Annotated in this window: 53 protein-coding genes, 1 tRNA gene and 1 pseudogene; 47 read left to right on the forward strand and 8 right to left on the reverse strand. The window is 62.6% G+C overall.

Annotation, left to right across the window (positions count from 1 at the left end; genetic code table 11):
* Nucleotides 1–142 (reverse strand): annotated as a pseudogene (locus CQ12_RS46015) (serine hydrolase); the annotation flags it as partial.
* 150 nt (nucleotides 143–292) lie between these two features.
* Between CQ12_RS46015 and CQ12_RS04885 the strand changes: the two are divergent.
* Nucleotides 293–368: transfer RNA gene (locus CQ12_RS04885), tRNA-Trp, on the forward strand.
* 54 nt (nucleotides 369–422) lie between these two features.
* Here CQ12_RS04885 and CQ12_RS04890 read toward each other — a convergent pair.
* Nucleotides 423–608 (reverse strand): hypothetical protein, encoded by a 186-nt coding sequence (locus CQ12_RS04890; RefSeq protein WP_430642183.1) that lies wholly within the window; start codon nucleotides 606–608, stop codon nucleotides 423–425.
* A gap of 356 nt (nucleotides 609–964) precedes the next feature.
* Here CQ12_RS04890 and secE point away from each other — a divergent pair, with 356 nt between their 5' ends.
* The 5 genes from secE (at nucleotide 965) to CQ12_RS04915 (ending at nucleotide 4,037) form a co-directional block, all read left to right on the forward strand.
* Nucleotides 965–1,156 carry a preprotein translocase subunit SecE gene (gene secE / locus CQ12_RS04895; protein WP_057834227.1) on the forward strand — a complete coding sequence of 64 codons (192 nt, stop codon included), beginning with the start codon at nucleotides 965–967 and terminating at the stop codon, nucleotides 1,154–1,156.
* A gap of 20 nt (nucleotides 1,157–1,176) precedes the next feature.
* Nucleotides 1,177–1,707: a transcription termination/antitermination protein NusG gene (gene nusG / locus CQ12_RS04900; protein ID WP_057834304.1), complete on the forward strand. Its 531-nt coding sequence runs from the start codon at nucleotides 1,177–1,179 to the stop codon at nucleotides 1,705–1,707.
* A 130-nt stretch (nucleotides 1,708–1,837) separates the two neighbouring features.
* Nucleotides 1,838–2,266, forward strand: a complete 429-nt coding sequence (gene rplK, locus CQ12_RS04905) for a 50S ribosomal protein L11 (protein ID WP_057834228.1) — start codon at nucleotides 1,838–1,840, stop codon at nucleotides 2,264–2,266.
* A 6-nt stretch (nucleotides 2,267–2,272) separates the two neighbouring features.
* Nucleotides 2,273–2,965 carry a 50S ribosomal protein L1 gene (rplA, locus tag CQ12_RS04910; protein WP_057834229.1) on the forward strand — a complete coding sequence of 231 codons (693 nt, stop codon included), beginning with the start codon at nucleotides 2,273–2,275 and terminating at the stop codon, nucleotides 2,963–2,965.
* Between the two features lie 118 nt (nucleotides 2,966–3,083).
* Nucleotides 3,084–4,037, forward strand: a complete 954-nt coding sequence (locus tag CQ12_RS04915) for a 2-hydroxyacid dehydrogenase (RefSeq protein ID WP_057834230.1) — start codon at nucleotides 3,084–3,086, stop codon at nucleotides 4,035–4,037.
* Between the two features lie 4 nt (nucleotides 4,038–4,041).
* Here CQ12_RS04915 and sigJ read toward each other — a convergent pair whose 3' ends face one another.
* Genes sigJ through CQ12_RS04930 form a run of 3 tightly spaced genes read right to left on the reverse strand, consistent with a single transcriptional unit; the run spans nucleotide 4,042 to nucleotide 5,822 of the window.
* The gene (gene sigJ / locus CQ12_RS04920) at nucleotides 4,042–4,935 is read right to left on the reverse strand and encodes an RNA polymerase sigma factor SigJ (protein WP_057834231.1); all 894 of its coding nucleotides are present in this window, start codon (nucleotides 4,933–4,935) and stop codon (nucleotides 4,042–4,044) included.
* Nucleotides 4,907–5,452, reverse strand: coding sequence for a carboxymuconolactone decarboxylase family protein (locus tag CQ12_RS04925; protein WP_057834232.1), 546 nt, complete (start codon nucleotides 5,450–5,452; stop codon nucleotides 4,907–4,909). Before CQ12_RS04925 ends, sigJ begins: the two co-directional genes overlap by 29 nt.
* A complete protein-coding gene (locus CQ12_RS04930) occupies nucleotides 5,445–5,822 on the reverse strand; it encodes a hypothetical protein (RefSeq protein ID WP_057834233.1) in 378 nt (125 codons plus the stop codon). Before CQ12_RS04930 ends, CQ12_RS04925 begins: the two co-directional genes overlap by 8 nt.
* Nucleotides 5,823–6,438: 616 nt before the next feature.
* Between CQ12_RS04930 and rplJ the strand changes: the two genes are divergently transcribed.
* The 7 genes from rplJ to CQ12_RS04965 all read left to right on the forward strand — a co-directional run bounded on the left by rplJ (nucleotide 6,439) and on the right by CQ12_RS04965 (nucleotide 21,988).
* Nucleotides 6,439–6,957, forward strand: a complete 519-nt coding sequence (gene rplJ / locus CQ12_RS04935; protein ID WP_057834234.1) for a 50S ribosomal protein L10 — start codon at nucleotides 6,439–6,441, stop codon at nucleotides 6,955–6,957.
* Between the two features lie 54 nt (nucleotides 6,958–7,011).
* Nucleotides 7,012–7,389: a 50S ribosomal protein L7/L12 gene (gene rplL, locus CQ12_RS04940; protein ID WP_016847588.1), complete on the forward strand. Its 378-nt coding sequence runs from the start codon at nucleotides 7,012–7,014 to the stop codon at nucleotides 7,387–7,389.
* A 458-nt stretch (nucleotides 7,390–7,847) separates the two neighbouring features.
* Complete coding sequence (gene rpoB, locus CQ12_RS04945; protein ID WP_057834235.1) at nucleotides 7,848–11,966, forward strand: DNA-directed RNA polymerase subunit beta; 4,119 nt, start codon at nucleotides 7,848–7,850, stop codon at nucleotides 11,964–11,966.
* A gap of 123 nt (nucleotides 11,967–12,089) precedes the next feature.
* The gene (gene rpoC, locus CQ12_RS04950; protein ID WP_057834236.1) at nucleotides 12,090–16,289 is read left to right on the forward strand and encodes a DNA-directed RNA polymerase subunit beta'; all 4,200 of its coding nucleotides are present in this window, start codon (nucleotides 12,090–12,092) and stop codon (nucleotides 16,287–16,289) included.
* 152 nt (nucleotides 16,290–16,441) lie between these two features.
* Nucleotides 16,442–17,539 carry a helix-turn-helix transcriptional regulator gene (locus tag CQ12_RS04955; protein WP_057834237.1) on the forward strand — a complete coding sequence of 366 codons (1,098 nt, stop codon included), beginning with the start codon at nucleotides 16,442–16,444 and terminating at the stop codon, nucleotides 17,537–17,539.
* 224 nt (nucleotides 17,540–17,763) lie between these two features.
* Complete coding sequence (locus CQ12_RS04960) at nucleotides 17,764–19,818, forward strand: FAD-dependent oxidoreductase (protein ID WP_057834238.1); 2,055 nt, start codon at nucleotides 17,764–17,766, stop codon at nucleotides 19,816–19,818.
* 220 nt (nucleotides 19,819–20,038) lie between these two features.
* On the forward strand, nucleotides 20,039–21,988 hold the full coding sequence (locus tag CQ12_RS04965; protein WP_430642184.1) for an ABC transporter ATP-binding protein: 1,950 nt from the start codon (nucleotides 20,039–20,041) through the stop codon (nucleotides 21,986–21,988).
* Here the strand turns inward: CQ12_RS04965 and CQ12_RS04970 are convergent.
* Nucleotides 21,940–23,154 (reverse strand): FAD-dependent oxidoreductase, encoded by a 1,215-nt coding sequence (locus CQ12_RS04970; protein WP_057834240.1) that lies wholly within the window; start codon nucleotides 23,152–23,154, stop codon nucleotides 21,940–21,942. The genes CQ12_RS04965 and CQ12_RS04970 overlap by 49 nt on opposite strands.
* A gap of 678 nt (nucleotides 23,155–23,832) precedes the next feature.
* Between CQ12_RS04970 and rpsL the strand changes: the two genes are divergently transcribed.
* The 34 genes from rpsL (at nucleotide 23,833) to CQ12_RS05140 (ending at nucleotide 44,618) form a co-directional block, all read left to right on the forward strand.
* Complete coding sequence (gene rpsL, locus CQ12_RS04975) at nucleotides 23,833–24,204, forward strand: 30S ribosomal protein S12 (RefSeq protein ID WP_027536823.1); 372 nt, start codon at nucleotides 23,833–23,835, stop codon at nucleotides 24,202–24,204.
* Between the two features lie 15 nt (nucleotides 24,205–24,219).
* Nucleotides 24,220–24,690: a 30S ribosomal protein S7 gene (gene rpsG / locus CQ12_RS04980; RefSeq protein WP_028349061.1), complete on the forward strand. Its 471-nt coding sequence runs from the start codon at nucleotides 24,220–24,222 to the stop codon at nucleotides 24,688–24,690.
* A gap of 29 nt (nucleotides 24,691–24,719) precedes the next feature.
* The gene (gene fusA / locus CQ12_RS04985) at nucleotides 24,720–26,792 is read left to right on the forward strand and encodes an elongation factor G (RefSeq protein ID WP_057834241.1); all 2,073 of its coding nucleotides are present in this window, start codon (nucleotides 24,720–24,722) and stop codon (nucleotides 26,790–26,792) included.
* 39 nt (nucleotides 26,793–26,831) lie between these two features.
* Nucleotides 26,832–28,022 (forward strand): elongation factor Tu, encoded by a 1,191-nt coding sequence (gene tuf, locus CQ12_RS04990; protein WP_057834242.1) that lies wholly within the window; start codon nucleotides 26,832–26,834, stop codon nucleotides 28,020–28,022.
* An 87-nt stretch (nucleotides 28,023–28,109) separates the two neighbouring features.
* Nucleotides 28,110–28,418 (forward strand): 30S ribosomal protein S10, encoded by a 309-nt coding sequence (gene rpsJ, locus CQ12_RS04995; RefSeq protein ID WP_002712302.1) that lies wholly within the window; start codon nucleotides 28,110–28,112, stop codon nucleotides 28,416–28,418.
* A gap of 52 nt (nucleotides 28,419–28,470) precedes the next feature.
* Nucleotides 28,471–29,187: a 50S ribosomal protein L3 gene (gene rplC / locus CQ12_RS05000; RefSeq protein WP_057834243.1), complete on the forward strand. Its 717-nt coding sequence runs from the start codon at nucleotides 28,471–28,473 to the stop codon at nucleotides 29,185–29,187.
* A gap of 1 nt (nucleotide 29,188) precedes the next feature.
* A complete protein-coding gene (rplD, locus tag CQ12_RS05005) occupies nucleotides 29,189–29,809 on the forward strand; it encodes a 50S ribosomal protein L4 (RefSeq protein ID WP_057834244.1) in 621 nt (206 codons plus the stop codon).
* Entirely contained in the window at nucleotides 29,806–30,105 is a 300-nt protein-coding gene (locus CQ12_RS05010; protein ID WP_057834245.1) for a 50S ribosomal protein L23, read from the forward strand. Before rplD ends, CQ12_RS05010 begins: the two co-directional genes overlap by 4 nt.
* 12 nt (nucleotides 30,106–30,117) lie before the next feature.
* Nucleotides 30,118–30,951, forward strand: a complete 834-nt coding sequence (gene rplB / locus CQ12_RS05015) for a 50S ribosomal protein L2 (RefSeq protein ID WP_057834246.1) — start codon at nucleotides 30,118–30,120, stop codon at nucleotides 30,949–30,951.
* A 12-nt stretch (nucleotides 30,952–30,963) separates the two neighbouring features.
* Complete coding sequence (gene rpsS, locus CQ12_RS05020) at nucleotides 30,964–31,242, forward strand: 30S ribosomal protein S19 (RefSeq protein WP_024509042.1); 279 nt, start codon at nucleotides 30,964–30,966, stop codon at nucleotides 31,240–31,242.
* Between the two features lie 10 nt (nucleotides 31,243–31,252).
* Complete coding sequence (gene rplV / locus CQ12_RS05025) at nucleotides 31,253–31,639, forward strand: 50S ribosomal protein L22 (RefSeq protein WP_057834247.1); 387 nt, start codon at nucleotides 31,253–31,255, stop codon at nucleotides 31,637–31,639.
* 19 nt (nucleotides 31,640–31,658) lie between these two features.
* Entirely contained in the window at nucleotides 31,659–32,363 is a 705-nt protein-coding gene (rpsC, locus tag CQ12_RS05030; RefSeq protein ID WP_057834248.1) for a 30S ribosomal protein S3, read from the forward strand.
* 31 nt (nucleotides 32,364–32,394) lie between these two features.
* Complete coding sequence (gene rplP, locus CQ12_RS05035; protein ID WP_025588649.1) at nucleotides 32,395–32,808, forward strand: 50S ribosomal protein L16; 414 nt, start codon at nucleotides 32,395–32,397, stop codon at nucleotides 32,806–32,808.
* Nucleotides 32,809–32,813: 5 nt separating this feature from the next.
* Entirely contained in the window at nucleotides 32,814–33,020 is a 207-nt protein-coding gene (gene rpmC, locus CQ12_RS05040) for a 50S ribosomal protein L29 (protein WP_057834249.1), read from the forward strand.
* 10 nt (nucleotides 33,021–33,030) lie between these two features.
* Complete coding sequence (rpsQ, locus tag CQ12_RS05045) at nucleotides 33,031–33,279, forward strand: 30S ribosomal protein S17 (protein WP_009797129.1); 249 nt, start codon at nucleotides 33,031–33,033, stop codon at nucleotides 33,277–33,279.
* Between the two features lie 75 nt (nucleotides 33,280–33,354).
* Complete coding sequence (gene rplN, locus CQ12_RS05050) at nucleotides 33,355–33,723, forward strand: 50S ribosomal protein L14 (RefSeq protein WP_011473865.1); 369 nt, start codon at nucleotides 33,355–33,357, stop codon at nucleotides 33,721–33,723.
* Nucleotides 33,723–34,037, forward strand: coding sequence for a 50S ribosomal protein L24 (gene rplX / locus CQ12_RS05055; RefSeq protein WP_057834250.1), 315 nt, complete (start codon nucleotides 33,723–33,725; stop codon nucleotides 34,035–34,037). Before rplN ends, rplX begins: the two co-directional genes overlap by 1 nt.
* Complete coding sequence (gene rplE, locus CQ12_RS05060) at nucleotides 34,030–34,587, forward strand: 50S ribosomal protein L5 (RefSeq protein ID WP_057834251.1); 558 nt, start codon at nucleotides 34,030–34,032, stop codon at nucleotides 34,585–34,587. The genes rplX and rplE overlap by 8 nt, the downstream gene beginning before the upstream one ends.
* Nucleotides 34,588–34,629: 42 nt before the next feature.
* Complete coding sequence (gene rpsN / locus CQ12_RS05065) at nucleotides 34,630–34,935, forward strand: 30S ribosomal protein S14 (protein WP_028349047.1); 306 nt, start codon at nucleotides 34,630–34,632, stop codon at nucleotides 34,933–34,935.
* Between the two features lie 14 nt (nucleotides 34,936–34,949).
* On the forward strand, nucleotides 34,950–35,348 hold the full coding sequence (gene rpsH / locus CQ12_RS05070; RefSeq protein WP_057834252.1) for a 30S ribosomal protein S8: 399 nt from the start codon (nucleotides 34,950–34,952) through the stop codon (nucleotides 35,346–35,348).
* A 16-nt stretch (nucleotides 35,349–35,364) separates the two neighbouring features.
* On the forward strand, nucleotides 35,365–35,898 hold the full coding sequence (gene rplF / locus CQ12_RS05075; RefSeq protein WP_057834253.1) for a 50S ribosomal protein L6: 534 nt from the start codon (nucleotides 35,365–35,367) through the stop codon (nucleotides 35,896–35,898).
* A gap of 11 nt (nucleotides 35,899–35,909) precedes the next feature.
* Nucleotides 35,910–36,269 carry a 50S ribosomal protein L18 gene (gene rplR, locus CQ12_RS05080; RefSeq protein ID WP_057834254.1) on the forward strand — a complete coding sequence of 120 codons (360 nt, stop codon included), beginning with the start codon at nucleotides 35,910–35,912 and terminating at the stop codon, nucleotides 36,267–36,269.
* A gap of 62 nt (nucleotides 36,270–36,331) precedes the next feature.
* Nucleotides 36,332–36,907: a 30S ribosomal protein S5 gene (gene rpsE, locus CQ12_RS05085; RefSeq protein WP_029081759.1), complete on the forward strand. Its 576-nt coding sequence runs from the start codon at nucleotides 36,332–36,334 to the stop codon at nucleotides 36,905–36,907.
* A gap of 37 nt (nucleotides 36,908–36,944) precedes the next feature.
* On the forward strand, nucleotides 36,945–37,136 hold the full coding sequence (gene rpmD, locus CQ12_RS05090; protein ID WP_057834255.1) for a 50S ribosomal protein L30: 192 nt from the start codon (nucleotides 36,945–36,947) through the stop codon (nucleotides 37,134–37,136).
* 23 nt (nucleotides 37,137–37,159) lie between these two features.
* Nucleotides 37,160–37,648, forward strand: a complete 489-nt coding sequence (rplO, locus tag CQ12_RS05095) for a 50S ribosomal protein L15 (RefSeq protein ID WP_057834256.1) — start codon at nucleotides 37,160–37,162, stop codon at nucleotides 37,646–37,648.
* Between the two features lie 137 nt (nucleotides 37,649–37,785).
* The gene (gene secY, locus CQ12_RS05100; protein ID WP_057834257.1) at nucleotides 37,786–39,117 is read left to right on the forward strand and encodes a preprotein translocase subunit SecY; all 1,332 of its coding nucleotides are present in this window, start codon (nucleotides 37,786–37,788) and stop codon (nucleotides 39,115–39,117) included.
* Nucleotides 39,118–39,187: 70 nt separating this feature from the next.
* Entirely contained in the window at nucleotides 39,188–40,075 is an 888-nt protein-coding gene (locus CQ12_RS05105; RefSeq protein WP_057834258.1) for an adenylate kinase, read from the forward strand.
* Nucleotides 40,076–40,260: 185 nt separating this feature from the next.
* Nucleotides 40,261–40,629 carry a 30S ribosomal protein S13 gene (gene rpsM, locus CQ12_RS05110; RefSeq protein ID WP_057834259.1) on the forward strand — a complete coding sequence of 123 codons (369 nt, stop codon included), beginning with the start codon at nucleotides 40,261–40,263 and terminating at the stop codon, nucleotides 40,627–40,629.
* 118 nt (nucleotides 40,630–40,747) lie between these two features.
* A complete protein-coding gene (gene rpsK / locus CQ12_RS05115) occupies nucleotides 40,748–41,137 on the forward strand; it encodes a 30S ribosomal protein S11 (RefSeq protein WP_006021048.1) in 390 nt (129 codons plus the stop codon).
* A 110-nt stretch (nucleotides 41,138–41,247) separates the two neighbouring features.
* Nucleotides 41,248–42,288, forward strand: coding sequence for a DNA-directed RNA polymerase subunit alpha (locus tag CQ12_RS05120; RefSeq protein WP_187399354.1), 1,041 nt, complete (start codon nucleotides 41,248–41,250; stop codon nucleotides 42,286–42,288).
* A gap of 122 nt (nucleotides 42,289–42,410) precedes the next feature.
* The gene (rplQ, locus tag CQ12_RS05125; RefSeq protein ID WP_057834261.1) at nucleotides 42,411–42,827 is read left to right on the forward strand and encodes a 50S ribosomal protein L17; all 417 of its coding nucleotides are present in this window, start codon (nucleotides 42,411–42,413) and stop codon (nucleotides 42,825–42,827) included.
* A gap of 137 nt (nucleotides 42,828–42,964) precedes the next feature.
* A complete protein-coding gene (locus CQ12_RS05130; protein ID WP_057834262.1) occupies nucleotides 42,965–43,765 on the forward strand; it encodes an SDR family NAD(P)-dependent oxidoreductase in 801 nt (266 codons plus the stop codon).
* A 7-nt stretch (nucleotides 43,766–43,772) separates the two neighbouring features.
* Nucleotides 43,773–44,069, forward strand: coding sequence for a DUF1330 domain-containing protein (locus CQ12_RS05135; RefSeq protein WP_057834263.1), 297 nt, complete (start codon nucleotides 43,773–43,775; stop codon nucleotides 44,067–44,069).
* A gap of 198 nt (nucleotides 44,070–44,267) precedes the next feature.
* Entirely contained in the window at nucleotides 44,268–44,618 is a 351-nt protein-coding gene (locus CQ12_RS05140; RefSeq protein WP_057834264.1) for a DUF1236 domain-containing protein, read from the forward strand.
* A gap of 62 nt (nucleotides 44,619–44,680) precedes the next feature.
* Here the strand turns inward: CQ12_RS05140 and CQ12_RS05145 are convergent, their stop codons facing one another.
* Nucleotides 44,681–45,091, reverse strand: coding sequence for a hypothetical protein (locus CQ12_RS05145; protein WP_083519131.1), 411 nt, complete (start codon nucleotides 45,089–45,091; stop codon nucleotides 44,681–44,683).
* A gap of 293 nt (nucleotides 45,092–45,384) precedes the next feature.
* The coding region (locus CQ12_RS05150; protein WP_245309736.1) for an amidase at nucleotides 45,385–46,355 on the reverse strand (971 nt) is incomplete at its 5' end.

A 46,355-nucleotide genomic window follows, 5' to 3' on the forward strand; every position in this document is an offset into this window, starting at 1 on the left:
CCTTGTCGACCTCGCGCTTGAAGGCATCCGACATCCGCTGCAACCGCGCCGTCGACAGCCCGATCGTTTCCGGCTTGGCATCGGGAAGAGAGGGGGTCTGGAGGGCGGGGGTCTGCCGGGCGGTGGCGGTCTGCGCGTTCATGGTCTCTCCCGTTGCGCTTGTTGCTTATAGGATACCAACTCTGGAGCAGAAGACGTGCTTTGGGTAGGGCGTAAAGCCGCTTCGCCCTTGCATTCGGGGCATGCCCTATGCTTGAAACAGCGCGAACCGACGCACGCGCCGGTTCCCTGCAGGAGTGTAGCTCAATTGGTAGAGCACCGGTCTCCAAAACCGGGGGTCGCAGGTTCGAGCCCTGCCACTCCTGCCAGCTAAATCCAGCCAAATCAAAGACTTGACCGAAGCTCCGGCGGCAGCTCCTAAACTAGCTGAAGAACGCGGTGAGGACCGCGAGATCCGATCGCGCCGGAGCTTCACCCCGCAGATCGGCATCGATCACCCGCCGGCATGCATCCACCGTGAAGGTATCGCCGAGGTCGTTTGCCGCGTCGAGAACGGTCCAGGCCGTCTCGCCCGCGGGCCCTTCCAGTTCTTGGCCTAACAGTGCCATGGTCATCTCGCCCCTGTGGAGCATCCAGACTAGCCGAGGGCCTTTAAAATCCGGATCGCGGCACGATGAGCATTTGAGGCAAGGCGGGTACCCGGGATTAACCACGGGCATCCGGCTTGTTTTCCCGCCGGTCGGGGACCCGCGGCACCCCGTACCTTGACCTTTTGCCCCGCCGGCAGTAGATACCCGCCACCTGCTGCCGGCCCGCTAGACGCGGATATCCGGCGCGGCTTTGAATTCCCCCGAACAATCGAGCCCGCTTGGCGGCTCATCCTTCGAGAGAGGGCTGGGCGTAAGAAGGCTGTTCGGAATCGCTTTAAATCGCAATCGTCTCACGAAGGACGCGGTAACCAACGATGGCTTTCAGCCCGTTCAAATTCCTGCAGGAAGTGCGCTCGGAGACCGCCAAGGTCACCTGGCCGACTCGGCGCGAGACGACGATCACCACGATCATGGTGTTCGTGATGGTTGCATTGGCTTCGATCTTTTTCTTCCTGTCGGATTTGATCATCCGCTACGTCGTCACCTTCCTGCTGGGCGTTCACTGATGAGCACCGGAACCCAAACGATGGACAAGCGCTGGTATATCGTTCACGCCTATTCGAATTTCGAAAAGAAGGTCTCTGAATCGATCCGCGAGCAGGCCAAGCAGCGCGGACTCGAGGACTTGTTCGACCAGGTGCTGGTGCCGACCGAAAAGGTCACCGAGGTACGCCGCGGCCGCAAGATCGACGCCGAGCGCAAGTTCTTCCCGGGCTACGTGCTGGTGAAGATGAAGCTGACCGACGAAGCGTTCCATCTCATCAAGAACACGCCCAAGGTGACCGGCTTCCTCGGCGCCGAAAACAAGCCGATGCCGATCTCCGAGTCCGAGGCGATGCGGATCCTGCATCAGGTGCAGGAAGGCGTCGAACGTCCGAAGGCGTCGGTGTCGTTCGAAATCGGCGAGAACGTCCGCGTGGCCGATGGTCCGTTCGCGTCGTTCTCCGGTGTGGTTGAAGAAATTGACGAGGCGCGTTCGCGCGTGAAGGTCGCGGTGTCGATCTTCGGCCGCGCCACGCCCGTCGAACTGGAATTCGGTCAGGTCGAGAAGGTCTGATCGTAACACGCGAGGCCTGGTCCTCGTGTGAATGAGGCCGTGGGAGGGAGAGGGCGGTCGCCAACCGCGCTTGAACCGAACCACGGAACCTGAACCAGCCGGCAACCTGCCGGCGCAACAGGAGTGATACATGGCAAAGAAAGTGACCGGATACCTGAAGCTTCAGGTCCCGGCCGGTGCGGCGAATCCTTCGCCCCCGATCGGTCCCGCGCTTGGTCAGCGCGGTCTCAACATCATGGAATTCTGCAAGGCGTTCAACGCCCAGACGCAGAAGGAAGAAAAGAACACCCCGATCCCGGTGATCATCACCATCTATGCGGACCGTTCCTTCACCTTCGAGATGAAGACGCCGCCGATGTCCCACTTCCTCAAGCAGGCCGCCAAGATCCAGTCCGGTTCGAAAGCTCCGGGCCGCGACAAGGCCGGCAAGGTGACGAAGGCGCAGGTGCGCGAGATCGCCGAGAAGAAGATGAAGGATCTCAATTGCGACACCATCGAATCGGCCATGAAGATGGTCGAGGGCTCCGCCCGTTCGATGGGTCTGGAAGTTGCGGGGTAACGGACCATGGCAATCGGAAAACGTTTGAAGAAGGTCCGTGAAGGCATCGACCGCGAGAAGCTCTATCCGCTCGCGGATGCCATCAAGATGGTCAAGGAACGCGCCACCTCGAAGTTCGACGAGACGATCGAGATCGCGATCAACCTCGGCGTCGACCCGCGTCACGCCGACCAGATGGTTCGCGGCGTCGTCAACCTGCCGAACGGCACCGGCCGCACGCTGCGCGTCGGCGTGTTCGCCCGCGGCGCCAAGGCGGAAGAAGCCAAGGCCGCCGGTGCTGACGTCGTCGGCGCCGAAGACCTGGTCGAGAAGGTGCAGGGCGGCAACATCGATTTCGACCGCTGTATCGCCACCCCCGACATGATGCCGCTGGTCGGCCGCCTCGGTAAGGTGCTTGGTCCGCGCGGCATGATGCCGAACCCGAAGATCGGCACGGTGACCATGGACGTCGCCTCCGCCGTGAAGGGCGCCAAGGGCGGATCGGTCGAGTTCCGCGTCGAGAAGGCCGGCATCGTGCAGGCCGGCGTCGGCAAGGCGTCGTTCTCCGAAGAGAAGCTGGTGCAGAACGTGAAGGCACTCGCGGACGCGGTGTCGAAGGCCAAGCCGGCCGGCGCCAAGGGCACCTACATCCAGCGCGTGGCGGTCTCCTCCACCATGGGTCCGGGCGTCAAGGTCGAGCCGGGCACGCTGCTCGGCTAAGGCCTTGCCATTGACGTGAATAATAAAGGGCGGAATCGGGCGACCGATTCCGCCCTTTGCGTTTGCTGTCGGTTTTGCGTAATCGTCGGCCGGCCGGACTTGCCAAGAAAGAACAACAATGCCCGAGAGAGTCCTGATCTATTCGCGTTTTCCCAAAGCCCAGATGGAGCGCTTCGGCCAGCGCTATGAATTGCTGAACGCTGCCGGCAAGGCGCCCAACGAGGTGTTTTCTTCCGATCAGCTTGCCGATATTCGCGCGTTGATCACCGCGGGCGGCACAGCGCTTCGCGGCGACGCGATGGACATGATGCCGAAACTGGGCGCGATCGTCTGCTACGGCACCGGCTATGACGGTGTCGATCTGGCGGCGGCGGCGAAGCGCAAGATCGCGGTCGGACACAGCCCGGGCGCCAATGCGGCCTCCGTTGCCGACATCGCGGTCACGCTGATGCTGGCAGCGACGCGGCGATTGCTGGTGGCGGATGATTATGTGCGCGGCGGGAGCTGGGCGGCGGCAAAACCGTCGCCGATGATGCGTCCCCAGGCCGGGATGCTCGGCCGCAAAATCGGTGTCTACGGCATGGGCGAGATCGGCCGCAAGATCGCGGCGCGGGTCGCCGCGTTCGAGACCGAGGTCGGCTATTTCAGCCGCAGCCGGCACGACGTGCCGTATCAGTATTTTTCAAGCCTCGACGCACTGGCGGAATGGTGCAGCGTGCTGATGATCGCGGTGCGGGCGGGCGCGGACACCAATCACGCGGTCGATGCCAATATCCTGAAGAAGCTCGGCAAGGATGGTTACGTCGTCAACATCTCGCGCGGCTCGGTGATCGACCAGCCGGCGCTGATTGCGGCGCTGTCCGACCAGACCATCGCCGGCGCCGGCCTCGATGTTTACGCGAAGGAGCCCCATGCTCCGGATGCGCTGACGGCGCTGCCCAATGTCGTGCTGTCCCCGCACATCGGCGGCCATACGCTGGAGTCGCATGTGGCGATGCAGGACTGCGTGCTGGCCAATCTCGACGCGTTCTTCGCGGGCAAGCCGCTGCCTTACACGGTGCCTCCAGGCTGAGGCTTCAGTGCATCCCGGCAGTCGGCAGGTGCCGCAGCTTGTCGGGATTGCGGACGATATAGATCGCAGCGATTTTCTCGCCTGATATCGCCATGCTCAGGGTGAGATCGAGTTCGCCGTCCAGATAGAGCAGGGCTCCCGCGGCACCATTGATGACAGCCGGCGCGATACGGACATCCTGGCCGGCAATCTTGCCGGCGAGGCCGACAAAGAAGCGCGCGACCTTGTCGGCGCCGATGATCGGATTGAGCGCCGCGAATTTGCGGCCACCGCCATCGGTGATGGCAACGGCATCCTCGCGCAGCAATTCGGCCAACTGCCTGACGTCACCGCTGGCAACCGCGTCGCTGAAAGCCTGCAGGAGGCGTGCGTGACTGTCAGGCGTTGCCGCAGGCGCCGGGCGGTCGTCGCGCACCGCGCGGCGGGCCCGCGACGCCAGTTGTCGGCAGGACGCCTCGGTGCGGTCGAGCATGGCGGCGATTTTGGGAAACGGTGTATCGAACACGTCGTGAAGCAGGAAGGCCGCGCGTTCCATCGGTGACAGCCGGTCCAGCGCCAGCAGCAATGCGAACGACAGGTCGTCGGCCAATTCGGTGGCGGCGTCGGCCGACAGGCCCTCCGCATCGAACACGGGCTCGGGAAGCCACGGCCCGACATAGATCTCCCGCTGTGCCTTCGCGCTCTTCAAGCGATCGAGACAAAGCCTCGTCACGACGGTGACGAGAAAGGCTTCTGCGTTGTGAACATCCTGCGCGCCGGCAAACCGCAGATAGGCGTCCTGCACGACGTCTTCGGCGTCGCTGCGGCTGCCGAGCATCCGGTAGGCGAGCCCGAGCAGGCGCCCGCGATGGGGCGCCAGCGGATCGTTCTCATGCGGCCTGTTTGACGACATCGACATTGTGCCCGCTTACCGAAACGCGGCGGCACTCCTTGGCATAGCCGAGGCCTGCCTTCACCATCGGGAACATGCGGCCGAGCTGCAGCGCCATCGTCAGGTCTATAACGCCTTTCGGGCCCCATTGGGCCGTGACGGCGTCGCGAAACTCATCGTCATCGGCCGAGCGGCGCACCACCGCGTCGGCGAAGCGGAACCCGAGCATGGTCGCGTCATTCATCGCGCGGGGATCGCGGCGAAGCACCGCTTCGATCTGGTCCTTGGGCATGCCGGCTTCCAGCGCCATGTCGACGACGAGTTGCGTACAGGGGCCGCAATCCTCCGCCAGCGCGCCGACGATCTTGGCGGCGAAGCTGGCATCGGCCGGGACCACCTCGCGGTGGGCGGCGGCCTTCATCAGCGGCGCGAACTTGAAGAGGGCAGTAGGGGAAAAGTTCAGCATCATTTCGAGATAGCTGACGTCGTATCCATACCGTTTGGCAAATGCGCGCAAGCTGCGGCGCGCGATCCAACTACGCATGTTGTTCTCCTTGGTTGGGGAAGGCGGAATAGAGCGCGACTGCGGCGGGCAGAACGATCGCGAGAAGGTCGAAGGCGGGGTAATGGCTGTGGCCGCTGACCAGGATCGCCACGTGGAGCAGGGCGTGAACGGCGAGGAAGCCGGCGCCCGCAACGGCCGCCGGCCAGTACCGCGGCCGCCATGCCCGCGCGGCCAGCGCGAGGCCCGCCACGAGGAAGGCAGCGCCGATGTCCTGGACGAAATGTGGGTTAAAGGGTCCGGTATCCCGCACCCCCGGCACGGTTTCATACCAAAACGGGCCGGCCACGAGCATGATCAGGCCGTTCAGAACGGTCGGTATTGCCAGAATCGCTGCCAATTGACGCCGCATCGGGAACCTCCTGGAGCCAAGACGAGGCAGGCGACCCCGGTGTGACGGAACCCGTCAAAAAATTCCGGAAATTTTTCTCTGGCTGGCGGGGTAAACTGGTGCGAATTTTGCTCTTGGCAAAAAGGGCGAGACCCGGTAAACAATGGCTTCCGGGCGTGCTGGCCATTGCTGGCACGTCCGTGCGCGCATTCCGAAAACCCGACACGGTAGGAGATCATTCCTTTCAGGACGTCCGCATGGATTGCTCGAAAGGAAGGAAACCTCATCGTTTCGTGGAATGCGGCAGGGGTCCTTCGGCTTGCCGAATGTCCTCGATCCTGTCCGAGACTGCAGGCGCCCGCGAAGAAACGCAAGTTCTTCAACGGCTTAATCTTACGGCCTGCATAGACGGGTGAAGACCGGATTTTGCTTTAACGCCGCCTCTCGCGGCGCCATGGCTGATTTGGTTCGAACCTCGACACCCCGCGCCATCTGGTTCGGGAGGGCAGGCTTTTCAAATGTCGTCTGCCCGGCGTGTCCTGAAGACTGGTGTCTAGAGGTCAGGTTTTGGGCGAGACGATGGGTGCAACCCGGCGGTCTTGCTCTTGCGAAGGCCGCCAACCGGAGAGAGCTTGCTGTGGAAAGAGCGGCAAAAAAGGACGCGGTTGAGGCGCTGAACGGGGTCTTCAAGACCACCAGCGTCGCAGTCGTTGCCCACTATTCCGGCCTCACCGTGGCCCAGATGCAGAAGCTGCGCATGCAGATGAAGCAGGCGGGCGCGTCGGTGAAGGTCTCGAAAAACCGTCTCGCCAAAATTGCTCTTGAAGGCACTGACGTCGTTGCCATCGGCTCCCTGCTGAAGGGACCGACCGTGATCGCCACTTCTAACGATCCGGTAGCGGCGCCGAAGGTTGCCATGGAATTCGCCAAGGCGAACGAAAAGTTCGTCATTCTCGGCGGTTCGATGGGTAAAACCGTCCTGGATGTGAACGGCGTGAAGGCGCTTGCCTCGCTGCCGTCCCTCGATGAACTGCGCGGAAAGCTTGTCGGCCTCCTGGTGGCGCCGGCAACCAAGATCGCTCAGCTCTCGACTGCGCCCGCGGCCAAGCTCGCGCGCGTCATTCAGGCTCATGCCTCAAAGGGCGAAGCGGCCTGACCCTTCGCTAATCTCAAACCTGGTTCGAAACCAAACGTTTAAGGAAATAGATCAATGGCTGACTTGCAGAAAATCGTCGACGACCTCTCGAGCCTCACCGTGCTCGAAGCCGCCGAACTCGCCAAGCTCCTCGAAGAAAAGTGGGGCGTTTCCGCCGCTGCCGCCGTCGCGGTTGCCGGCCCCGCCGCTGGCGGCGCTGCCGCTGCTCCGGCTGAAGAAAAGACCGACTTCACGGTCGTTCTCGCCGCTGCCGGCGACAAGAAGATCGAGGTCATCAAGGAAGTCCGCGCCATCACCGGCCTGGGCCTCAAGGAAGCCAAGGACCTCGTCGAAGGCGCTCCGAAGCCGCTAAAGGAAGGCGTGAACAAGGAAGAAGCCGACAAGATCAAGGCCCAGCTCGAAAAGGCTGGCGCGAAGGTCGAGCTGAAGTAACGCGAGTTATTTCGCAAAATCCCGGGCGAGCGTCAGCGAGGCCCGGGATGGATCTGTGCAAAGTTCGTGCGATGGGGTAACCCGGAACACGGTGTACACAAAAAAGTGTGGGGATTCGCGGGGTTAGCTCCTCGAATCTCCACGTTTCCGCCCCATATCGGGGCGGCAGCAGGAAAAGGCGGTAGGCGGCGGGGGCAGCAGGGTTCCCGGCGTAAGCCGTTGGGAGACAGTCAGATTTCGGGCTTTCTCAGTCCGTGAAGTGATCAGTTGTGACGGGCGGGTGCAGTCATGCGCCCCGCGCGTCGTTTTGCGTTTTGAAGGTCTAAGGTGCGGGTTCAGGACTTAATTCCTGAAAGTGGGCTTTGTTCCTTTCGAGCGATTCGACATTCAACCCGGGGGCGATGGCAGTCGCGCTTCGGAAGGTTCGCCCACAAGGGCGACGAAAATGAGAGGCCACGATGGCGCAGCAGACATTCACCGGTCGCAAACGCGTTCGCAAGTTCTTCGGACACATCAAGGAAGTCGCCGAGATGCCGAACCTCATCGAGGTTCAGAAGGCGTCGTATGACCAATTCCTGATGGTCGAGGAGCCTCAGGGCGGCCGGCTGGACGAAGGTCTGCAGGCGGTGTTCCGCTCGGTATTCCCGATCTCGGATTTCTCGGGCACCTCGATGCTGGAATTCGTCCGCTACGAATTCGAGCCGCCGAAATATGACGTCGACGAGTGCCGCCAGCGCGGCATGACCTATGCTGCGCCGCTGAAGGTGACGCTGCGCCTGATCGTGTTCGATATCGACGAGGAAACCGGCGCCAAGTCGGTCAAGGACATCAAGGAGCAGGACGTCTACATGGGCGATATCCCGCTCATGACCATGAACGGCACCTTCGTCGTCAATGGCACCGAGCGCGTCATCGTTTCCCAGATGCACCGTTCGCCCGGCGTGTTCTTCGATCACGACAAGGGCAAGACCCATTCGTCCGGCAAGCTTCTGTTTGCCGCGCGCGTGATTCCGTATCGCGGTTCCTGGCTCGACATCGAGTTCGACGCCAAGGACATCGTGTTCGCGCGCATCGACCGCCGCCGCAAGATTCCCGTGACCTCGCTGATGTACGCGCTCGGTCTCGACGGCGAGACGATCCTGTCGACCTTCTACAAGAAGATCAATTACAAGCGCGCCAAGGAAGGCTGGCGCGTGCCGTTCGACGCCTCGCGTTTCCGCGGCTACTCGACCATCAACGACCTGATCGACGCCGACACCGGCAAGGTCGTGCTCGAGGCCGGCAAGAAGCTGACCGTGCGCGCGGCGCGCCAGTTGCAGGAGAAGGGCCTGAAGGCGCTTCGCCTGTCGGATGAAGAACTGGTCGGCAATTATCTCGCCGAGGATCTCGTCAATCCGAAGACCGGTGAAATCTACGCCGAAGCCGGTGAGGAACTGACCGAGAAGTCGCTGAAGGCGCTGAACGAGCAGGGCTACAAGGAACTGCCGCTGCTCGACATCGACCACGTCAATGTCGGCGCCTACATCCGCAACACGCTGAATGCCGACAAGAACATGACGCGTGAAGACGCGTTGTTCGACATCTACCGCGTGATGCGTCCGGGCGAGCCGCCGACGATCGATTCGGCCCAGACCATGTTCCAGTCGCTGTTCTTCGACGCCGAGCGTTACGACCTGTCCGCGGTCGGCCGCGTCAAGATGAACATGCGCCTCGAACTCGACGCGCCCGACACCCATCGCACCCTGCGCAAGGAAGACATCCTGGCCGTCATCAAGACGCTGGTCGATTTGCGCGATGGCAAGGGCGAGATCGACGACATCGACCATCTCGGCAACCGCCGTGTGCGTTCGGTCGGCGAACTCATGGAGAACCAGTACCGCATCGGTCTGCTCCGCATGGAGCGCGCGATCAAGGAGCGCATGTCGAGCGTCGACATCGACACCGTGATGCCGCAGGACCTGATCAACGCCAAGCCGGCGGCTGCCGCCGTGCGCGAGTTCTTCGGCTCCTCGCAGCTCTCGCAGTTCATGGATCAGACCAACCCGCTCTCGGAGATCACCCACAAACGCCGTCTCTCGGCGCTTGGCCCGGGCGGTCTGACCCGCGAGCGCGCCGGCTTCGAAGTCCGCGACGTGCATCCGACGCATTACGGCCGTATCTGCCCGATCGAGACGCCGGAAGGTCCGAACATCGGCCTGATCAACTCGCTGGCGACGTTCGCGCGCGTCAACAAGTATGGCTTCGTCGAAACGCCCTATCGAAAGGTGAAGGACGGCCGCGTCACCGACGAGGTCGTGTATCTCTCGGCGATGGAGGAGGGCCGCTATCGCGTCGCGCAGGCCAACGTGCCGCTCGACGCCAAGGGCCGCTTCACCGAAGACCTGATCGTCTGCCGTCACGCCGGCGAAGTGCTGCCGATCACGCCTGACAAGGTCGACTATATGGACGTGTCGCCGAAGCAGCTCGTTTCGGTGGCCGCGGCGCTGATTCCGTTCCTCGAGAACGACGACGCCAACCGCGCGCTGATGGGCTCGAACATGCAGCGCCAGGCGGTGCCGCTGGTTCGCGCCGAGGCGCCGTTCGTCGGCACCGGCATGGAAGGCGTGGTGGCCCGTGACTCCGGCGCTGCGATCGCCGCCCGCCGTTCGGGCGTGATCGACCAGATCGACGCCACCCGCGTGGTTATCCGCGCCACGGAAGATCTCGATCCCACCAAGTCGGGCGTCGATATCTACCGGCTGATGAAGTACCAGCGTTCCAACCAGTCGACCTGTATCAACCAGCGTCCGCTGGTGAAGGTCGGCGACATCGTCAAGAAGGGCGACATCATCGCCGACGGTCCGTCGACCGATCTCGGCGAGCTCGCGCTCGGCCGCAACGTGCTGGTCGCGTTCATGCCGTGGAACGGCTACAACTTCGAAGACTCGATCCTGCTCTCCGAGCGGATCGTGAAGGACGACGTCTTCACCTCGATCCACATCGAGGAGTTCGAGGTGATGGCCCGCGACACCAAGCTCGGACCTGAGGAAATCACCCGCGACATTCCGAACGTTTCGGAAGAAGCGCTGAAGAACCTCGACGAAGCCGGCATCGTCTATATCGGCGCCGAAGTCCGCGCCGGCGACATCCTAGTCGGCAAGATCACGCCGAAGGGCGAAAGCCCGATGACGCCGGAAGAAAAGCTCCTGCGCGCCATCTTCGGCGAAAAGGCTTCCGATGTCCGCGACACCTCGCTCCGCGTGCCTCCGGGCGTGCAGGGCACCATCGTGGAGGTGCGCGTGTTCAACCGCCACGGCGTCGACAAGGACGAGCGTGCGCTGGCGATCGAGCGGGAAGAGATCGAGCGTCTGGCCAAGGACCGCGACGACGAACAGGCGATCCTCGATCGCAACGTCTACGGCCGCCTCGCGGAGCTCCTGGAAAACCGCCAGGGCATCGCGGGTCCCAAGGGCTTCAAGAAGGACACCAAGATCACGCGCGCCGTGCTCGACGAGTATCCGAAGTCGCAGTGGTGGATGTTTGCGTCCCCCAACGACAAGCTGATGGCCGAAATCGAGGCGATGCGGAAGCAGTACGACGAATCGAAGAAGGGCCTTGAACAGCGCTTCCTCGACAAGGTCGAAAAGCTGCAGCGTGGCGACGAACTGCCGCCCGGCGTGATGAAGATGGTCAAGGTCTTCGTCGCGGTGAAGCGCAAGATCCAGCCCGGCGACAAGATGGCCGGCCGTCACGGCAACAAGGGCGTGGTGTCCAAGATCGTTCCGATCGAGGACATGCCGTTCCTCGAGGACGGTACGCATGCGGACATCGTGCTCAATCCGCTCGGTGTGCCCTCGCGCATGAACGTCGGCCAGATTCTGGAGACGCATCTCGGCTGGGCCTGCGCAGGCCTCGGCAAGCGCATCGGCCAGACCATCGACGGCTATTATCAGAAGCAGGACCTCAAGCCGCTGCGCGAGACCCTGAAGAAGATCTATGGCGACGATGAAACCATCAAGACGCTGAACGACAACGAGCTGATGGAGCTTGGCAAGAACCTGAGCCACGGCGTGCCGATCGCAACGCCGGTGTTCGACGGCGCCAAGGAAGCCGACATCGAGGAGATGCTGAAGCTCGCGGGCTTCGACGCCTCCGGCCAGTCGACCGTCTATGACGGCCGCACCGGCGATGCCTTCGATCGCAAGGTGACGGTGGGCTACATCTACATGCTCAAGCTGCACCATCTGGTCGACGACAAGATCCATGCGCGTTCGATCGGTCCGTACTCGCTCGTTACCCAGCAGCCGCTGGGCGGCAAGGCGCAGTTCGGCGGACAGCGTTTCGGCGAAATGGAGGTGTGGGCGCTGGAAGCTTACGGCGCGGCCTACACGCTGCAGGAAATGCTGACCGTGAAGTCGGACGACGTCGCCGGCCGTACCAAGGTGTACGAGGCGATCGTGCGCGGCGACGACACGTTCGAGGCGGGTATTCCGGAATCGTTCAACGTGCTGGTCAAGGAAATGCGCTCGCTCGGCCTCAACGTCGACCTGCACAATTCCAAGATGGGACCGGCGCCGACGTCCGAGGCGGCCGAGTAACACGAGGATTTCATGCCCGGCGCTTCGCCGGGCATTCGCGCTCGGCTCGGACGTTGAGCGGGGCGCGCACTAAAAGAGTTTCGAATTTGCTGCCGGTGACGATCGGCACGCGAGGAGAAGACGATGAACCAAGAAATTATGAATCTCTTCAATCCGACGACTCCGGCCCAGGTCTTCGACCAGATCCGGATCTCGATTGCGTCCCCGGAGAAGATTCTGTCCTGGTCCTACGGCGAGATCAAGAAGCCGGAGACCATCAACTACCGGACCTTCAAGCCGGAGCGCGACGGCCTGTTCTGCGCCCGCATCTTCGGGCCGATCAAGGATTACGAGTGCTTGTGCGGCAAGTACAAGCGCATGAAGTACAAGGGCATCATCTGCGAAAAGTGCTCGGTCGAAGTGACGCTGTCTCGCGTCCGTCGCGAGCGCATGGGCCATATCGAACTGGCCGCGCCCGTTGCCCACATCTGGTTCCTGAAGTCGCTGCCGTCCCGCATCGGCCTTCTGCTCGACATGACGTTGAAGGATCTCGAGCGGATCCTGTACTTCGAATACTACGTCGTGCTGGAGCCGGGCCTGACCGCGCTCAAGGATCGTCAGCTGCTGTCGGAAGACGAGTATCTGAAGGCGCAGGACGAATACGGCCAGGATTCCTTCACCGCCATGATCGGCGCGGAAGCGATCCGCGAGCTGTTGAAGGGTCTTGAGCTCGAAAAGCTCGAGCAGTCGCTGCGCGCCGAGATGCAGGAGACCGAGTCCGACATCAAGCACAAGAAGCTCGCCAAGCGCCTGAAGATCGTCGAGGCCTTCCGCTATTCCGGTAACAAGCCGGAGTGGATGATCCTGACCGTGGTGCCGGTGATTCCGCCGGACCTGCGTCCGCTGGTGCCGCTCGACGGCGGCCGCTTCGCGACCTCTGATCTCAACGACCTCTACCGCCGCGTCATCAACCGCAACAACCGCTTGAAGCGGCTGATGGAGCTGCGCGCGCCCGACATCATCATCCGCAACGAAAAGCGCATGCTGCAGGAGGCCGTCGACGCGCTGTTCGACAACGGCCGCCGCGGCCGCGTCATCACCGGCGCCAACAAGCGCCCGCTGAAGTCGCTTGCCGACATGCTCAAGGGCAAGCAGGGCCGCTTCCGTCAGAACCTGCTCGGCAAGCGCGTCGACTATTCGGGCCGTTCGGTGATCGTGGTCGGTCCCGAGCTGCGCCTGCATCAGTGCGGACTGCCGAAGAAGATGGCGCTCGAACTGTTCAAGCCGTTCATCTATTCGCGGCTCGACGCCAAGGGCCTGTCCACCACCGTCAAGCAGGCGAAGAAGCTGGTCGAGAAGGAGCGTCCCGAGGTCTGGGATATCCTCGACGAGGTGATCCGCGAGCATCCGGTGCTGCTCAACCGCGCGCCGACGCTGCATCGCCTCGGCATTCAGGCGTTCGAACCGGTGCTGATCGAAGGCAAGGCGATCCAGCTTCACCCGCTGGTCTGCGCCGCCTTCAACGCCGATTTCGACGGCGACCAGATGGCCGTGCACGTTCCGCTGTCGCTGGAAGCGCAGCTGGAAGCGCGCGTCCTGATGATGTCGACCAACAATATCCTGCACCCCGCGAACGGCCAGCCGATCATCGTGCCGTCGCAGGACATCGTGCTCGGCCTCTATTACCTCTCGATCATGCGTGAAGGCCTGCCCGGCGAGGGCAAGATCTTCGGCGACATGGCCGAGCTTGAGCACGCCCTGCATTCGAAGGTCATCCACCTCCACACCAAGATCAAGTACCGGTGGGAAGGCGTCGACGAGAACGGCAAGCAGGCCAAGCGCTGGATCGAAACCACCGCGGGCCGCGTCATGCTCGGCAACGTGCTGCCGAAGAACTCGAAGATTTCGTACGACATCATCAACAAGCTGATGACCAAGCGCGAAATCTCCGGCGTGATCGATCAGGTCTACCGTCACTGCGGTCAGAAGGAGACGGTGATCTTCTGCGACCGCATCATGGCGCTCGGCTTCTACAACGCGTTCAAGGCCGGCATCTCGTTCGGCAAGGACGACATGGTCGTTCCGCACTCGAAGTGGAAGATCGTCGACACCACCCGTACGCTGGCGAAGGATTTCGAGCAGCAGTACAATGACGGTCTGATCACCCATGGCGAGAAGTACAACAAGGTGGTCGACGCCTGGTCGAAGGCGACCGAAGAAATCGCCAAGGAGATGATGAAGGAAATCTCCTCGACCAAGAAGACGCCGAAGGGTGCCGACGCTGACATCAACTCGATCTACATGATGGCGCATTCGGGCGCGCGCGGTTCGCCGGCCCAGATGCGTCAGCTCGCCGGCATGCGCGGCCTGATGGCGAAGCCGTCGGGTGAGATCATCGAGACGCCGATCATTTCCAACTTCAAGGAAGGTCTGTCGGTGCTCGAATACTTCAACTCGACCCACGGCGCCCGCAAGGGTCTCGCGGACACCGCGTTGAAGACCGCGAACTCCGGTTACCTGACCCGCCGTCTGGTCGACGTGGCGCAGGACTGCATCATCACGCAGGACGATTGCGGCACCAAGCTAGGCATCAAGATGCGCGCCATCGTCGACGCCGGCACCGTCGTCGCTTCGCTGGCCTCGCGTATTCTCGGCCGCGTTGCGGGCGAGGATCTGCGCGATCCCGCGTCCAACAAGGTCGTGGTCAAGCGCGGCACGCTGATGGAAGAGTCGCATGTCGACGCCATCCAGCAGGCCGGCATCCAGGAAGTGAAGATCCGCTCGGCGCTGACCTGCGAACTGGTCAACGGCATCTGCGGCAAGTGCTACGGCCGCGATCTGGCCCGCGGCACGCCGGTCAACCACGGCGAGGCGGTCGGCGTCATTGCCGCCCAGTCGATCGGTGAACCCGGCACGCAGCTGACGATGCGCACGTTCCACATCGGCGGCGCAGCGCAGATCAACGAGCAGTCGTTCGTCGAATCGAACTTCGAGGGCAAGGTCATCATCAAGAACAAGTCCATCGCCCGTAACAGCGAAGGTCACTTGATCGCGATGGTCCGCAACATGGTCGTTGCCATCGTCGATGCCGACGGCACCGAGCGTGCGACCCACCGCATTCAGTACGGCGCGCGCATGCACGTCGACGAAGGCGACATGGTCAAGCGCGGCCAGCGCATTGCGGAATGGGATCCGTACACCCGTCCGGTCCTCACCGAAGTCGAAGGCACCATCGGGTTCGAGGATCTGGTGGAAGGGCAGTCGATCTCGGAAACGCTCGACGAATCCACCGGTATCGCCAAGCGCGTCGTCATCGACTGGCGTGCGTCGCGTGGCGGTGCCGACCTGCGTCCGGCCATTGTGGTCAAGGGCAAGGACGGCAAGGTGCTCAAGCTCGCGCGTGGCGGCGATGCCCGCTACATGCTGTCGGTCGACGCCATTCTGTCGGTGGACACCGGCGCGAAGGTCAAGGCCGGCGACATCCTGGCGCGTATCTCGACCGAAAGCGCCAAGACCCGCGACATCACCGGCGGTCTGCCGCGGGTGGCCGAACTGTTCGAGGCCCGCAAGCCAAAGGACGCGGCCATCATCGCGGAAATCGCCGGCACGATCCGCTTCGGCCGCGACTACAAGAACAAGCGCCGCATCTCGATCGAGCCGATGGACAAGACCGAGGAGCCGCGCGAGTACCTGATCCCGAAGGGCAAGCACATCCATCTGCAGGACGGCGACATCGTCGAAAAGGGCGATTTCATCGTCGAAGGCAATCCGGCGCCGCACGACATCCTGGCGATCAAGGGCATCGAGGAACTCGCTGCCTATCTGGTCAACGAAATCCAGGAAGTCTACCGGTTGCAGGGCGTGCTCATCAACGACAAGCACATCGAGGTGATTGTCCGTCAGATGCTGCAGAAGGTCGAAGTCACCGACCAGGGCGACACCGACATGATCTCGGGCGAGCAGGTCGACAAGATCGAGTTCGATGCGCTCAACCTGAAGGCCAAGGAAGAGGGCAAGAAGCCCGCCACGGGAACGCCGGTTCTGCTCGGCATCACCAAGGCGAGCCTGCAGACCCGCTCGTTCTTCTCGGCGGCCTCGTTCCAGGAGACCACCCGTGTGCTCACCGAAGCCGCCGTCAACGGCAAGGTGGACCCGCTGGAAGGCCTCAAGGAGAACGTCATTGTCGGCCGGCTGATCCCGGCGGGCACCGGCGCCTCGATGGCCAAGATCCGCGAAGTCGCGGTCAAGCGCGACAAGCTGATCCTCGACGAGCGCGAAAAGCAGTCGACGATCGTGCCGACCGCTCCGGAAGCCGAACCGCTGGCGCTGCCGCCGGCGGAGTAAGGGTTCCGTCAGGTTCCACTCAACGAGAGAGCCGGCTGCGAAGCCGGCTTTTTCTTTGTGCGAAGGGCGAGCGATCTTGCGCTTCACCCAGATGGGGGACGCCTGCTATCAAGTCGGCGGGGGGCGTCCTGCCACAACGGTAATAGTTGCTCATGAGCGAGATGGCTCATCTCGAATCCTTGATCGATCGCATCTACGAGGCGGGGCTCGTTCCTTCCCGGTGGCCGGCCCTGCTTGGTGAACTCAGTGCCACGGTCGGCGGCAATGGCGGCTTTCTCTTCGGCGTGCGGGACGGCTACACAAGCGCGGTCAATTCCGTCGAATATGACCAGCTGATGCCGGTGTTCCTTGGAGAGGGATGGAGCGAGCGCGATCCCAACCTGCCGCGCGCCATCGCTCTCAATCACGCAGGTTTCGTCACCGACTTCGATCTCCTCTCCGAGGAGGAGATTGCGACCAACGACGTCTATTGCAATTTCTACCGCAAGCACGGCCTCGGCTACCGGGCCGGCACGATCATCCCGATGCCGAGCGGCGATTCGATTGCAATCGTCGTGCCGCGGCATCAGGATCACGGGCCGGTGCCGCGAGAAGTCGTCACCTTGCTGGATGGGCTGCGGCCGCATCTGGCCCGGGCGTCGCTGGCGGCAAATCGCCTTGGCTTCGAGCGCGCCCGCGCGCAGGCTGATGCCTTGCAGGTGCTGGGTCTGCCGGGCGCGGTGCTGCGCGGGCGCGGCCGGGTATTCGCCGCCAACGGCCTGTTCGAGGCGCTGGTCCCTTCGCTGTTCCAGGATCGGATCGAGCGCGTCACGATGACGGATGTCACGGCGGACGCGATGCTTGCGGAGGCGCTCGGCCCAAAATCTCTTGCCGATGGCCGGACCGTGAAGTCGATCCCGGTCGCTGCGACGGCAACCCGCGTGCCGATGGTGCTGCATGTCATCCCCGTGCGCGGCGATGCGCGCGATATCTTCACGCAGGCCACCGCGCTGTTGGTGGTGACCCCGGTCGATCGTGCGGTGGTGCCGACCTCGGAGGTGCTGCAAGGCCTGTTCGACCTGACGCCGGCGGAAGCGCGCGTGGCGCGGGGCATCGGCCAGGCTGAAACCGTCGAGGCACTGGCCGACGCGACCGGCGTTAACCGGGAAACGGTGCGCAGCCAGCTCAAGGCCGTGCTCTCGAAGACCGGTCTCTCGCGCCAGCAGGAGCTTGTCAGCCTACTTGCCGGCAAGGCATTCCGTGGCAGCTAGAGCACACCGGCCGGCCCATCTGCTGGCCGAATAGGGCATCCGCAAGAATACGGTGCTAAGACAAATGGCCGGCACAAGCCGGCCTTTTTGCTGCTTTCTTTCATTGCTGCGTTGCGAGGACCTGCTTTGTTCATCTTCCCTTCAGGGTGAAAAGCGCTTTTGCTTGCGGTTTAGACCGGCTGCTTTCCAATACGCAGGGGGGCCGGGAGGGCGACGGAAACGACATGTTGGATCTTGCAATCGTAGGCGGCGGCCCGGGCGGGCTGATGAGCGCCTGGTATCTGAAGAAAAAGCTCGGCGATCTCTGCCGTGTCACCATCTACGAGGCGTCCGACCGCGTCGGGGGCAAGATCGTCTCGCGCAAATTCGATTCCGCGCCGGCGATGTATGAAGCGGGCGTCGCGGAAATCTATGACTACTCGATGACCGGCCCGGATCCCCTGCGGGAACTGATCCAGCATTTCGGCCTGCAGACGATCCCGATGGATGCCGAGCAGGTGCAACTCGACGGCGAATTGCTCGGAGATGTTCCCGGCATGCGTCGCAAATACGGCGCGAAAACCGCCGCCGCGATCGAAGCCTTCCGCAAGCGCTGCTCCGACCTGGTATCGCCGATCGAGTATTACGAGGGCGTCGGTGCCCACGACAACGAGCACCCCTGGGCCTACATGACCTGCGAGGAAGTGCTCGACAAGGAAGTCGACGATCCCACCGCCAAGCGCTTCCTCAAGGTGATGGCGCGCTCCGACATCGCAACCGAAAGCCACAATACCAACGGCCTGAACGCGCTAAAGAACTTCGTGATGGACATCGACGGCTATATCGGCCTGTATTCGATCCAGAACGGCAACGAGCAGTTGATCGAGTGCCTGCGCTCGGAAGTCGATGCCGATATCCAGCTCAATCATCGCGTGCTGAAGGTCGGAAAGACCGCTGCCGGCCGCTACCAGCTCAACATGATGAACGGGAAGGGGCCGGAGACGAGGGATTTCGATCTCGTGCTGATGTGCCTGCCGCATTCCTGGCTCGCCACCATGCGCTGGGACGGCGAAGACCTGCGCAAATCGATGGTCAAGCACGTCGCCTATTTCGACCGGCCCGCGCATTATTTGCGCGTGTCGATCCTGTTCGACGAACCGTTCTGGGGCGAGAAGATCCCCGGTGCCTGGTTCATGTCGGAAGCGTTCGGCGGCTGCTGCGTCTACAACGAGGGCGCCCGCCACGACGTCGGCAAGCACGGCGTGCTCAACTGGCTGATCGCGGGCTCGGACGCGCTGGCGTTTGCCAATCTGAGCGACCAGGAACTGATCGACGCCGCGCTGAAATCGCTGCCGGCCTCGCTCGGCAACGCCCGCGACCATTTCATGGAAGGCAAGATTCACCGCTGGCTGTCGTCGGTGAACGCGCTGCCGGGCGGCCTGCCGGTGCGCGACGTCATGACCAACCATCGGCCCGAACCGAAAGAGCATCCCGGGATCGTCGTGGTCGGCGACTACCTGTTCGATTCGACGCTGAACGGTCTGCTCGATTCTTCCGACGCCGCGACCGATATCATCCTGACCGAGATGATAAGATTGCGCCGCGCCCATGCGCAGCAAGGCGATGCGTCGTCCGACAAGATCGACCGCAGCTATTTCGAGAATTACCGTGGGCTCGGCCCCTATAGCGAAGTCTGGAGCCGGTTTACCGATCCGGCCTATCTGACCGACCTGATCAAGATCGTCTGGAACAGGGCCAAGGGCTACAAGCTGCTCGTTGCGGGCTCCGCCAGCGGCGAACTGGTCGGCGCGCTGCGCGAACGCGGCATCGATGCCTGGGGCATCGAAAACAACAAGGCGATCCACGCCAGGACACCGAAGGCGCTGCGCAAGTTCAACAAGCTGGGCTCCATCGTCGACATGCCGTTCAAGGACGACGAGTTCGACTTCGTGTTCGAGACCAGCCTGTGCCACGTCTCCGAAAAGCAGGTCCCGCGCGCGGTGCGCGAACTCAACCGCGTCGTCAAGACCGGGCTGGTGTTCGGGTCGGTGACATCTGACATGGCCCCCGCACTGATCGACCGCTACGATCTGTTGCGCGGCGTGAAGAAGCTTGGCACCTGGTGGGAATGGTCCGAATTGTTCTTCGGCAATGGCTTCGACCTTTCGATGCACCGCCGCGATTGCACCGATGCGGTGTGGGCGGCGACGCTGGCGGCCAACAAGGGGCCGGGGCAGTGGTACGCCGACGCCGACAGTCTGCGCTATTCGTTCTTCGACAAGGTCGAATCGGACGATTGAGGTCCGGCCGGCCCGATGAATCAGGGCCGCTCGTTCCAAATATTTTGCCGAATTGATCCCGTTCGCATAGGATCGCCGCGGTAGCGTTTTTGCGCTGCCGCGTTCGATTTGCGGTCAGGCCGGCCGTGCAGCATCGGTTGGTTTCATGGCGCCCAAGCCTCCTTCTTCGGATGATCGGAATCCCGTTCCGGCTGATGATCCGGAGCTCACGAAGAAGCTTATGCTGGAGACTGTCGCGCCGCCGACCGGCGGCAAGGCCGCGCCTGCCGATGACGCCGACAAGGGCGACAAAGCCGACAAGAACGACGAGCTGGACCTCGACGACGATGATGATGACGAGGACCTCGTCGTCTTCACCGCCAAGGAAGCCGCCGGCGCGATGGCGACGATCTACGGCTTCACCAAGCCGTATCTCGGCAACTACAGAAAACTGCTGGCCTTCGTGACCTTCGGCGTCCTGGTCGAGACGCTGTTCAACGTCATCATGCCGTTGAGCCTGAAATTCCTGATCGACGATGCGCTCGGCGAGGAGGATTTCCAGGCGCTCTACAAAATCCTCGGCGTGCTCGCCGTTGCCGGCATCATCACGTCGATCATTGCGGTCTGGTACGAGAAATGGGACGCGCGGCTGGCCGCGGGCGTCATCGCCGACGTGCGGACGCGGCTGTTCGAGCACGTCCAGAACCTGCCGGCGTCATATTTCGCCCGGACCAAGCGCGGCGAGATTCTCTCGCGATTCTCGATTGACCTCGCGGCCTATGAAAGCTCGGTCAAGACCTTCGCCAACAGCGCGGCGCTGCCGTTTTTGGAACTGATCGCCGGCATCATCCTGATGCTGTTTTTGAATTGGCAGCTTGCGGCGGTCGCCTTGCTGATATTCCCGATTACGCTGATCGGGCCGAGGATCCTGACGCCAAAGGCGGTGCAGGCGAATTACGAGCAGAAGCTCAACGAATCGGCGCTGCTCGGAACGGTGCAGGAAAACGTGGCGGCGCAGGCGGTGATCAAGGCGTTCAGCCTGCAGCGCCGCACGCTCGGCTGGTTCACCATGCGCAACCAGGATGTGCGCATCAAGACCGCGTCCGCCGTGTTCCTGTCGACCATGGTGGAGCGCACCGTCACCATTTCGGTGCTGTTGCTGCATCTCGTGGTGCTGGCGATCGGCGCCTATCTCGCCACCAAGGGCCAGATCACCATCGGCACCTTCGTCACTTTCGAGAGCGCGTTCTGGGAGGTGTCCTACAACATCGCCCATTTGATGCACTTCATTCCAGTGTCGATCCAGTCGGCGGCGGCGGTGCGGCATATCCAGGAACTGCTGGATGAGCCGACGCGCGGCGCCGACCGTGCGGGCGCGCCCGATCTGCCGCGCATCACCAACGACATCAGCTTCGAGCGTGTCACCTTCGCCTATGAAGGCAGCGAGACGCCGGTGCTCGACAATTTCAGCCTCAAGCTCGATGTCGGCAAGCGCATTGCGATCGTCGGCCCCAGCGGCTCGGGCAAGAGCACGTTGCTCAACCTGATCCTGCGGCTCTACACGCCGGACGAGGGGCGGGTGGCGATCGACGGCGTCGATATCCGCCGCGTGACCCGCGAATCCCTGCGCAGCGGTATGGCCATCGTGTTCCAGGAGAACATGCTCTTCAACATGACGATCCGCGAGAACATCCGGCTCGGCAAGGAAGGCGCCAGCGACGCGGAGGTCGAGGAAGCTGCGCGCAAGGCCGAGATCCACAGCTACATCATGAGCCTGCCGCAGAAATACGACACAGCGGTCGGCGAGCGCGGCGATACGCTGTCGGGCGGCCAGCGCCAACGCATCGCGATCGCACGCGCTATCATCCGCAATCCGTCGCTGCTGCTGCTCGATGAAGCGACCTCGGCGCTCGACCAGACCACGGAAGCGGCGATCAACCGCACGCTGCTCAACGTGGCCGAGGGGCGCACCATGATCTGGTCGACCCACCGCCTGACGTCGGTGGTCGAGATGGACGAGATCATCGTGATTTCAGGCGGCCGGGCCATCGAGCGCGGCTCGCATGCGCAACTGCTCGCAGCCAATGGCGTCTATCGCAAGCTCTGGGACGACCAGGGCCGCACGCCGCACAACGCCGCGTCTCAGGCCGACGACGACAATGAAGACGATGACGATGACGACGAGGAGTGAGCAGGGCGGCTTGAGTCCGCACTGGCCCGGCTGCGCATCCGCCGCAAGGCGCCTTCGCCGAACCACGCCAGGAAGCGCGCCCAGCGCTGTGCCCGCCAGTATGGCCCGTTCTCGATCGTGAGCTTGCGGAAACTGATCGCTTTCCCCATCGACCAGGCGTCGCAGGCTTGCTTGACCGGATCGTCGTAGAAGGAAGCGATCTTGGCTTCGCTCATGCCTTCGCTGGCAAGCCAGGCGGGGATGTGGACGTTGCAGAGCTGCGCCACGTCGGTGAACACCTTGTCGGTGCCGGTGCCGGTAACCGGGCAGGTGGCCGCAAAGGCGTCGCCGACCAGGACAATGCCGGGTTGGCGATAGCCGGTCGAGACATAGACATCGGCCGGGCGGATCTTGACGTTGCCGGCCACGGCATATTCGCCGGTGATCCGGCGCAGCCGCGGCAGCACCGCGTTCATGGTTTCGACCGGCCTGTGCCGCATCTCGCGCAGCCAAGGGTCGTCGACCTCGCGGTAGACGAAAAGGTTGGCCCGCATCCGATTTCCGATCGGGAACAGCGTCACATAGGCCACGCGCTCCTTCGTCCGTTCCGAAAAATAGGTCAAAGCGGGGAATTCGAAGGCCGGGCGGCCGACCGGTACGAGGTCGAATCCGATCGAGATCGAATGGCTGGCGCTGATCACCTGGCGCTCGATACCGAGATTTCGACGCAGCCCTACGCTCAGTCCATTGGCCAGCACCACCAGCCGCGCCGAGATGGTCTCGCCATCGGACAGCGTCACCGTCTGTCGCTCCGCGCTGGTCGCGACATCGGTCACCTTGGCGTAGACGAGTTCGGCCGGAGGCTGGATTTCGGCGCGGACCGCGCCGATCAGCGCGTCATACATGATGCCGTATTGGCGGCTCGGCTTCTTGTCGAGGAGATAGCCGAATCGCGCGATCCAGTTTTCCCCGTCATGGGTGGCCGAACGCAGCACCGAATCGGCGATTCCGGTCCGGTAGAAGCGGTCGAGCTGTTCGTCGCCGCTGATTTTTTCGACGCGGAAGTCGAAGGGATAGACCTGATGCGGATCGATCAGGACGGTCGGAATTCCTGCTCGTCCGAGCATGGCGGTCGCGGTCGAGCCGGCGAGGCCGCCCCCGATGATCGCAATGTCGGTGTATTTCATATGGAATCTCGGCCGGGGTGCGACATTTTTGCACACCGAAAAGCAAACAAATGCTTAGTCGGAACTCCGGCTTTCTACTGAGAGAGGCCAGAATAATGTTTCTGGATGTATTTATCCGGGTAAAATATGCGACTCGATCGGCGCAGGGCAGGACGGGAAGTCGCCTATTTCGGACTTCCCGAATTCAGGCGAAGCGCTGAATCCGCTACCCCCACAGGCATTTCCAGCGTTCTCGTTTCGCTTGACTTAGCTATCCACCGCTTATAGAAGACGGCCACTTAACGACAGGCGGTGAGCAACGCCAGCGTCGGAACGGAACACCCTTTCAAATCCTTCTGGACTAGAGACGGGCACCAACCTCGACGAATGCCGCTCAAACGCTGTCGATATATTGCTAGGCAATGCCAGGACGATTTTAGTTCTCTTGAGCACGTCCTCTTGAGAGTGAACTCGGATGCATGACCTCGGAAGCAGGCCGGACAGCGACCGCTGATCGGCCTTCAATCGCGGTCCTCTGTGGCGTCGAAGCGCTTTCCGCTCAGCGATGAGCGGTTGGCGCGATTTCGTTTTGCGCGGATGTTTCTTTCTGCGCAAAGCGGGCCGAACGGAACGGCTAGTTCCGAGAAGAATTTGCGAAAGCCATTCAAGGTTTCGCGTGAACTAAAGGGTGAAGGCTACATGCCGACGATCAACCAGCTGATCGCAAATCCGCGTACGGTACAGAAGTCGCGCAAGAAGGTGCCGGCGCTGCAGCAGTCGCCGCAGAAGCGCGGCGTTTGCACGCGCGTCTACACCACGACCCCGAAGAAGCCGAACTCGGCGCTTCGTAAGGTCGCCAAGGTACGCCTGACCAACGGCTTCGAGGTGATCGGCTACATCCCGGGTGAAGGCCATAACCTTCAGGAGCACTCGGTGGTCATGATCCGCGGCGGCCGCGTCAAGGACTTGCCCGGCGTTCGCTACCACATCCTCCGCGGCGTCCTCGATACCCAGGGCGTCAAGAACCGTAAGCAGCGTCGTTCGAAGTACGGCGCAAAGCGTCCGAAGTAAGCGGGAACAGATACGATGTCTCGTCGCCATTCTGCCGAAAAGCGTGAAGTCAACCCGGATCCGAAGTTCGGGAACATCATCATTACGAAGTTCATGAATTCGATCATGTACGACGGCAAGAAGTCCGCCGCCGAAAACATTGTCTACGGCGCGCTTGCCATGATCGAGGCCAAGACCAAGCAGGGGCCGCTCACGGTGTTCGAGCAGGCGCTGGAAAACGTCATGCCGACCATCGAAGTGCGGTCGCGCCGCGTCGGTGGCGCCACCTACCAGGTGCCGGTCGAAGTCCGCTCGGTTCGCCGTCAGGCGCTGGGCATTCGCTGGCTGATCACCGCGGCGCGCGAGCGTAACGAAAAGACGATGACGGAGCGGCTCTCGGCCGAGCTGCTCGACGCGTCGAACAACCGGGGGAACGCTGTCAAGAAGCGTGAAGACGTGCACCGGATGGCGGAAGCCAACCGAGCCTTCTCGCATTATCGCTGGTAACGGCGAAGAACGGATTTAAGGAACAGCCCATGCCCCGCCAACATGCCATCGAGGACTACCGTAACTTCGGTATCATGGCGCATATCGACGCCGGCAAGACCACGACCACCGAGCGCATCCTCTATTACACCGGCAAGAGCCACAAGATCGGCGAAGTGCACGAAGGTGCCGCGACGATGGACTGGATGGAGCAGGAGCAGGAGCGTGGCATCACGATCACCTCGGCTGCCACCACCGCGTTCTGGAACGGCAAGCGCCTGAACATCATCGACACCCCCGGCCACGTCGACTTCACCATCGAAGTCGAGCGGTCGCTGCGCGTGCTCGACGGCGCCGTGTGCGTGCTCGACTCCAACCAAGGTGTCGAACCGCAGACCGAAACCGTCTGGCGCCAGGGCGACAAGTACAAGGTTCCGCGCATCGTCTTCGCCAACAAGATGGACAAAACCGGCGCCGACTTCTTCAAATGTCTCGCCGACATCGTTGACCGCCTCGGCGCCAAGCCGATCGCGATCCAGCTTCCGATCGGCGCCGAGAACAATTTCAAGGGTCTCGTCGACCTCGTGAAGATGCAGGGCATCATCTGGAACGATGAATCGCTCGGCGCGAAGTTCGATTACGTCGACATCCCGGCCGACCTCGTCGACCAGGCCAAGGAATACCGCGAGAAGATGGTGGAAGCCGCCGTCGAGCTCGACGACGATGCCATGGCCGCCTATCTCGACGGCAAGGAGCCGGATGAAGCGACCCTGAAGCGCCTGATCCGCAAGGCCGTGCTGACCGGCGCGTTCTATCCCGTGCTGTGCGGCTCCGCGTTCAAGAACAAGGGCGTGCAGCCGCTGCTCGACGCCGTGGTCGACTATCTGCCGTCGCCGATCGACGTGCCCGCGATCAAGGGCACCGACGATGACGGCAACGAAGTGGTGCGCAAGGCCGACGACAAGGAGCCGCTGGCTCTGCTCGCGTTCAAGATCATGGACGACCCGTTCGTCGGCACCATCACCTTCTGCCGCATCTATTCGGGCATCCTGCAGTCGGGCACCGGCGTGGTGAACTCGACCCGCGAGAAGAAAGAACGTATCGGCCGCATGCTGTTGATGCATGCGAACAACCGCGAAGACATCAAGGAAGCCTATGCCGGCGACATCGTCGCGCTGGCTGGCCTGAAGGAAGCGCGCACCGGTGACACGCTGTGCGATCCCGACAAGCAGGTCATCTTGGAAAAGATGGAATTCCCGGAGCCGGTGATCGAAATCGCGATCGAGCCGAAGTCGAAGGCCGACCAGGAAAAGCTCGGTGTCGCGCTGGCGAAGCTCGCCGCCGAAGATCCGTCGTTCCGCGTGTCGACCGACCAGGAGTCCGGCCAGACCATTCTCAAGGGCATGGGCGAACTCCATCTCGACATCAAGGTCGACATCCTCCGCCGTACCTACAAGGTCGACGCCAACATCGGCGCGCCGCAGGTGGCGTTCCGCGAGCGGGTCACCAAGCGCGCTGAAGTCAAGTACACGCACAAGAAGCAGACCGGTGGTACCGGTCAGTTCGCCGAAGTGTCGATCATCGTGGAGCCGAACGAGCCCGGCAAGGGTTACGAGTTCGAGTCCAAGATCGTCGGCGGCGCGGTGCCGAAGGAATACATCCCCGGCGTCGAAAAGGGCCTCAACAGCGTGATGGGCTCGGGCGTGGTCGCCGGCTTCCCGGTGGTCGACGTCAAGGTCCAGCTGGTCGACGGCAAGTATCACGACGTCGACTCGTCGGCGCTGGCCTTCGAAATCGCATCGCGCGCTGCGTTCCGCGAAGCGCTGACGAAGGGCAAATCTGTTCTGCTCGAGCCGATCATGAAGGTCGAGGTGGTGACCCCGGAAGACTATACCGGTTCGGTCATCGGCGACCTGAATTCACGGCGCGGCCAGATCCAGGGCCAGGACATGCGCGGCAACGCCAACGTCATCAACGCCATGGTGCCGCTGATGAACATGTTCGGGTACGTGAATAACCTGCGCTCGATGAGCCAGGGGCGCGCGACCTTTACGATGCAATTCGATCACTACGCTGAAGCGCCGGCGAACGTGTCGGCAGAAGTCCAGAAGAAGTTTGCCTGATTGTCGTTGACGGCAGTTAACGACTGAACGGAGAGTCAAATGGCCAAAGCAAAGTTTGAACGTAATAAACCGCACTGCAACATCGGAACCATCGGTCACGTCGACCATGGCAAGACTTCGCTGACCGCAGCGATCACCAAGGTGCTGGCTGAGACCGGCGGTGCGACGTTCACGGCGTACGACCAGATCGACAAGGCGCCGGAAGAGAAGGCGCGCGGCATCACGATCTCGACCGCTCACGTCGAGTACGAGACGACCAACCGTCACTACGCCCACGTCGACTGCCCCGGCCACGCCGACTACGTGAAGAACATGATCACCGGCGCGGCGCAGATGGACGGCGCGATCCTGGTCGTGTCCGCCGCCGACGGCCCGATGCCGCAGACCCGTGAGCACATCCTGCTCGCCCGTCAGGTCGGCGTTCCCGCGCTCGTCGTGTTCCTGAACAAGTGCGACATGGTCGACGATCCGGAACTGCTCGAGCTGGTCGAGCTCGAAGTCCGCGAACTGCTCTCGAAGTACGACTTCCCGGGCGACAAGATCCCGATCATCAAGGGCTCGGCGCTGGCCGCCCTCGAAGACAAGGACAAGAAGCTCGGTCACGAGGCGATCCTCGAGCTGATGAAGAACGTCGACGAGTACATTCCGCAGCCGGAGCGTCCGGTTGACCAGCCGTTCCTGATGCCGGTCGAAGACGTGTTCTCGATCTCGGGCCGCGGCACCGTCGTCACCGGCCGTGTCGAGCGCGGCATCATCAAGGTCGGCGAGGAAATCGAAATCGTCGGTCTGCGCGACACCCAGAAGACCATCGTTACGGGCGTCGAAATGTTCCGCAAGCTGCTCGACCAGGGCCAGGCTGGCGACAACATCGGTGCGCTGCTCCGCGGTACCAAGCGCGAGGAAGTCGAGCGTGGCCAGGTGCTGTGCAAGCCCGGTTCGGTCAAGCCGCACACCAAGTTCAAGGCTGAGGCTTACATCCTGACCAAGGAAGAGGGCGGTCGTCACACCCCGTTCTTCACCAACTACCGGCCCCAGTTCTACTTCCGCACGACCGACGTGACCGGCGTCGTGCACCTGCCCGAAGGCACCGAAATGGTGATGCCGGGCGACAACATCGCGATGGAAGTGCACCTGATCGTGCCGATCGCGATGGAAGAAAAGCTGCGCTTCGCGATCCGCGAAGGCGGCCGCACCGTCGGCGCCGGCGTCGTCGCCGCCATCATCGAGTAAAGAGAACAGGAAAGGCGAATAGCGAATGGTTTCATTCGCTATTCGCTGCTCACTACTCGTATTAAGCGACAAAGAAAGACAACGGCAATGAACGGCCAAAATATTCGCATCCGTCTCAAGGCGTTCGACCATCGAATCCTCGATACGTCGACCCGTGAGATCGTGAACACGGCGAAACGTACCGGTGCTCAGGTTCGCGGACCCATTCCGCTGCCCACCCGCATCGAGAAGTTCACCGTCAACCGTTCGCCGCACGTCGACAAGAAGAGCCGCGAGCAATTCGAGATGCGCACCCACAAGCGCCTTCTCGACATTGTCGACCCGACCCCGCAGACCGTCGATGCTTTGATGAAGCTCGACCTGGCCGCCGGTGTCGACGTCGAGATCAAGCTCTAAGATTTTCAGGATCGTCCGACGTTAGCGGACAGAAAGAACAGGAAGCACGCCGATGCGCTCCGGAGTGATCGCACAAAAGGTCGGGATGACGCGGGTCTTTACGGAGACCGGCGAACATATCCCCGTGACCGTGCTCAAGCTGGGCAACTGCCAGGTGCTTGGCCATCGCACCACCGAAAAGAACGGCTACGTCGCGCTGCAGCTCGGCGCCGGCGCCCGCAAGACCGTGTATCTGCCGAAGGCAGAGCGCGGCCAGTTCGCGGTTGCCAAGGTCGAGCCGAAGCGGAAGGTCACCGAGTTCCGCGTGTCGGAAGACGCGCTGATCCCGGTCGGCGCCGAGATCCAGGCGGACCATTTCGTGGTCGGCCAGTTCGTCGACGTCACCGGCACCTCGGTCGGTAAGGGATTCGCCGGCGGCATGAAGCGCTGGAACTTCGGCGGTCTGCGCGCCACCCACGGCGTGTCGGTGTCGCATCGTTCGATCGGCTCGACCGGCGGACGTCAGGATCCCGGCAAGACCTTCAAGAACAAGAAGATGCCCGGTCACATGGGTGTCGATCGCATCACCACGCTTAACCTGCGTGTGGTGCAGACCGACGTCGAGCGCGGCCTGATCCTCGTCGAGGGCGCCGTTCCCGGCTCCAAGGGCGGCTGGATCTCGGTGCGTGACGCCGTGAAGAAGCCGTTGCCGAAGGAAGCTCCGAAGCCCGGCAAGTTCAAGGTCGCCGGCGGCGAGCAGGCTGCTCCGGCCGAGCAGGAGGGCGCGTGAGATGGAACTGAAAGTCACGACCCTCGAAGGTAAGGAAGCCGGATCGGTCCAGCTCTCGGACGCGATCTTCGGTCTGGAGCCGCGCGTCGACATCATCCAGCGTTGCGTGCAATGGCAGCTCAACAAGCGCCAGGCCGGAACGCACAAGACGCAGGGCCGCGCCGACGTCTGGCGCACCGGCAAGAAGATGTACAAGCAGAAGGGCACCGGCGGCGCCCGTCACGGCTCGGCCCGCGTGCCGCAGTTCCGCGGCGGTGGCCGTGCGTTCGGTCCGGTGGTCCGCTCGCACGCGACCGACCTGCCGAAGAAGGTGCGGGCGCTCGCGCTCAAGCACGCTCTGTCGGCGAAGGCCAAGGACGGCGGTCTGATCGTGATCGACAATGCGCAGGTCAAGGATGCCAAGACCAAGGCGCTGGTCGGTCATTTCTCCGGCCTTGGGCTCACCAATGCGCTGATCATCGATGGCGCCGAGCTCAACACCGGTTTCGCCACCGCTGCGCGCAACATTCCGAATATCGACGTGCTGCCGATCCAGGGCATCAACGTCTACGACATTCTGCGCCGTCAGAAGCTCGTGCTGACGAAGGCGGCAGTGGATGCGCTGGAGGCGCGCTTCAAATGAAGAATATCGATCCGCGCCATTACGACGTGATCGTAGCACCGGTCGTCACCGAAAAGGCGACGGTTGCATCCGAGCACAACAAGGTCGTGTTCAAGGTCGCCAACAAGGCGACCAAGCCGCAAATCAAGGAAGCCGTCGAAAAGCTGTTCGACGTCAAGGTGAAGAGCGTGAACACGCTGGTCCGCAAGGGCAAGACCAAGGTGTTCCGCGGCAATTTCGGCTCGCAGTCGGACGTGAAGCGGGCGGTTGTGACCCTCGAAGAGGGCCACCGCATCGACGTCACTACCGGACTATAAGGCGACACAGCGATGGCATTGAAAACATATAATCCGACGACGCCGGGCCAGCGCCAGCTGGTGATGGTCGACCGTTCGGCGCTCTACAAGGGCAAGCCGGTGAAGGCGCTGACCGAGGGCAAACTCGGCAATGGCGGCCGCAACAACACCGGCCGCATCACCGTGCGCTTCCGCGGCGGTGGCCACAAGAAGGCCTACCGCATCGTCGACTTCAAGCGGAACAAGGTTGACGTTCCCGCGGTCGTCGAGCGGCTGGAATACGATCCGAACCGCACCGCGTTCATCGCGCTGATCAAGTATCAGGACGGCGAGCAGGCCTACATCCTGGCGCCGCAGCGTCTGGCCGTGGGCGACACGGTCGTCGCCGGCAGCCATGTCGACGTGAAGCCGGGCAATGTCATGCCGCTCGGCAACATGCCGGTCGGCACCATCGTCCACAACATCGAGATGAAGATCGGGAAGGGCGGCCAGATCGCGCGTTCGGCCGGCACCTACGCCCAGATCGTCGGCCGCGACCAGGACTACGTCATTCTGCGCCTGAACTCGGGCGAGCAGCGCCTGGTGCACGGCCGTTGCCGCGGCACCATCGGTGCGGTGTCGAACCCCGACCACATGAACATCTCGATCGGCAAGGCCGGCCGCACCCGCTGGCTTGGCTGGCGTCCGCATAACCGCGGTGTCGTCATGAACCCGATCGATCACCCGCATGGCGGCGGCGAAGGCCGCACCTCGGGCGGCCGTCACCCGGTTACCCCGTGGGGCAAGCCGACCAAGGGCAAGAAGACCCGGTCGAACAAGTCGACCAACCGATTCATCCTCCTAAGCCGCCACAAGCGGAAGAAGTAAGGAACGCCGGACATGGTTCGTTCAGTCTGGAAAGGCCCGTTTGTCGAGGCGTCGCTGCTCAAGAAGGCAGATGCGGCGCGTGCGTCCGGCCGTCACGACGTCATCAAGATCTGGAGCCGCCGCTCGACCATCCTGCCGCAGTTCGTCGGCCTGACGTTCGGCGTCTACAACGGCCAGAAGCATGTGCCGGTCTCCGTCAACGAGGAAATGGTGGGTCACAAGTTCGGCGAGTTCTCGCCGACCCGTACCTTCCATGGCCACTCGGGCGACAAGAAAGCCAAGAAGGCTTGAGGAATAGACGATGAGCAAACCAAAGCGCGAACGTAGCCTCGCGGACAACGAGGCCAAGGCGGTTGCCCGGATGCTGCGCGTCAGCCCGCAGAAGCTCAACCTGGTCGCTCAGCTGATCCGCGGCCGGAAGGCTTCGGCTGCGCTCGCCGACCTGCAGTTCTCGCGCAAGCGGATCGCGGTCGACGTCAAGAAGTGCCTGGAATCGGCGATCGCCAACGCCGAGAACAACCATGACCTCGAAGTCGACGATCTCGTCGTCGCCGAGGCCCATGTCGGCAACGGCATCGTCATGAAGCGTTTTGCGCCGCGCGGCCGTGGCCGCTCGGGCCGTATCTATAAACCGTTCTCGCACCTGACCATCGTGGTTCGTCAGGTCGAGGCCGAGGCAAGCGCTTAAAGCGGCGCAGGAGAATACGATGGGTCAAAAGATCAATCCAATCGGGCTGCGTCTCGGCATCAACCGCACCTGGGATTCGCGCTGGTTCGCCGGCAAGAGCGAATACGGCAAGCTGCTGCATGAAGACGTCAAGATCCGCGAGATCCTGCACAAGGAGCTCAAGCAGGCCGCCGTCGCCCGCATCGTGATCGAACGTCCGCACAAGAAGTGCCGCGTGACGATCCACTCGGCGCGTCCGGGCGTCGTGATCGGCAAGAAGGGCGCCGACATCGACAAGCTGCGCAAGCGGGTTGCCGATATCACGGCTTCCGACGTCGTCATTAACATCGTCGAAATCCGCAAGCCGGAGCTCGACGCCACCCTGGTCGCCGAATCGATCGCCCAGCAGCTCGAGCGCCGCGTCGCGTTCCGCCGCGCCATGAAGCGGGCAGTGCAGTCGGCGATGCGCCTTGGCGCCGAGGGCATTCGTATCAACTGCTCGGGTCGTCTGGGCGGTGCCGAAATCGCGCGCATGGAGTGGTATCGCGAAGGTCGCGTGCCGCTGCACACGCTGCGCGCCGACGTCGACTACGGCGTGGCGACCGCGTTCACGACGTTCGGAACCTGCGGCGTCAAGGTCTGGATCTTCAAGGGCGAGATCCTCGAGCACGATCCGATGGCCCAGGACAAGAAGATGGCCGAAGGCGAGACTGCACGCCCGCGCCGCGACGCCGCCGCAGCGTGAGACATTAGAGAAGGTTTGAGGGCTTAAAGCCATGATGCAACCAAAGAAAACGAAGTTCCGGAAGGCGCATAAGGGCCGTATCCACGGCGTTGCGACTTCGGGTGCGACGTTGTCGTTCGGCCAGTTCGGCCTGAAGGCGATGGCGCCCGAGCGCATCACTGCCCGCCAGATCGAAGCCGCGCGCCGCGCGCTGACCCGTCACATGAAGCGCGCCGGCCGCGTCTGGATCCGCGTGTTCCCGGACCTGCCGGTGTCGAAGAAGCCCGCCGAAGTCCGCATGGGCTCCGGCAAGGGTACGCCGGAATTGTGGGTGGCGCGGGTCAAGCCGGGCCGCGTGATTTTCGAGATCGACGGCGTCACCGTGCAGACCGCGAAGGAAGCGCTGTCGCTCGCCGCCGCCAAGCTGCCGATCAAGACGCGCTTCGTCGCGCGCATTGCGGAGTAACACTCATGGCCCCGATGAAAGTTGAAGACATCCGCGCGATGAGCGACGACCAGAGGGAGGACGCCGTCCTCAATCTGAAGAAGGAGCGTTTCAACCTGCGTTTCCAGCGCGCCACCGGGCAGCTGGAGAACACCTCGCGGCTGCGTGAAGCCCGCCGCGATATCGCCCGCATCAAGACCATCGCCGCGCAAGCCCGCGCGAAGAAGAAGTAAGAGGCCGGACATGCCGAAACGTACGCTTCAGGGCGTGGTCGTGAGCGACAAGCAAGCCAAGACGGTGGTGGTGCGCGTCGATCGCCGCTTCACCCATCCGATCTACAAGAAGACGATCCGCCGCTCCAAGAACTACCACGCGCACGACGAGAACAACGAGTTCAAGCCGGGCGACATGGTGTGGATCGAGGAAAGCAAGCCGATCTCGAAGTTGAAGCGCTGGACCGTGGTCCGGGGCGAACAGAAGAAAACCGCCTGATAACTTCGGTTTAGTCGAAGTAATTCAGGGAAATTTTGAGCGCGCTAAAGCGCAGAAAGAGGACGAGGTGCATCAATGATTCAGATGCAGACCAACCTCGACGTGGCCGACAATTCAGGCGCACGCCGTGTCATGTGCATCAAGGTGCTGGGGGGCTCCAAGCGCCGCTATGCCACCGTGGGCGACGTTATCGTCGTGTCGATCAAGGAAGCGATTCCGCGCGGCAAGGTGAAGAAGGGCGACGTGATGAAGGCCGTCGTGGTCCGGGTCCGCAAGGACATCCGCCGCGCCGACGGTTCGGTCATCCGTTTCGACCGCAACGCCGCCGTCCTGATCAACAACCAGTCAGAGCCCGTCGGCACCCGTATCTTCGGGCCCGTGCCGCGCGAGCTGCGCGCCAAGAACCACATGAAGATCATCTCGCTTGCGCCGGAGGTGCTGTGATGGCTGCCAAGATCCGCAAGGGTGACAAGGTCATCGTGCTGAACGGCCGCGACAAGGGCCGCACCGGCGAAGTATTCGAGGTCCGCCCCGCCGAGAACAAGGCGCTGGTGCGTGGCGTCAACATGGTGAAGCGTCACCAGAAGCAGACCCAGAACCAGGAAGGCGGCATCATCTCCAAGGAGTCGCCGATCCACCTGTCCAACATCGCCTATGTCGGCAAGGACGGAAAGCCGACCCGCATTGGGTTCAAGATTCAGGCCGATGGCACCAAGGTACGCGTTGCCAAGAGCTCGGGAGCAGAGATCGATGGCTGATACCGCTTACACGCCGCGCCTGCGCGCGGAGTATGACAAGAGCATCCGGAGCCAGCTGACTGAAAAGTTCGGCTACGCCAACGTCATGCAGGTGCCGCGGCTGGACAAGGTCGTGCTCAACATGGGTGTCGGCGATTCCGTCAACGACCGCAAGAAGGCCGAGACCGCGGCTGCCGAGCTGACCCAGATTGCCGGCCAGAAGGCGATCGTGACCTATTCGCGGATCGCGATCGCGACCTTCAAGCTGCGCGAGAACCAGCCGATCGGCTGCAAGGTCACGCTGCGCAAGGCACGGATGTACGAGTTCATCGATCGCCTGGTGAACGTGGCGCTGCCGCGCGTGCGCGACTTCCGTGGTCTGAACCCGAAGAGCTTCGACGGCCGCGGCAACTATTCGCTCGGCATCAAGGAGCACATCATTTTCCCCGAAATCGATTTCGACAAGGTTTCGGAAGCCCGCGGCATGGACATCACCGTCTGCACCACGGCGAAGACCGACGATGAGGCGAGGGCCTTGTTGACCGCTTTCAATTTCCCGTTCCGGCAGTGAGACGCAGCTAGCCTCTCAAACGCGGAAACCCAGGAGCCAAGCATGGCAAAGAAGAGTTCGATCGAGAAGAACAACCGGCGCAAGCGGATGGCCAAGAACGCCGCCCCGCAGCGTGCGAAGCTGAAGGCGATCATCGCCGACAAGACCAAGCCGATGGAAGAACGGTTTGCGGCGACGCTGAAGCTCGCCCAGATGCCGCGCAACTCGTCGACGACGCGCATCCGCAACCGCTGCGAACTGACCGGCCGTCCGCGCTCGAACTATCGCAAGAACAAGCTCTCGCGCATCGCGCTGCGTGAACTCGGCTCCAAGGGCCTGGTTCCCGGGCTCGTGAAGTCGAGCTGGTAAGGAGGGTCGGAAAGATGTCTACGCACGATCCGATCAGCGATCTCATCACCCGCATCCGCAACGCGCAGATGCGTTCGAAGTCCAAGGTATCGACCCCGGGCTCGAAGATGCGTGCCAGCGTGCTCGAAGTGCTGAAGTCCGAGGGCTACATCCGCGGCTACGCCAGCGTCGAACACGCCTCGGGCCGCAGCGAGCTCGAGATCGAGTTGAAGTATTTCGACGGCGAGCCCGTCATCCGCGAGATCGAGCGGGTCTCGAAGCCCGGTCGCCGGGTTTACGCTTCGGTGAAGAACCTGCCGCGCGTGAACAACGGTCTCGGCATTTCGGTGTTGTCGACGCCGAAGGGAATCATGGCTGACCACGCCGCGCGTGACGCGAATGTGGGCGGCGAAATTCTCTTCACGGTGTTCTGAGGAAGGATTTAGAGCCATGTCACGTGTTGGCAAACGGCCTGTGGCGATCCCGTCCGGTGTGACGGCGACCGTCGAGGGGCAGACCGTCAAGGTGAAGGGGCCGAAGGGCCAGCTTCAGTTCGTCGTCCATGACGACGTCGAGGTGAAGTTCGAGAGCGGTGCGGTCAAGGTTGCGCCGAAGTTCAAGACCAACCGCGCCCAGGCCATGTACGGCACGGCGCGCGCGCAGGTCGCGAACCTGGTCGAGGGCGTCACCAAGGGCTTCGAGAAGAAGCTCGAGATCACCGGCGTTGGTTACCGCGCCGCGATGCAGGGCAAGAACCTGCAGCTCGCGCTCGGCTACAGCCACGACGTCGTCTACGCGATCCCGGAAGGCATCACCATCGCGGTGCCGAAGCCGACCGAGATCACGATCACCGGCACCGATTCGCAGCGTGTCGGGCAGGTCGCCGCCGAGATTCGCGCCTACCGTCCGCCGGAGCCCTACAAGGGCAAGGGCGTGAAGTACGCCAACGAATTCATCTTCCGCAAGGAAGGCAAGAAGAAGTAACGGAGCCGGTCATGTCACTCAAGGTCACGAATGCCCGGCGCAAGCAGCGCGTGCGCAACGCGCTACGCCGGTCGGCCAATGGACGCCCGCGTCTGTCGGTGTTCCGTTCGTCGAAGCACATCTACGCCCAGGTCATCGACGACCTGAAGGGCGAGACGCTCGCTTCCGCCTCGTCGCTGGAAAAGACCATGCGCGAGGCCGGCAACACGGGCGCCAACATCGATGCGGCCAAGGCCGTCGGCAAGCTGCTGGCGGAACGCGCCGTGCAGAAGGGCGTCAAGGAAGTGATTTTCGATCGCGGTCAGTATCTCTATCACGGGCGCGTCAAGGCGCTCGCGGATGCGGCCCGCGAGAGCGGATTGAGCTTCTAACCAACCGGTTTTGAACATTTACGAGGACAGGGGCTTATCTCCCCTAAAGATTGGAAAACACCATGGCAGGTGAACGCGAACGCGGCGGACGCGAACGGAGCAGGGATCGCGAGGAGCGCGACAGCGAGTTCGTCGACAAGCTCGTCCACATCAATCGCGTGGCGAAGGTCGTCAAGGGCGGCAAGCGCTTCGGCTTTGCAGCGCTGGTCGTGATCGGCGACCAGAAGGGCCGGGTCGGTTTCGGCCACGGCAAGGCGCGCGAAGTGCCCGAGGCGATCCGCAAGGCGACCGAGTCGGCCAAGCGCAACCTGACGCGCGTCGCGCTGCGCGAAGGCCGCACGCTGCATCACGACATCGCCGGCCGTCACGGCGCGGGCCGTGTCTACCTGCGTGCCGCTCCGGCCGGTACCGGCATCATCGCCGGCGGTCCGATGCGCGCGGTGTTCGAGACGCTCGGCATCCAGGACGTGGTGGCGAAGTCGATCGGCTCGTCGAATCCCTACAACATGGTTCGCGCGACCTTCGACGCGCTGAAGCATCAGGATTCGCCGCGTTCGGTGGCGGCCCGCCGCAACATCAAGGTGTCCACGCTGCAGTCGCGCCGCGTCGGCGGCGACGCCGAAGCGGTGGCTGAATAACCGGCGCGCGATTTCAGCGCTTTTTGGAGTTAAGACGATGGCCAAGGCCGCAAAGACGATCAAGGTCGAGCAGATCGGCAGCGCAATCCGCCGCCACCACTCGCAGCGCTCGACGCTGATCGGCCTCAAGCTCAACAAGATCGGCCGGGTTGCCGAGCTTCAGGATACCCCTGAAGTTCGCGGCATGATCAACAAGGTCCAGCATCTCGTCCGCGTCGTCGGCGAGTAAGCAAGAGAATAAGGACGCTAACGATGAAGCTCAGCGATATCGCCGACAACGCCGGCTCGCGCAAGAAGCGCATGCGCGTCGGCCGTGGCATCGGTTCGGGCAAGGGCAAGACTTCGGGCCGCGGCGGCAAGGGCCAGACCGCGCGTTCGGGCGTGCGCATCAAGGGCTTCGAGGGCGGCCAGATGCCGCTGCATCGCCGCCTGCCGAAGCGCGGCTTCAACAACATCTTCCGGCTCGACTTTGCCGAGATCAACCTCGACCGTCTGCAGGAGGCGATCGACGCCAAGCGGATCGACGCCAAGGAGACGGTGACCGCGGAATCGCTGGTCAAGGCCGGCGTGCTGCGCCGCGCCAAGGACGGCCTGCGGCTGCTCGGCCGCGGCGAACTCAAGGCCAAGCTCGCGATCGAGGTGCACGGCGCTTCGAAATCCGCGATTGCTGCGGTCGAGAAGGCCGGCGGTACCGTGAAGATTCTGGCCCCGGCCAAGAAGGAAGAAGGCGAGGCGGCGTAACATCTGCGTCATGCCCGCCCGATCGCGGGCATAGACCAATGGACTTATCGAAGCCGAGCACCAAATAATGTCCGGCGTCTGCCGTTAGCCCCCGGGACGGGGCATCGGCTCGGGGGACGGCGGGAGAAAGCCTGAACATGGTCTCAGCAGCAGAACAACTTGCGGCAAACCTCAATTTCGGCGCTTTGGCGAAGGCCGACGAACTGAAGAAGCGCATCTGGTTTACGCTGGGTGCGCTGCTTGTTTATCGGCTCGGCACCTACATTCCGCTGCCCGGCATCGACCCCGCAGCCTGGGAGCAGGTGTTCAAGTCGCAGGCCGGCGGCATCCTCGGCATGTTCAACATGTTCGCCGGCGGCGGCATCAACCGCATGGCGATCTTCGCGCTGAACATCATGCCGTACATCTCGGCATCGATCATCATCCAGCTCCTGACGACGGTATCGCCCAAGCTCGAGGCCTTGAAGAAGGAAGGCGAGGCCGGCCGCAAGACGCTGAACCAGTATACCCGCTACCTGACGGTGATTCTCGCCACGTTCCAGGCCTACGGCATCGCGATCGGACTGCAGGGCGCCGGCAATGTCGTCAGCGACCCCGGCATGTTCTTCCTGCTTTCGACCACGATCACGCTGACCGGCGGCACCATGTTCCTGATGTGGCTCGGCGAGCAGATCACCTCGCGCGGCATCGGCAACGGCATTTCGCTGATCATTCTGGCCGGCATCGTCGCCGAGCTGCCTTCAGCCCTGGCCAATATGCTGGAACTGGGACGGCAGGGCGCGCTGTCGACCGGCCTGATCCTGATCGTCATCGTGATGGCGGTCGCCGTGATCGCCTTCATCGTGTTCATGGAGCGGGCGCAGCGCCGTTTGCTGATCCAGTATCCGAAGCGCCAGGTCGGCAACAAGATGTTCGAGGGCCAGTCCTCGCATCTGCCGCTCAAGCTCAACACCTCGGGCGTGATCCCGCCGATCTTCGCCTCGTCGCTGCTCTTGCTGCCGGCGACTGTCGCGAACTTCAACGCCGGGAAGGGGCCGGAATGGTTCCAGTGGCTGAACACCCAGCTCAGCCACGGCCGTCCGCTGTTCCTGTTCCTCTATCTGGCGCTGATCGTGTTCTTCGCCTTCTTCTACACCGCGATCGTGTTCAACCCGACCGAGACCGCGGACAATCTGAAGAAGCATGGCGGCTTCATCCCCGGCATCCGTCCGGGCGAGCGCACCGCCGAATATATCGACTACGTGCTGTCGCGTATCACCGTGCTGGGCGCGATCTATCTGGCGATCGTCTGTCTGATTCCCGAGATCCTGATTTCCTACGCCTCGGTGCCGTTCTATTTCGGCGGAACCTCGCTTCTGATCGTCGTCAGCGTGACCATGGATACGGTGGCGCAGGTGCAGGGGTATCTGTTGGCCCATCAGTATGAGGGGCTGATCCGGAAGTCCAAGCTGAGGGGCCGCCGCCGCTGATCCGCGGGTGGTCTGAAATCCAATAACGGGGTGTGCGGGTTTCGCTCACCAAGCCGGGGGGCGAATAGTCATGAGATTGATCCTTTTGGGGCCGCCGGGCTCGGGCAAGGGGACTCAGGCCCTGCGGCTGGTTTCCAGGCACGGCATCGTGCAGCTCTCGACCGGCGAGATGCTCCGCGCCGCGGTTGCCGCCGAAACGCCGATCGGCCTGCAGGCCAAGGACATCATGGCCAATGGCGGCCTCGTCCCGGACGAAGTCGTGGTGGGAATCATCTCCGACCGAATCGAACAGCCGGACGCAAAAAAGGGTTTCATCCTCGATGGCTTTCCGCGCACGGTGCCGCAGGCCGAAGCCCTCGATGAACTCCTGAAGAAGAAGCATCTCAAGCTCGACGCAGTGGTCGAACTTCGCGTCAACGAGAGCGCGCTGCTTGATCGCGTCGAGAAGCGCGCCGAGGAAACCCGTGCGCGCGGCGAGGAGGTTCGGGTCGACGATACGCCGGAAGTGCTGACCAAGCGCCTGGCGCAGTACCGCACCCTGACCGAGCCCCTGATTCACTACTATTCCGAGCGACGGAAGCTTCTGACCGTCGATGGCATGATGACCATCGAGCACGTCACCCGGGAGATCAACCGCATCCTGTCGGCGATCGGGGCGGTGGAACCCAAGGCGGCGCCAGCCAAGAAGGCGGCGGCGCCAGCCAGGAAAGCCACGGCGCCGGCCAGGAAGGCCGCTGCAGCCTCCCGGAAGACCGCCAGGCCGGCGGGTAAAAAGGCTGCCAAAACGGCCAAAAAGGCCGCCAGAACGGCCCCAAAGGGCAGGAAGGCGGCTTCCAGGAAGGCCGGGAAGGCGGCCCCGGCCAGCCAGCGGCGGGCTGTCGGGAAGGCCAAAAAGGCAGCCAGGACGACCGTCCGGAAGGCCGCCAAAAAGGTCACGAAAAAGCGAGCTAAGCGATAGAGGCGGTTGACGAAACCGAGTTGAATCCTTTAATAAGCCCCGCATCCAAGTCGGATAGTTTTTTGACGATGCCGGGCCCCGAAAGAAGCTGAGGGGAGGGCGTCGTGTTCGCGTTTGCGGACACCTGCCCGAGTTAGCAAGAACATAGCCCGGTCCATAGGGGATCGGCGACAGGAGAGAAGTCCGTGGCCCGTATTGCCGGCGTGAATATCCCGACCAACAAGCGCGTTCTGATCGCGCTCCAGTACATCCATGGCATCGGCCAGAAGAACGCCGCCGACATCATGGAGAAGGTCAAGATCCCGACCGATCGTCGCGTCAACCAGTTGAGCGACCAGGAAGTCCTGCAGATCCGCGAAGTGATCGACCGCGACTATCTCGTCGAGGGCGATCTTCGCCGCGATACCGGCATCAACATCAAGCGGCTGATGGACCTCGGCTGCTATCGCGGCCTGCGTCATCGCCGCGGCCTGCCGGTGCGCGGCCAGCGCACCCACACCAATGCGCGCACGCGCAAGGGCCCGGCCAAGTCGATCGCCGGCAAGAAGAAGTAATTCAGCGAATAGCGGACGGTGAGCAGCGAATGCTTCTATTCGCCGCTCACCTTTCGCTTCTTAGGTGTAGCCGCTGGCAGTACGGCGGCGTTTGAGATCACAGGAAGGTTTTAGGATAATGGGCAAGGAAGCCACCCGCGTACGCCGTCGCGAACGCAAGAACATCGCCTCCGGCATCGCGCACGTGAATTCGTCGTTCAACAACACGACCATCACCATCACCGACGCGCAGGGCAACACCATTGCCTGGTCGTCGGCCGGCACGATGGGTTTCAAGGGCTCGCGCAAGTCGACCCCCTATGCCGCGCAGGTCGCGGCCGAAGACGTTTCCAAGAAGGCGCAGGAGCACGGCATGCGCACGCTGGAAGTGGAAGTTGCCGGCCCCGGTTCGGGCCGTGAATCGGCGCTTCGCGCGCTGCAGGCGGCGGGCTTCACCGTGACGTCGATCCGCGACGTCACCACGATCCCGCACAATGGTTGCCGTCCGCGCAAGCGCCGGCGCGTTTGATGTCTGGTCGCGGGCGGTTGTGCCGCTCGCGATTGTTTTTGGAATTTTCCGCGGACTGATCCGCGATCTCCAGCGCCAGTGATCTGAAGGCGGATCGACTGGCCGGTCCATTGACCCGAAGGGGTGACAAAGTGACGATCCAGAAAAATTGGCAAGAACTTATTCGACCGAACAAGCTGCAGGTAACGCCGGGCTCCGACGCGACCCGGTTTGCCACCGTCGTCGCCGAACCGCTCGAGCGCGGTTTCGGCCAGACGCTCGGTAACGCGCTGCGCCGTATCCTGCTGTCGTCGCTGCAGGGCGCCGCCGTGCAGTCGGTGCACATCGACGGCGTGCTGCACGAGTTCTCCTCGATCGCGGGCGTTCGCGAGGACGTCACCGACATCGTGCTCAACATCAAGGACATCTCGATCAAGATGCAGGGCGAAGGCCCCAAGCGCATGGTCGTGAAGAAGTCGGGTCCGGGCGTCGTCACCGCCGGTGACATCCAGACCGTCGGCGATATCGTCGTGCTCAATCCCGAACTGCAGCTCTGCACGCTGGACGAGGGCGCTGAAATCCGCATGGAGTTCACCGTCGCCGCGGGCAAGGGCTACGTTGCCGCCGAGCGCAACCGGCCCGAGGATGCGCCGATCGGCCTGATCCCGGTCGACAGCCTGTTCTCGCCCGTGCGCAAGGTCTCCTACAAGGTCGAGAACACCCGCGAGGGCCAGATCCTCGACTACGACAAGCTGACCATGACGATCGAGACCAACGGCGCGATCTCGCCGGAGGACGCGGTGGCCTATGCCGCGCGCATCCTGCAGGACCAGCTCAACGTGTTCGTGAACTTCGAAGAGCCGCGCAAGGAAGTCGCGCAGGAGATCATCCCCGATCTCGCCTTCAACCCCGCCTTCCTCAAGAAGGTCGACGAGCTCGAGCTGTCGGTGCGTTCGGCAAACTGCCTGAAGAACGACAACATCGTCTATATCGGCGACCTCGTGCAGAAGAGCGAAGCGGAAATGCTCCGCACCCCGAACTTCGGCCGCAAGTCGCTGAACGAGATCAAGGAAGTGCTGGCCCAGATGGGCCTGCATCTCGGCATGGAAGTGCCGGGCTGGCCGCCGGAGAACATCGACGAGCTCGCCAAGCGCTTCGAGGATCATTACTGATCGAAGATCACGTCGTGGCCGGGTTGTCCCGGCCATTACGTTACTGGGGCGAACGCAGGCAGCCCACCTGAGCAACAAGTCCGACGAACCGTCGCGACGAAGACAAGACAAGGAATAGTTCAATGCGTCACGGCAAGGTTCATCGCAAGCTCAACCGCACCGCCGAGCATCGCCGCGCGATGTTCGCCAACATGTGCGCCGCGCTGATCAAGCACGAGCAGATCGTCACCACGCTGCCCAAGGCCAAGGAATTGCGCCCGATCGTCGAGAAGCTGGTCACCCTCGGCAAGAAGGGCGGACTGGCCCTGCGTCGCCAGGCGATCTCCGAAATGCGCGACAAGGACCAGGTCAAGAAGCTGTTCGATGTGCTGGCGCCCCGCTACAAGGACCGCCAGGGCGGCTACACCCGCATCATCAAGGCCGGCTTCCGCTACGGCGACAACGCCCCGATGGCCGTGATCGAATTCGTCGACCGCGACGTCGATGCCAAGGGCCAGGACTCCGGCCCGGTGCAGGAGAAGGAAGCCGAAGCGGCGTAAGCTGTTCCGGATTGGATTTTCAGAAAGCGGCGCCCCTCAGGCGCCGCTTTTTATTTGCGCATCTGACGCGCGCTGGCTGCAATTGTGGTCGTACCCGCCGCTTCCGATATCGCTGTCATCAACGATGGAGATGGCGGATGAAAATCGATCTTTCGGGCATGACGGCGCTGGTGACTGGCTCCACCTCCGGTATTGGCCACGCAATTGCCAAAGGCCTCTTTGCTGCAGGCGCGGACGTGGTGATCAATGGCCGAACGCAAGCCAAGGTCGATGCTGTCGCCGCCGCGCTCGGCAAGACTGCCGATAAGGCCGGCGGCAAGGTGCGCGGCATTGCCGCTGATGTCTCGACGGCTGCGGGATGCAAGACCTTGGTTGCGGCGATGCCTGATGTCGACATTCTCATCAACAACACCGGCATCTTCGAGCCCAAGCCGTTCTTCGATATTCCGGATGAGGACTGGAGCCGTTTTTTCGACGTCAACGTGATGTCCGGCATCCGTTTGTCGCGCGCCTACATGCCGGGCATGCTGAAACGCAATTGGGGCCGTATCGTTTTCATCGCCTCGGAGTCGGGGCTGATGATTCCCAAGGAGATGATCCATTACGGCATGACCAAAACGGCGCAGCTCGCCGTTTCGCGCGGCCTTGCCGAATTGACCCGGGGTACCGCTGTTACCGTCAATTCAGTGATGCCGGGGCCGACCATGTCCGAGGGCGTTGAGACTTTCGTCGCCGATCTCGCCAGACAGAACGGCCAGTCCGAGCAGGATGCAGCCGCGCAGTTCATCAAGCAGCATCGTCCCGGATCGCTGATCCAGCGCTTTGCCAGCGTCGAGGAGATCGCCAATATGGTGATCTACGTCAGTTCGAAAGAGGCTTCCGCGACTAACGGCGCCGCGTTGCGGGCAGAAGGCGGACTGATTCAGACCATCGCGTGAGGTGACAATGTCGGCCTATGTCATTTCCGAAGTCGATGTGCGTGACGCGATGGGCTTCGAGTCCTATCGCACCATCGCGGCCGAAACGATTGCGAAATATGACGGCCGTTATCTGGTGCGTGGCGGCGCGGCAAGTGTTGTCGAAGGCGGCCCTCTGCCGAAAGCCATCATCATCGTCGAGTTTCCGACGATGGAACGTTTGCGCGAATGGTACGCTTCGCCCGAATACGCCGAAGCGCTGAAGGTCCGTGAGAACGCGCTGGATCGGCGGCTGATCTTCGTCGAAGGCGTTGCGCCGTTCTAAAGTGGGATGACGTTTCTTCGAATCGTCTTCGCACTTTATCTTTTTGTTTGAGCATGATCTTTTCGGAAAACCGCTACACACTTTTCCGGATCATGCTCTAGGCAGGCAACGGCGCGAAAGCAGCCTTGCAGAAGGAACAACAGCTTTCAGAAACGGTTTTTCCTGCAGCCGCGCTGATGCGGTTTGAGGAGGAACTAGATGAAGAAGCTGTTCATACTTGCGGCGGCAGCGTCGCTGATTGCGACGATGGCCACCGCGCAAACCACCGTAGTCACTCCCGGAACGACCACGGGTGCTGCCGGCGCCACGATTCAGATCGAGCCGGAGTATCGCACTCGGATCAAGAGCTACGTCACCGAGCACAAGGTCCGCCCGGTCGAGACGCGGGAAAGGATCGTGGTTGGCGCCAGGGTGCCGACCGACGTCGAACTTACGGCGGTGCCTTCCGATTGGGGTCCGTCCGTGACGAAGTATCGCTACGTCTATTCCGGCAACCGCGTGATGCTGGTCGATCCGGGCACGCGTACCGTGGTGCATGAGATCGACTGAGGTGGCTCACGTCGCTCCATGCAAAAAGGGCCGCCCATGAGGCGGCCCTTTTCATTGCAGGATCACCAGCGGCGCCAGTAGCCACCGCGGTAATATCGCGGACCATAGAATCGTGGACCGCCATAGTAGGCGTATGCCGGACGATACACGCGGCGAACATAGGGACCGCCATAGTAGCCGCCGCCGCCATAGTACCCGCCGTAGTAGGCCGGTGAGTACCCGCCGCCGTAATAGGCGGGATAGTATCCGCCGCCGTAATAGCCGGGGTACCCGCCGTAATATCCGTAACCCGGACCATAGGCGTAGGCGTTCGACGCCAGTCCGCCGATCACCGCGCCTGCAATCAATCCGCCAGCCAAGGCGCCGCCCCAGCCCCAGCCCCCTCCGCGCCAAGCATGCGCAGGTGACGGCGCCGCAACTGCTGTCAGGCCAAGGGTTGCCGCGACAGCCAGAACCATTGGTGCCTTTCTCATCGACTCCTCCTTACATAACCAGCCAGGCAAATTTTCCACATAACTGGAGACTCGCTAAACACTTTCGAGTGAAGTTTGTTGCTTTAAATCAAGCTTCCGAACGGCTCCGCTCCGGATTTAATTTTGATGAACAGGCGTTCAGGAGGCTGTTTTGACGGTTGCAGCCGGCCATTGGCGCCATTTCTCCGATCGGGAACCATTGTCGCAGGCAGGCGCGCGAAGCGGCTATCGCTTCGCGGCGGGCCGCGCTTCTTGCGGGTGCCGAATTACCCTCGCCGCGAAAGAGTGTGACCTCAGTCGAAATCCAGAAATCCCGGCCGGGAGGAGATCGGCGGCTGACGGCGCAGCCATTCGAGGTCGGGGACGGGGCGGGCCGTCTCGGGGTTGGCGCCAAGCAGGGCCTCGATGCTGCGGGCAACCGCAAGGGTTGCGGCATCGCCGCCGCGCGGGCCGATGATCTGGATGCCGAACGGCAATCCGGCGCTATCGCGCCCGGCCGGTATCGCCACCACCGGATGTCCGGCATTGGTCACGGCATAGGCCATCGCCAGCCAGTGGAAATAGCTTTTCGTCGCAACGCCGTCGATCATGGCCGGGTAGAGCTCCGACCACGGCCGCGGGCTGATCGTGACCGCAGGGGCAATGACAAAATCATGCTCGCCGAAGAATTGCTGCCAGCTTCGATAGAGCGCGGTCTGCAGCGACAGCGCACGCGCGACGTCGAGCGCGGAGTATCCAAGTCCCTCGGCGACGTTGTCGCGGATATTGGGGCCAACCTTGTCGGGATATTTCTCGGCGAGTTCGCGGTGGCGGCCGAGGAAGGCGACGGCGCGCAAGACCCGGAACACCTCGTCCGCATGGGTGCAGTCGGGATGCGTCCATTCGAGGCTGCGGAATGCCGATCCGAACGTCGCGAGTTTTGTTTTGAACGTCTCGGCGATGGCGCGCTCCGTCGGCGCAAATCCGAAGTCGGTTGTCGCAGCGATACGCAAGGTGGCGAGATCGATGTCAGGCGGATTGCGATAGGCCTCGCTCACGGGCGTTCCGCCGGCATGAAGGATCGCCGACAACGGATCGCGCGCGTCGCGATCCAGCATGCAGGAAAGCATCAGGCACGCGTCCGGTACGTTTCTCGCCATCGGCCCGAGCTGCGAGATCTGCAGCCACGCCATGTTGCGGCTGTTGCTGGCGATCAGCCCGGGCGAGGGGCGGAATCCGACGACGCCGCAAAAGGCGGCGGGATTCCTGACCGAGCCGCCGGTGT

Source organism: Bradyrhizobium jicamae (assembly GCF_001440395.1).
GTDB classification, from domain to species: Bacteria; Pseudomonadota; Alphaproteobacteria; order Rhizobiales; family Xanthobacteraceae; genus Bradyrhizobium; species Bradyrhizobium jicamae.

Excerpts from the sequence above, each read along its gene's own strand:
- rplP (WP_025588649.1), top strand. The coding sequence starts at position 32,395 with ATGATGCAACCAAAGAAAACGAAGTTCCGGAAGGCGCATAAGGGCCGT.
- CQ12_RS04925 (WP_057834232.1), bottom strand. The coding sequence starts at position 5,452 with ATGCGTAGTTGGATCGCGCGCCGCAGCTTGCGCGCATTTGCCAAACGG.
- rpsS (WP_024509042.1), top strand. The coding sequence starts at position 30,964 with ATGGTTCGTTCAGTCTGGAAAGGCCCGTTTGTCGAGGCGTCGCTGCTC.
- rpsJ (WP_002712302.1), top strand. The coding sequence starts at position 28,110 with ATGAACGGCCAAAATATTCGCATCCGTCTCAAGGCGTTCGACCATCGA.
- rplE (WP_057834251.1), top strand. The coding sequence starts at position 34,030 with ATGGCTGATACCGCTTACACGCCGCGCCTGCGCGCGGAGTATGACAAG.
- CQ12_RS05130 (WP_057834262.1), top strand. The coding sequence starts at position 42,965 with ATGAAAATCGATCTTTCGGGCATGACGGCGCTGGTGACTGGCTCCACC.
- rplC (WP_057834243.1), top strand. The coding sequence starts at position 28,471 with ATGCGCTCCGGAGTGATCGCACAAAAGGTCGGGATGACGCGGGTCTTT.
- CQ12_RS04960 (WP_057834238.1), top strand. The coding sequence starts at position 17,764 with ATGTTGGATCTTGCAATCGTAGGCGGCGGCCCGGGCGGGCTGATGAGC.
- rplO (WP_057834256.1), top strand. The coding sequence starts at position 37,160 with ATGAAGCTCAGCGATATCGCCGACAACGCCGGCTCGCGCAAGAAGCGC.
- rpsG (WP_028349061.1), top strand. The coding sequence starts at position 24,220 with ATGTCTCGTCGCCATTCTGCCGAAAAGCGTGAAGTCAACCCGGATCCG.
- nusG (WP_057834304.1), top strand. The coding sequence starts at position 1,177 with ATGGACAAGCGCTGGTATATCGTTCACGCCTATTCGAATTTCGAAAAG.
- CQ12_RS05105 (WP_057834258.1), top strand. The coding sequence starts at position 39,188 with ATGAGATTGATCCTTTTGGGGCCGCCGGGCTCGGGCAAGGGGACTCAG.
- rplL (WP_016847588.1), top strand. The coding sequence starts at position 7,012 with ATGGCTGACTTGCAGAAAATCGTCGACGACCTCTCGAGCCTCACCGTG.
- CQ12_RS04955 (WP_057834237.1), top strand. The coding sequence starts at position 16,442 with ATGAGCGAGATGGCTCATCTCGAATCCTTGATCGATCGCATCTACGAG.
- rplK (WP_057834228.1), top strand. The coding sequence starts at position 1,838 with ATGGCAAAGAAAGTGACCGGATACCTGAAGCTTCAGGTCCCGGCCGGT.
- rplB (WP_057834246.1), top strand. The coding sequence starts at position 30,118 with ATGGCATTGAAAACATATAATCCGACGACGCCGGGCCAGCGCCAGCTG.
- secE (WP_057834227.1), top strand. The coding sequence starts at position 965 with ATGGCTTTCAGCCCGTTCAAATTCCTGCAGGAAGTGCGCTCGGAGACC.
- rpsC (WP_057834248.1), top strand. The coding sequence starts at position 31,659 with ATGGGTCAAAAGATCAATCCAATCGGGCTGCGTCTCGGCATCAACCGC.
- rplX (WP_057834250.1), top strand. The coding sequence starts at position 33,723 with ATGGCTGCCAAGATCCGCAAGGGTGACAAGGTCATCGTGCTGAACGGC.
- rplA (WP_057834229.1), top strand. The coding sequence starts at position 2,273 with ATGGCAATCGGAAAACGTTTGAAGAAGGTCCGTGAAGGCATCGACCGC.
- rplN (WP_011473865.1), top strand. The coding sequence starts at position 33,355 with ATGATTCAGATGCAGACCAACCTCGACGTGGCCGACAATTCAGGCGCA.
- rpmC (WP_057834249.1), top strand. The coding sequence starts at position 32,814 with ATGGCCCCGATGAAAGTTGAAGACATCCGCGCGATGAGCGACGACCAG.
- CQ12_RS04965 (WP_430642184.1), top strand. The coding sequence starts at position 20,039 with ATGCTGGAGACTGTCGCGCCGCCGACCGGCGGCAAGGCCGCGCCTGCC.
- rplD (WP_057834244.1), top strand. The coding sequence starts at position 29,189 with ATGGAACTGAAAGTCACGACCCTCGAAGGTAAGGAAGCCGGATCGGTC.
- CQ12_RS04915 (WP_057834230.1), top strand. The coding sequence starts at position 3,084 with ATGCCCGAGAGAGTCCTGATCTATTCGCGTTTTCCCAAAGCCCAGATG.
- sigJ (WP_057834231.1), bottom strand. The coding sequence starts at position 4,935 with ATGTCGATGTCGTCAAACAGGCCGCATGAGAACGATCCGCTGGCGCCC.
- rplQ (WP_057834261.1), top strand. The coding sequence starts at position 42,411 with ATGCGTCACGGCAAGGTTCATCGCAAGCTCAACCGCACCGCCGAGCAT.
- CQ12_RS05140 (WP_057834264.1), top strand. The coding sequence starts at position 44,268 with ATGAAGAAGCTGTTCATACTTGCGGCGGCAGCGTCGCTGATTGCGACG.
- rpsE (WP_029081759.1), top strand. The coding sequence starts at position 36,332 with ATGGCAGGTGAACGCGAACGCGGCGGACGCGAACGGAGCAGGGATCGC.
- rplV (WP_057834247.1), top strand. The coding sequence starts at position 31,253 with ATGAGCAAACCAAAGCGCGAACGTAGCCTCGCGGACAACGAGGCCAAG.
- rpsQ (WP_009797129.1), top strand. The coding sequence starts at position 33,031 with ATGCCGAAACGTACGCTTCAGGGCGTGGTCGTGAGCGACAAGCAAGCC.
- rpsH (WP_057834252.1), top strand. The coding sequence starts at position 34,950 with ATGTCTACGCACGATCCGATCAGCGATCTCATCACCCGCATCCGCAAC.
- rpmD (WP_057834255.1), top strand. The coding sequence starts at position 36,945 with ATGGCCAAGGCCGCAAAGACGATCAAGGTCGAGCAGATCGGCAGCGCA.
- CQ12_RS05135 (WP_057834263.1), top strand. The coding sequence starts at position 43,773 with ATGTCGGCCTATGTCATTTCCGAAGTCGATGTGCGTGACGCGATGGGC.
- rpsK (WP_006021048.1), top strand. The coding sequence starts at position 40,748 with ATGGGCAAGGAAGCCACCCGCGTACGCCGTCGCGAACGCAAGAACATC.
- CQ12_RS04970 (WP_057834240.1), bottom strand. The coding sequence starts at position 23,154 with ATGAAATACACCGACATTGCGATCATCGGGGGCGGCCTCGCCGGCTCG.
- CQ12_RS04930 (WP_057834233.1), bottom strand. The coding sequence starts at position 5,822 with ATGCGGCGTCAATTGGCAGCGATTCTGGCAATACCGACCGTTCTGAAC.
- rpoB (WP_057834235.1), top strand. The coding sequence starts at position 7,848 with ATGGCGCAGCAGACATTCACCGGTCGCAAACGCGTTCGCAAGTTCTTC.
- rpoC (WP_057834236.1), top strand. The coding sequence starts at position 12,090 with ATGAACCAAGAAATTATGAATCTCTTCAATCCGACGACTCCGGCCCAG.
- CQ12_RS05010 (WP_057834245.1), top strand. The coding sequence starts at position 29,806 with ATGAAGAATATCGATCCGCGCCATTACGACGTGATCGTAGCACCGGTC.
- fusA (WP_057834241.1), top strand. The coding sequence starts at position 24,720 with ATGCCCCGCCAACATGCCATCGAGGACTACCGTAACTTCGGTATCATG.
- rpsN (WP_028349047.1), top strand. The coding sequence starts at position 34,630 with ATGGCAAAGAAGAGTTCGATCGAGAAGAACAACCGGCGCAAGCGGATG.
- CQ12_RS04890 (WP_430642183.1), bottom strand. The coding sequence starts at position 608 with ATGGCACTGTTAGGCCAAGAACTGGAAGGGCCCGCGGGCGAGACGGCC.
- tuf (WP_057834242.1), top strand. The coding sequence starts at position 26,832 with ATGGCCAAAGCAAAGTTTGAACGTAATAAACCGCACTGCAACATCGGA.
- rplR (WP_057834254.1), top strand. The coding sequence starts at position 35,910 with ATGTCACTCAAGGTCACGAATGCCCGGCGCAAGCAGCGCGTGCGCAAC.
- rpsL (WP_027536823.1), top strand. The coding sequence starts at position 23,833 with ATGCCGACGATCAACCAGCTGATCGCAAATCCGCGTACGGTACAGAAG.
- CQ12_RS05145 (WP_083519131.1), bottom strand. The coding sequence starts at position 45,091 with ATGAGAAAGGCACCAATGGTTCTGGCTGTCGCGGCAACCCTTGGCCTG.
- secY (WP_057834257.1), top strand. The coding sequence starts at position 37,786 with ATGGTCTCAGCAGCAGAACAACTTGCGGCAAACCTCAATTTCGGCGCT.
- rplF (WP_057834253.1), top strand. The coding sequence starts at position 35,365 with ATGTCACGTGTTGGCAAACGGCCTGTGGCGATCCCGTCCGGTGTGACG.